Consider the following 57,671-nt stretch of genomic DNA (forward strand, 5'->3'; position numbering starts at 1 on the left):
TCTGCAACTTGAAAAACGTAGATGCCGGTCACATTTTCAGAAAAAGATTCCCCTAAAAAGAACAAAACTACTAGTCAAGAGTGATATTTAGAAGTAAGAAAATAAAATTGTGATACAAAACAGCAATCACCGTCACTCTAAAAAGATAAAATCGATTCTAGGAACCTACTCATACAACAGCACTAAAGCATCACAGAAAGCCCAGAAATATTATGAACACCTTCATTGCCATCGACTTTGAAACTGCCAACGAACAACGTAAATCAGCATGCTCCATCGGTATGGTCAAATTTACGACCAACGGAGAAGTCATCGACACCTACTACACCCTCATCAACCCTCACCCCGAAGTACGATACTTCAACCCTATTAACAGCTGGGTTCACGGAATCACCGAAAAAGACATTGAAGACGCACCAGAATGGTCAGATATCGCAAAAGAAGTTGCTCAGTTCATTGGAGAGTATCCTATCGTTGCACACAACATGGCCTTCGACGGATATGTACTCTCTGACCTCAATCGTCTATACCAACAAAAACCAATCGAGAACCGACGATTCTGCACCCTACGCCTAGCCCGCAAAATTCTTGCATCCGAGATAGAACGTAAAAGCCTCGATAACGTCTACTACTATTATTTCCCCAACGAAGAATTCACACACCACCAAGCTATTTCAGATGCTATGGCCTGCGCCAAAATATTTGTTCGCATGCAGGAAGACTACCCATATGAACAAATCCAAGAGCTCTGCCCTCCAACACAAAATAATAGAAGCGGAAGTCTACAACGACCAGGCCTCTATGCAGAACAGCTCTCAGCTCAAGAACTCATCGAAAGATATGGACAAACCCCCTGTTTAGAAGGAGAACGCATTGCTATAACAGGAACACTCAAACACGGCCAACGTAGTGCAGTGCAAGAACTTATCACCGTTCTCGGAGCAACAGCAGAAAAAAGCCTCACGAAGAAAACAACATTACTCATCGTCGGAATACCCAGCCCCCAGCACGAAAAAGCAAACTCCAATGCATCACGAAAACTACTTAAAGCCACTGCCCTCAAAGAAGCAGGCTCACCAATACAAGTTCTCAGCGAAGAAGAATTCTTCAACAGGATTACACCATAGACCTTAAAAATTTATAAAAACCATAGTAGATTAAGGGACAAGCACAAAGAAGGGGTAGCCCACGATGAACCAAAACAAACACAACCCGTGGCAAAAGACATCTGTAGCTATCGCATTTCTACTTTTTGGTCTTGCCCTATACGTCGGAAACTTCAACGCAAAATACTACATCATCTACCAAAACTACTACCTCGGCATCTTTCTGATTATCCTTGGAATCATCACAGCACTACAAGCGGTACAAGCATTCCAAAGAAAAAGAACAAAGAAAACGACGAACACCATCATCAGTCGTATCAGCCGACTCTCCCCCAGTAAAATCATCTGGCCATTCGTCTGTTTCCTCATCGGCATAACGCTCTTCTCACAAGACGTCGATATGACCTTTGCTAAAATCCCACAGAATACCTTTACCGGAGCAGTTTTCATTGCGCTACCGTTTATTGCGATGATTCCAACTGTTTTCTTCTATATCCTCGATGTCGTTTACCAGAACACCAAGAAAAAATCATAGCCCCATACATCAGTGAGGCCCTCCCCTAGAAAACTAGAGGAGGGCCTCACTGCATATCAAGAACCTAACGAGTTACCTCAATAACCGCCATATTCTTCTTACCACGGCGAATCAGCGCGTACCGACCAAACAACAAATCATCAAGAGAAATCGCGGCGTCTTCGCCTTGAACCTTCACGTTATTAATCGAAGCGCCACCCTCTTTAAGGGTACGCCGCGCAGCAGATTTAGACTCAGATAAGCCACTCTCACATAAAACGTTAACCATATCTAGACCATCAACGTTCACACAGGCACGAGGAAGCTCAGCAGTAGCAGCAACAAGAGTATCCTCATCTAAATCAGAGAAAGAGCCCTTCCCAAAAAGAGCCTCAGACGCAGCAATAACTTTCTGAGTTGCTTCAACACCATGAACTAACGACGTCACATCAAATGCCAGAGTCTTCTGCGCCAAACGCTTATGAGGTTCCTGCTCAACAGCAACACCCAGTTGTTCAATCTCCTCACGAGTCTTAAACGTAAAGACTTTCAAACGATCCAAAACATCAGCGTCAGCAGTATTCAACCAGAACTGGTAGAACGCATATGGAGAGCACATCTGAGCGTCTAGCCAAATCGCGTTACCCTCAGACTTACCAAACTTTGTACCATCAGAATTCGTAATCAACGGAGTACCAATAGCATGCACGCTCTTGCCCTCCGTCTTACGAATCAGCTCCGTACCAGAAGTCAAATTGCCCCACTGATCAGAACCACCAGTTTGCAAAGTGCACCCATAACGACGGTTTAGCTCAAGGAAGTCATTGCCCTGAAGCACCTGATACGAGAACTCCGTATAAGAAATACCCTCATCAGAGTTCAAACGTTTGGCAACGATCTCTTTCTTCACCATCGTGCCGACACGGAAGTTCTTACCAATCTCACGCAAAAAATCAATAGCAGAAAGCTCAGAAGTCCACTCAAGATTATTGACCATCTGAGCAGCATTCTCGCCCTCAAAATCTAAGAAACGCTCAATTTGAGTGCGAAGCTTACTCACCCATTCAGAGACAACATCACGAGAGTTCAAAACACGCTCAGAAGTCTGGCGAGGATCACCAATGAGCCCCGTTGCGCCGCCGACCAAGCCCAATGGTTTATGTCCAGCAAGCTGCAGACGACGCATCAACAACAGTTGAACCAAATGGCCCAGGTGCAAAGATGCAGCAGTTGGATCATAACCCGTATAAAAAGTAAGAGTCTGTTCTGAAAGGGCCTTCTCTAACGCTTGCTCATCAGTGCTCACATGTACTAAACCACGCCATTTAAGCTCCTGCCAGATATTCTCAAAAGAATCATCATTACGTTGCTGTTCTAACACGCTCACAGACATACTTACTCCTTCTTACGGTTCTCTCAACAAACCCATTATCCAAAAACTCAAGATACCGTCTCTAGTGTATCGACACAACACTCCAAAACATGCTCAAACTATCACAAGCACACTCAACGGTACATGACATCTACTCTAAACCAGCAGGGAACTCTTCAGCACCGACCATATACAAACGCTGAGTTGGACGAGTCATCGCAACATACAAATCACCAATAGCGCCCTGCGAAGCCCGAATAATAGCTTGTGGCTCCACCACAATCACCACATCGAACTCCAAACCTTTAGACTCCCACGGTGTCAGAACCAGAATCTGACGTTCTACAACTGTCATAGACGTACCAAAACGCTCACGATGATGCTCTGCCACAGCCTGAACCACCTGAGCATAATGTTCGTCCGTAACAATCACGCCGATTAGACCGCCACCGTTATTAACCTCATCGGTCACACAATCCACTATTGTCTGGTACAAAGAATCAGAAGAAACACGATGCAAAATAGGAGCCCACTGCCCCTGACGAACTGCACGAGGAGCATCTACCTGACGCCCAGCAGCTTGAGCAACAGCAACAGCAGCTTGAGCAATCTGCGCAGGAGTACGATAGTTCACCGTTAACGTCTCCAACGTCATACGATCCCCCACAAAAGGTTCTAACGCCTGTTCCCATGAAGAAGCGCTCTCCGCAGAAGAAGCCTGAGCAATATCCCCAACAATTGTCATAGACTTCATGGGACAACGGCGGAACAATACTCGCCACTGCATTGGAGTCAGTTCCTGAGCCTCATCCACCACAATGTGTCCATACGCCCATGTACGATCAGCATACGCAGCCTGAGCAGCGCTCATACGTTCAGGAGCCACAGCATAAGAATCAGCCAATTGTTCAGCAGTAATAACACCCTCAACACCATAATCGGTAAGCTGAGCATGAACATTTTCAAGAGTCTTCTTCGCATTCTCAAGATTAGAAAGATACTCTAAACGTGCACGAGCAGCAGCCGAAGCACCAACAACTTTCTCAAAATCTCCCAGAAGCTCAGCAGCTTCATCTAAAAGAGGCACATCAGCTTCAGTTAAAGGAGCATCCCATCTCCGTGCCAATAGTTGACGTTCATCAGCAGTAAATTCAGATAATGCAGAATCACGATAATGAGGTTTAGCAAAAAGCGAGCGCACCAAAGTCTCAGCAGATAGAGGCATCCATGCAAGGTTCAAGGCTTTACGCACGTCCATAGAAGAACGAACGTCTTCTTCCAGGTAAGGACGTTCAAGGCTCTGCCCAGAAGAAGAATCAAGTTGTTCTTGAAGCTGTTGAGTCAGCTCACGTATCAAAATTTTGACGAAGGTTTCACGAGCCTCATTATGAGGTTTCCCCGTAGAACGGGCACGGTCACGTGCTGCACGAACCATACGAGGAGTGAGCTTTAGCTGATTTGAACCGACAGTTAAAAATTCCGTTTTATCAAGGGTTTTCTGACGGTCGCGTACGGCACGTTTGATAGCTTCAACCATACGTAAGTCGCCTTTGAGCTGATGAATTTTAGAGTCCTTTTCGGCAACAGCACGCACTCCAGGAAATAGCGTTGCCAAAGAGGACATCACTACGCCGGTCTCGCCGAGGGAAGGAAGCACACGGTCGATGTACCACATGAAAGAAGCGCTTGGACCAATAACGAGTACACCAGCGTTGTTGAGGCGTTCGCGGAAGGTGTACAGCAAATATGCGGCACGATGCAAGGCGACTGCTGTTTTACCGGTACCGGGGCCACCTTGAACGACTCGCACCCCCGATAAATCTGCACGAATGATGCGGTCTTGTTCTGATTGGATGGTCGCAACAATATCACCCATGCGTCCAGTGCGTTTGCGGTTCAAAGCTGCCAATAGTGCACCTTCACCGTGCAGAGTGCTCTCATCATCAAGGAGGGAGGAGTCAAGGATATCGTCCTCAATGGCGGTTACTTCACGGTGTTCAAGGGTGAGGTGTCGGCGGCGACGTACCCCGTTCCTGTCGAAAGCGGTAGCTTGATAGAAGGTGCCGGCTTCTGGGGCACGCCAGTCGGTGAGAAGTCTCTGGTAATCTTCAGAAACAATGCCGATACGGCCAATGTAGTGGGTTTTATCGTCGTCAAAGTCTAGACGGCCGAATACTAAACGGTGATCTACTGCGTTGAGCTGGGCAAGACGGTCTTCGTAGTGCATGGCGTAGGCGTCTCGTTCTGAACGGTTCTGATGGTTACCGGCTTCTTGGTTGCGGTGTACATCGGAGATTTTTTGTTCTGTTTCGGCACGCATATGGTCTAAACGTTGATACAGCTTTTTGACGTAGGCACGTTCGAGATTTAGTGCTTGCATATAGGTTTCGTCGTTCCTCTGTTGAGCCGTAGACGTTGAAGGTGCGTTGAGGTTCTCGGTCATGCGTATTCTTTCTTTCGTTCAGAGGTGGCAAAGCATCTTTAAATTGAGGATGCTCGACGATTTGTGGTGCCGTTGCGGTGTTTAAACCGTTTTGTTGAGCTACTACTCTAGTGGAAATAGAATGGAGGAATAAGTTGTGTGTCGCTGTTTTACACAACTTATTCCCCCGTTAGTGGTTTTGGTGAGTCATCTATTATTCAGTCACGGTGCTGAGTGCTTCGATGGTGTAATTTCCGATGGCTTCGCGTCCACCGAGCCCGTCAAGTTCAAGAAGGACGCCGATACCAGCAACTTTGAGTTGGGCTTGTTCCATTAAGAATGCGGCAGCGGCGAGAGTGCCGCCTGTTGCGAGGAGGTCGTCGACGATGAGTACGCGTGTTCCTGCGGGGATATCGTCTCGGTGGATTTCAATGGCTGCGGAACCGTATTCGAGTTCGTATTCTTTGGTGAAGGTATCTCGAGGTAGTTTTCCGGCTTTGCGTACGGTCATCACTCCGGTGCCTGCAGCGTAGGCGATGGCGGATGCCATGAGGAATCCGCGGGCTTCAACACCTGCCACGATGTCGAAGGTTCCTTTAAAACGATGAACGAGTTCGTCAATGGAACGTTTAAACACCTCTGGATGAGCAAAAAGTGTTGTGACGTCGTAGAAGAGGATACCTTCTTTAGGGTAGTCCGGTATTTGTGCGCATGCGGCGGGAATTAACTCGTCGATGGGCATATCGGCAGATACATTCTGATGCATGAGTGATGTAAACCTTACGTGCCGTACGGTAACGGCGTTTATAACAGTAGAAAGTCCGTAGGAGATTATACGCCAAAAATCTTAGTGATACTGTGTAGTTTTTAAAATACCTTTGCAAAGGATGACAGCATACATATTTTTAGGTAATCTTCCACGGCTCTACGAGATGTTTTCGCGTCGCAAAGGTTCGGTGCGAAGCGAGTACCTCGAGAAGTTTTTCACGTTGCTCTGCAACAGCCTCTGGTGATGTTCCACCTTGAGTTTTTCGGGAGTTGAGGGAACCTTCTAATGTGAGTATTTCACGTACACCAGCATGTAGGTGAGCGGAGATGTTCAGGTAGTCGTCTTCGCTAAGTTCCCATAACTCGCATTGGTTCTTTTCACAGCGTTGAACTACTTCTCCGGTTATTTCGTGTGCTTCTCGGAAGGGCACTCCTTCACGTACAAGCCATTCAGCGATGTCGGTAGCTAGGGCAAAACCTTGGGGTGCAAGCTCACTCATACGTTTAGTGTTAAAGCTCAACGTGGTAACCATGCCGGCAATAGCAGGTAAGAGAAGATGGAGCTGATCGATGGCGTCGAAGAGAGGTTCTTTATCTTCTTGTAAATCTCGGTTGTAGGCAAGTGGTAAAGCTTTGAGGGTGGCGAGGAGTCCGGTGAGATCGCCAATGATACGACCTGTTTTGCCACGAGCAAGCTCGGCGATATCTGGGTTTTTCTTCTGGGGCATAATCGATGAGCCGGTAGAGAAGGAGTCGTCAAGGGTCACGAAGGAAAATTCTTGAGTTGACCAAAGAATGATTTCTTCACAGAGGCGGGATAGGTCGATGGCAATCATCGATGTAATCCAGAGGAACTCTGCATAGACGTCACGTGAAGCTGTTGCGTCAAGAGAGTTATAGCTTGCAGAGCTGAACCCTAATTCTTGTGCAATAGATTCTGGGTCGAGTTCTAGAGAGGACCCTGCGAGCGCACCTGATCCGTAGGGTGAGATGGCAGCTCTGCGGTCCCAGTCTTGGAGGCGTTCGAGGTTTCGGCTGAGTGCCCAAGCGTGGGCGTAGAGGTGGTGGGATAGGAGGATAGGTTGTGCATGTTGTAGGTGGGTTCGTCCGGGCATGGGGACGTAGGGGTGTTGTTCTCCTTGGTGGAGTAGTGCGTCGATAACGTTCAGGAGGTGGGCGGAGAGTGAGGTTGCACTATCACGTAGGTACATTTTGCCGAGGGTTGCGATTTGGTCGTTGCGGGAGCGCCCGGCACGGAGCTTTCCGCCGAGTTGTTCTCCTGCCCGTTCGAGGAGTCCTTGCTCGAGAGAGCCATGAACGTCTTCGTGGTCTTCTGCTGGGGTGTAGGTTCCGTGACGGACGTCTTGTTCTAGTGTGTCTAGGGCGGTGAGCATCTGTTCTAGTTCGGCGTCGTTGAGTAGGTGTGCTCGGTGCAGGACGCGGGCGTGTGCTCGGGAGCCAGCGATGTCGTAGGGTGCTAGTCGCCAATCAAAATGAGTTGATTTGGAGAGTGCTGCTAGGGCTTCTGCTGGTCCTGAGGTGAACCGTCCGCCCCAGAGTGAACCGGAGTTGGTGCCGTGTTTTTGGTCTGAAGACATGGTTTGAGCCTTGATAGAGGGTGGTCGTGTATGTGGTTTAGGGGTTGAGGCGCTGGTCGCGTGCGGAGGCAACTTTTGAGGAGAGTCCGAAGATTTCGATGAATCCGCGTGCGTGTGCTTGGTTGAAGGAGTCACCTTCATCGTAGGTGGCGAGGTTGAAGTCGTAGAGGGAGCTTGTGGAGCGTCGTCCGGTGACGACTGCTCGTCCGGCGTGTAGGTCCATGCGGATCTCTCCGTTGACCATTTGTTGGGTGTCTTGGATGAAAGCGTCGAGAGATTTTTTTAGGGGTGAGAACCATTGTCCGTCGTAGACGAGTTCACTCCAGCGTTGGCCAACAATTTTTTTGAAGCGTGCTTGTTCACGTTCAATGGTGACGTTTTCGAGTTCTCGGTGGGCTGCGATGAGTGCCATGGCCCCGGGCGCTTCGTAGATTTCTCGGGATTTGATGCCGACGAGGCGGTCTTCGACGATGTCGATTCTTCCAATGCCTTGTGCGCCAGCTCGGCGGTTCATTTCGGTGATGGCTTCTAGCGGTGTGACAGGTTTGTTGTCGATAGCGACGGGGATTCCTTGTTCGAAGGTGATGGTGAGGGTGTCTGGTGCTGGTGAGAAGGTGGGGTCGTCGGTGTAGTCGTAGACGTCTTTGGTCGGCGCATTCCAGATGTCTTCGAGGAATCCTGTTTCTACGGCTCGTCCCCAAACGTTTTGGTCGATGGAGAAGGGATTTTTCTTGGTGGTGACAATGGGTAGGTTGTTGTGTTCTGCGTAGTTGATTGCTTTTTCTCGGGTCAGCGCTAGGTCTCGTACTGGTGCTATACAGGTGAGTTCTGGTCCGAGGGTTTGAATGCCTACTTCGAAGCGGACTTGGTCATTGCCTTTTCCGGTGCATCCGTGAGCGACGGTGGTTGCATTGAATTTTTGGGCGGCTTGTACGAGGTGTTTGACGATGACGGGGCGCGATAGTGCGGAGACGAGCGGGTATGCGTCCATGTAGAGGGCGTTTGCTGCTAGTGCTGGCATGCAGTAGTCTGTGGCGAATTCTTCGCGTGCGTCTGCGATGTAGGCTTCGATGGCTCCGCAGTCTAGTGCTCGTTGGCGGATGGTTTCGAGGTCTTCTCCGCCTTGTCCTACGTCTACTGCTACGGCGATGACTTCTGCTCCGGTGGCTTCTGCAATCCAACCGATGGCTACGGATGTGTCTAGTCCGCCGGAGTATGCGAGGACGACGCGCTCTTTCATGGAGGTATTCCTTTTGTCTTGTTGATAGTGGGGTGGGTTTGTTCGTTATCAACAAGTATGAATAATTATCTATAAATATGCAAACCTATGGATAATATTTCTCAAAAAGTCACATAATACGCTATTGACTCAAGTCACGCTTGAGAATTTTTCCAGTCGCACCCAAGGGTAACGTATCAACAACCCGATAATGACGAGGGCGCTTATAGTCCGCAAGCTGCTGAACACACAAGTGTTCAACCTCCAAACAAAGAGCTTCCTCTTGCGATGGAGAACACTGCTGACGAGGAAGAACAAAAGCATAAATCTCCTCCCCCACACGCATATCTTTTCGCCCCACAACAGCCACCATACGCACCTGAGGATGCGTCGCAATAACATCCTCAATCTCTCGCGGATATACAGAATATCCATGACGCAAAATCATGTCTTTGAGCCGATCAACAATAAAAATATTTCCCTGCTCATCAATTGTTGCAATATCCCCCGTTGCCAACCATCCATCAGATAATGATTGAGAAGTTGCCTCAGGATTATTCCAGTACTCCAACATTACATTAGGCCCGTTAACCCACAACTGCCCTGGCGCACCAGCAGGAAGCACTTCTCCGTTACTGTCACGCACCTGCACACGAATACCCGTTAAAGCAGTCCCCACAGAGCCAACAACAGGAGGGCGAGAAGGCTGATTAAAGGAAACAACCGGAGAAGCCTCAGACAAACCGTAGCCTTCAAGAATGTGACAGCCAACCAACTTATAGAAGTCCTCATGAATTGAGGCCAACAAAGGAGACCCACCAGAAATTCCGTAACGAATCTTACCCATGAGCACTGAAGATTTTTGTCCCTCTAAAGAGGCCGACATTGCAGCATACATCGACGGGACAGCAGCAATAATGCTGACATCAGCTTCAACGCATAATTCAATAGCCGCCTCAGGAGTAAAGCGTGGCAATAAGGCAACCGAAGCACCCGCAGCGAAGACCGCGTTCATCGACACAGTTTGCCCGAAGGAATGAAAAAGCGGCAGCCCCCCAAAAAAGACGTCTTCTGGGGTGTAGTCAAAAAATTCTGCCACCGTCATCGCATTGGATAAAAGATTTTGATGAGTCAGAACAGCACCTTTGGGTTGCCCTGTTGTACCAGAAGTATAGAGAATAACAGCAGGATCTTGAGCATGAACACTAACCGGTTCAATAGCAAATTCTTCTAAAGCCTCCATATCCAAGGGAGTTGCAAAAGTTTCAGCACCTACAATGCGCTGTTGGACCCCCTCAAAAGAGATATCCTCCATCATCACACGCGACCCCTCCCATGCAATGAATAGCTGCGCACCAGAGTCTTCTAGGTGATACCGCACTTCACGTTCGGAAAGCAGCGGGTTCAACGGAACGCAAATTGCCCCCAATGAAACGATTGCATAGTAATACACCGGCATCGCCACGATATTAGGCAGGGAAAGAGCCACCGGTGTTTGATACCCCACTCCAAGTTCTCGTAGCTCTAGTTGAGCTTGAGACACCATTACTTGTAATTGTCGGTAGCTCAGAACAGTATCTTGGTAGAACAATGCATCACGCTCGAGGTGAGCACAAGAGAGGAGAAGGCTAGCTACATTACAAGGGGTTTCGTTGAAGGTTGTCACAATGCGTTCTATTCATTCAGGGGTTGCATACGTTCTCATATTAGCGCACGCCAGCACCTTGTTAGAGCAGCGACAGCGTCCTCTTCTCTGCGAAGATTGCGTAAGGTTTCATCGTGTCAAGGTTTTCTTTATTCCCCACAACAAATCTGTTATTATGAGTTACTCACAATAACACAGGAGATTTTCATGACAGACCTAACCCCCGCAGAAATTGACCTACTGAACAGAGTCTTTGACCTTGCACGAGAAGGAAACACCGAAGAGCTAGAACCACTACTCAACCAAGGTATCCCAGCCAATCTCACCAACGCCCAAGGCGACACCTTACTTATTCTTGCAAGCTACCACCAACAACTCGACGTCGTAGAACTACTCCTCACACACCAAGCAGACGTCAACCGCCTCAACGACAGAGGGCAAACCGCATTATTGTGTGCCGTCTTCAAAAATAGCCAAGATATCGCACAACGACTTCTCAACGCTGGCGCAGACCTCACCATCGGAGTGCAGCATCCCCTCGAAGTGGCTCAGTTCTTCCAGCTAAAAGAAATGCAACAACTCATCGAAGAACACCAGAAACAAGGCTAAGCTGCCCACTCCAAAAACTTCTGAGCCATCTGCTCTCCACCAAGCGGGTCACGAGTAATAACCATCACCGTATCGTCCCCCGCAATCGTCCCAAGAATAGGCTCAATACTCGCTTGGTCAATAGCAGAAGCCATAAATTGCGCAGCCCCAGGAGGAGTCCGAAGAATCACCAAATTTGCCGAGGCTTCAGCAGTGATGAGAAGTTCCCTAAACAAAGAAATCATGCGCGCATCAACACCTTCAGCCGATGAACGACGAACAGGATGATGCGGAACAGCATAAATCAATCCGGACTTCTCATCACGCACACGCTCAGCACCGATCTCAACAAGATCACGTGACAAGGTCGCTTGCGTTACTTTGACACCATCGTCGACGAGTAATTGCGCTAACTCAGCTTGGGAACGAACATGATGTTTTTGCAGTAAATCAACAATTCGAGCTTGACGAGCCGTTTTCGTCGAGGGGATAGACATTCTATTCATTCTCTTTCTCAGCAAAGCAACCTGCTAGTTAGCCTAGTCCCCCAACATCTGAACAATAAGAAAACTAGACTTGCTGTACATCTTCTACAGCACACACCGATTATATGAGTATTTTTGCGATATTTATACACTTATAGGAAAAATACACGGATAAACCCCATAAATTGAGCGAAAACTACTCAAAGATAACCACCAAATAAGCATAAAAATACTCTTTAACGGATACCATCAAACAATAAAAGAAGCCCTTCACGATGGTCAAACACCATCACAAAAGGCTTCCTTATCATGAAGTCACAAAGCTCTCACAACAAGACTAATACTCGTCATCTTCCACGATAGAACGACGACGATTAATCTTCACCGACGCAAAAATACCACCAGCAAAAATTACAAAAGCGCCGATAATATATGCCCAACCACTAAGCCGCTCCGAAAACACTACCTCAGCAGTAATAGGCTTCAACGTACCCTTAGCACCAGTACGAATCACCTCAATCGAGTTACCTTCTGTCGTAGCCAATAAAGCGTCTACTTCCTGAGGAAAATCAGCTCGAACACGACCAGCCTCAGAGCCACGGAACTCAATCATCTCACCAGCATGAACAGTTACGGGATCCCCCAGCTCAGAAATAAACAACTTATTATCAAGCTGCTGATCCACCGGCAACTTACCGGTATAAATCGCAACATTATCTTTAGTCTTTAAATCAGGAGTCAAATCCTTATAGGCCCCAGTCAAAACCCACGTGCGGTCTTCATAACCAGCATGCGAAGACGCCGCAGACAACGAACGAGCCCCTTGAATGCCCAAAAATACCGAAGAAATAATCGCAATGATAATAATTCCGACGGTCAGCCAACGGCTACGGTGGTCAACAACCTCATCATCATAATCTTCAGCCTTATCAAAGCCGAAGAACGAATCGTTGTCGGGTTCTTCAGTCACGATAGTATCTCCCGATGTTTTAGATAATTTTTCTTTCACTGAGGATAAGACACCATTGTACGTGTACTTCATAAAAAGCCCCGTTAGATAACAACTAGAGTCCCCCGATTTCCTCAGAGATTTCGGATTCTTCCATTCTCCACGACGAACCTCACAAACTCCTGAAAAAATGGTGCTGATGCCAGCACAAGCCAACATCAGCACCATCAAGAACTACCGTCTATAGACGAAGAACACGCTACTCACTACACACGAGGAACAGCACCAAAACGTTCCACCGCCACAGCCACAGCAGCCTCACGAGAAGCACTAGCTTCTTCAGCTGTCAAGGTACGGTCAGAAGCCCTAAAACGCAGAGCAAACGCCACAGACTTCTTACCTTCTGGAATGCCCTCACCGCGATAATCGTCAAAGATTCGTAAATCTTCTAGCAGCTCACCCGCACCCTCAGAAAGTGCAAGAGCCACATCAGCAGCAGGAACATCCGCATCGATTAACAACGCCACATCTTGAGTAGCTGCTGGGTAACCAAAAATACTATAAGCCTCAACAACCTCAGCTTTATCCTCAAGTAACGCAGAGAAGTTAATCTCAAAAGCGCAGGTACGTTCAGGAAGATCATGATCTTTGAGCAGCTGCGGGTGCAACTCTCCAGCGTAACCAATCACAGCACCAGAAGAATCAGAGAACACAGCAGTACGACCGGGGTGGAAAGCCTGATGAGTGCCTTGAGCCATCTTAAACTCGGCACCGGCAACATCAGCAATCAAACCCACAGCATCTATCGCATCACGCCAATCATAAGCACGAGCAGAAGCACCAGGCATCTGTTCATGTTCATAACCGCTGAAAATACCAGAAATATACCGTGGTTGATGAGGAATACCCGCATTCAAATCAGCAATAACCTCGTCAGAAGGACGCTGCCCCAAACCGGGGATGCTCTCAGAACCATGCTGTGTTGAAGGAACAAAAATATGGCCTGTCTCGTAAAGAGCAAGATTACGGAACCCACGAGAAAGGTTACGTTTGAGAACCTCTACCAACCCTGGAAGCAAAGAACGACGCAAAAGCCCTTGAGCCTCTGAAATAGGGTTAGCAAGTTGAATAGACGCGACGTCCTCACCAGCAACAGGCTGCGCCCACAAATTATTTGCTTGAGAAGAAACAAATGGATACGCATAGACCTCCGTCAAACCACTCGATGCAAGCGCATCAAGAACACGACGACGAGTCATCTGTTCAACAGTGTATCCACGACCAGGAGGGGCAACCGGAACAGTTGAAGGAATCTTGTCATACCCGATAAGACGAGCAACTTCTTCTGTGAGGTCCTCTTTATCCGTTAGGTCAGGTCGCCAGGTAGGAGGAATCACCTCATAAGTGTCACGACCAGCCGTGACCTGAGCGCCAATAGACTCTAGAGTGCCAACAATCTCATCCTGAGTGTATGCAACACCAATACGGGATGGAGTGTAATCCATCGGAAGAGAAATCGCTTGAGGTTTTTCTGTACGGTTCACGTCGCTAGACTCTGAAACGATAGTTGCCCCAGCAAGCTCCACCAATAGTTCAACAGCACGCTGAGCGGCAGCTGCCTGTAACGCAGAATCTACACCACGTTCAAAACGTTTAGAAGCATCTGAAGAAAGCTTATGACGGCGTGAAGAACGAGCAATAGAAACCTCGTCAAAACGTGCAGACTCAATCAGAATCTCAGTAGTTTCAGTCGTCACCTCAGTACTTGCTCCCCCCATCACACCGGCAAGAGCAATAGCACCAGAATCATCACAAATGACAAGATCTTCAGGGTATAAAGTACGTTCTTTCTCATCAAGAGTACGAAGGGTTTCACCTTCGTGGGCGCGACGTACAGACAACGATCCAGAAAGTTTCTGTGCATCATAAAAATGGAGTGGCTGCCCTGTCTCTAACATGACATAGTTCGAGATGTCTACAGGAAGAGATACCGAACGGATTCCTGCTAAACGTAAACGAGAAGCTAGCCATGGTGGGGTGGGAGTGTCTGCCAAAACACCCGTTACTTTACGCGTCACGAAACGGGTACATCCAAGTTTTCCGTGGATAGGTGCATCATCGTTCAGAGAAACTGCTGCTTCTGCTTGGTGTGTTGCTGGTGCACGTTCTGCTAGTTCTACGACAAAGTCGTTGAAGGGTTCTCCAACAGCATGGCAGTATTCGCGTGCGATACCTCGGATAGAGAAAGCATATCCGCGGTCCGGGGTGACGTTAACTTCTGCTGCTTCATCGTATAGGCCCAGCAGTTCCATTGCGTCAGTACCAATTTCGGGGTCTAGACCCAAATCAGATAAGACGATGATTCCGCCGGTGTCTTCTCCTAAGCCCAGTTCACGAGCGGATGCAAGCATACCAGCTGATTTGTGACCGTATGTTTTACGTGCGGTAATAGCAAAACCGCCAGGTAGTACAGCGCCGGGGAGCGTCACGACTACTTTATCGCCTACGCTAAAATTATGGGCGCCACAGATAATTCCTTGAATACCAGATTCTTCAATCCCTTTACCGGTGAGGGTTTGTGTCTGTCCCTCAGGGACAACACGCACCTGACACCAGTTCACGGTTTTGCCGTTAGAGTGAGTTTCTGGTTCTTGAGAGAGAACTTGTCCGACAACAATCGGCCCTGAAATTTCGTCCGTAGGGCGGTGAACGTCTTCTTCTTCTAAGCCAACTTTCACCAAGGTTTCCATAACGTCTTCGGAACGTGCGTCTTCAGGGACTGGTGCGTATTCACGCAACCATGAAAGAGGTATCCGCATCTTTTAAATCTCCATTCCAAACTGCTGTGAAAAGCGAATGTCGCCTTCGATAATGTCGCGCATATCTTCTACTCCGTTGCGGAACATCAAAGTTCTTTCAATACCCATACCAAAAGCAAATCCGGAGTATTCTTCTGGGTCAATACCTGCTGCTCGGAGCACCTGCGGGTTAACCATGCCACAACCGCCCCATTCAATCCAACGAGGACCGCCCTTAGCACCAGGGTGCCAAAGGTCTAGTTCGGCAGAAGGCTCTGTGAAGGGGAAGTAATTGGGGCGTAAACGAATTTTTGCGTCGTCACCAAACATTTCTCGAGCCATGTGTTCGAGAGTACCTTTAAGGTCTGCCATGGTGAGCCCTTTATCTACGGCAAGACCTTCAATCTGGTGGAATACTGGTGTATGAGTTGCGTCGAGTTCGTCAGTACGATACACCTGACCGGGGCAGACAACATATACCGGGAGCTCACGAGTGAGCAAGGAACGCATCTGCACTGGTGAAGTGTGAGTGCGTAGCATCAAATGCGCCTGTACAGGTTCGACGAAAAATGTATCTTGTAGTTCTCGAGCGGGGTGATCTGGCGGGAAGTTCAAGGAGTCGAAGTTGTACCATTCTGATTCAACTTCAGGCCCGTCAGCAACTTCCCATCCCATAGCCACAAAAATATCGGTGAGACGATCTTGCAAAATGTTAATAGGGTGACGTCCGCCTAGTGCACGACGTGCAGAAACAGCAGTAACATCTACAGCTTCCTCAACGAGAATGCGGGCCGCATGTTCTTGTTCAAGCTCAGCATTACGCGCTTCAATGGCTTGAGTCAGACGTCCACGCGCCTGCCCCATGAGTTTGCCAATCTCAGCTTTGTGCTCTTTAGAGAGGTGACGCATCTGCTTATTCGCAAGAGTGAAACTTCCCTTATCACCAAGGAACGCTAAACGTGTTTGTTTTAGCTCGTCAAAAGTACTTGAAGATTCTTCAACGGCAGCTAATGCGCGTGAAAGTTCTTGGGAAAAAGCATCCTTCACTCGCTCTAATCCCTGCACAGAATCTGCTTCAAGAACTTCTTGAAGGTTCGCCAGAATATGGTAAGACTCTGGCAGATTGGTGCTTTCAGATAATGAATCAGTCATTAATAACTCATCTCGTTGCATAGTGTACAGCGCGGTATGCGCCTTCTATTCTCGTCTTCATCCTAGTTTAGTGTACCTTCAGCGTTCTCTGTACACGGTTCACTCAGGTAAGAGCTTGTTGTCATCTTAATCAGTTGTTGAACAATTGGGTAATCTGCCGGTATCCAGTCAATAGATAATAGATCGTGGTTGATATCGACCCATTGTATTTGTTGGTGTCCTTCAATCATGTGGACTTCTCCTGACGAGATGGTACAGAACCATACACGCATAGCAGCATGCTCCGATAGCGCCCAACCTTGTCGGTGAGGTCCTGTAATTTCTTGGCCAAGAGTGACGTGTATCGAAAGTTCTTCGTCGAGTTCACGGGCTAAGGCTTGTTCACAACTCTCATCTGCCTCAACTTTTCCGCCAGGAAACTCCCATAAACCAGCAAGTTCTTTGGGAGCATGACGTTGCCCAATCAGAAGTCGAGTAGGTTTCTCAAGAGAATCTACGATAGCCCCACCAACAACTTGGAGAGGAAAAATCTGGGTCATTTTTTCGTTCCGTGTTGCGCTCGAGCTGAAGCATAGAGACACAGTGCAGCTGCCACACTAACGTTGAGAGACTCTGCAGAACCATGAACCGGAACTGCAACGCGCTCATCAGCTAGAGTTTTCTCATCGGTGCTTAGCCCTTGAGCCTCATTACCAAAAAGCCATGCTGTCGGTTGTGACAGATCGTATGAGCTTTCGTCGTGAGGAACTGCCCATCGTTTAGCTGCCGCAATATCCGATAATTCGTCAAGGTCCAGCGCACCATAACCATCTGCAGCAAGAATACCCATACCGTAACGACGTGCAGTATCAAGAAACTCTGTGAGCGCAAGGTTACTTATCACAGGAAGGTGAAAAAGTGACCCAGCAGTAGAACGTACCGTCTTGGGGTTATAAATATCTACGGTGTCAGTGGTGGTCACGATTAAATCTGCGCCGGCGGCATCTGCGGCACGAATGATGGTGCCGGCGTTACCGGGATCTTGCAAGCGTGCAAGTACAGCCACCAATTGCGGTATCTTTCCTTCAGCGAAGAAGATACGTGATAGGTCAGGTTCTTGAATGAACGCTACCGCAATCATGCCTTGTGGGGTGACGGCGTCTGACATGGCTTCAAGTACTTCTTCAGTCACCATACGCATGAAGACTTTACGTCCTTGTTCTGGTGTTGGCGTGCCATGTACTTTTTCGAGTAGTTCAGCAATATCACGGTGACGGTCGAAGGCACGTTCTGTGATGTATACGGCGTCAAGAAGTGGGGTATGAAGATGTGAGGTGAGGGCTTCACGCACGGCTTGTGGGCCTTCTACGAGAAATTGTTTTTTCTTATTGCGCCCACGACGTGTTGCTAGTGTTGCAATATCTTTAACACGGTCAGCCTGAGGGTTTTCCATGACAACGGGGGTACTTAAACGTTTTTTAAAATCCACGGTCTCCACTCTACCGGATATATATTTTTCTGTATCTTTTACCATGTAAAAGCCCAGAATACGATTGTGCCGTTCTCTACATGTAGTAGAGAACGGCACAATCGTATTCTTTTAAGAATTATTCACCTTTAGGTGCAGAAGTGTCCTCAGGCAAGTTGTTCTTAGCAATCTCTACAAGTGCAGAGAAAGCTGCCGGTTCGTTGACTGCTAGTTCAGCCAACATACGACGATCAACTTCAACCTCAGCAGCTTTCAAGCCCTGAATGAAACGGTTGTAGGTGAGGCCTTCAGCACGAGCTGCAGCGTTGATACGCTGAATCCATAGGCGGCGGAAGTCACCCTTCTTTTTACGACGGTGGTCGTAGCTGTAAACCAATGAATGGATGACTTGTTCTTTTGCCTTACGGTAAAGGCGTGAACGCTGTCCGCGGTAACCGGATGCGCGTTCAAGAATTACTCGGCGCTTCTTATGCGCGTTAATCGCGCGTTTCACACGTGCCACGTGTGTCTCCTTCGTCTTATTGTCCTTGCTAGCTGATGCCAGTCAAGGAGCGAGTCTAAAAAGTTATTGCCCGTTGAGGCACAAGTTTCTCAAAGATGAGAGGGCTTATTTACCCAACATCTTTTTGATGACCTTAGCCTGACCGCCGGTAACAATCTGGTCAGAAGCCAGACGGCGGGTGAGGCGAGAGGACTTGTGCTCGAGGTAGTGGCGACGGTTGGCCTGCTGGCGCTTAACCTTGCCGGTACCGGTGAGCTTGAAGCGCTTTTTAGCACCAGAGTGGGTCTTCTGCTTCGGCATAGCTGCCGTTCTCCTTACGTTCTGCTTTTGGAGGGTATCCAAAAGAACTCTTGAGCGAATTTCTTCGCATGTACAAGGTAGGTTCATGTTTTCTACGGAAACTGAGAAAACATGACAATCGGAAAGACACCTGCAACGTTCAAATAACACTGCTAGATGGCTATCCGCGCCGTTTCTACTTTGTTATTCTATTCCGCTTCAGCTTGCGCCTGTGCCTTGAGCTCTGCTGGCATTGCATCTGCCAAAGAGTTCTTCACAGGAGTAGCCTGAGTAGTGTCGACACGTTCGCGACCCTTGCGTCCGCCTGAGCGTTGTTGTGCTTCTTTACGTGCTTCAGCTTTACCACGAAGCGGAGAAAGAACCATTACCATGTTACGACCGTCAATTCGGGGGGTTGACTCTACAGAACCAACCTCGACCAAATCGTCTGCCATGCGCTCTAGCAACCGCACACCCATCTCGGGGCGCTGCTGTTCACGACCACGGAATTGAATCATCGCTTTGACTTTGTCACCACCAGATAGGAAACGACGCGCGTGTCCCACTTTAGTTTCATAGTCATGAGTATCAATTTTGAGACGGAAACGGATTTCCTTCAAAGAAGCGTTAACTTGCTTCTTTCGGGATTCACGTGCTTTAACTGCGGCTTCGTACTTGTACTTGCCGAAGTCCATGAGCTTACATACAGGCGGTTTCGCTGATGGTGCAACCTCTACGAGGTCCAAATCAGATTCTTGTGCAAGACGCAAAGCATCTTCAACACGAACAATGCCTACCTGCTCGCCGCCTGGCCCAACGAGGCGGACCTCTGGGACACGAATACGTTCATTAATGCGTGGATCGCTAATGAGTAGCTCCTGTTAGCTCAGTGGGTTTCCCCGTGAATAATAATCAGTACATAGAAGATGTAAAAAACACCTTCGATGCACAGCAAACGAAGGTGTACTTCTCAAGTATTCACTCTTATGAACACTTGGAATAACCCGTCAACCTAATCACATGGATGAATGTGGCTGAAGCAGGTGGGAGTAGCCTCCGCTTGCAAACTGTGTACAGTCTATCGGCTTTACGCATGCATTTCAACGCAAAACACAAAGATGCTCACAAGATAGGTCACATTACAGGACCAGTGAACTTCTCCCCTGGTCCTTGTCCCGGTGCATCAGGAATCATCGAGGCTTCACGAAAAGCCAACTGCAAAGTTCGCAAACCGTCACGCAACGGAGCTGCATGCTGAGAACCAATTTCGGGAGCCGCCGCCGTCACCAACCCAGCAAGAGCCGTAATCAGCTTACGAGCCTCGTCCAAGTCCTTAAGGTCTTGAGCGTCCTCGCCCTCAGCTAAACCACATTTCACAGCAGCCGCACTCATCAAATGCACCGCAGCCGTTGTCATAATCTCTACAGCAGGCACCTCCGCAATATCACGCACCTGCTCCTGAACTTTTTTCTGCTCCTCATCGAACGAATACCGCTCAGACATATATCCTCATCTCTACCGAAAAAACGATGAACTCTTTATGACGAATACGCCATGGATAAAACTAACTGCACAGAGTCTACCTGCTGCCCGACCAACTCATCCGACGCCAAACGCCGTTGAAACTCTTCCAACACAATATTTAGCTCTGATTGAGTCAGGCCAGGAACCAGCTCCACCATCATCTTCAGCTCTGGCCCAGTACCGCCACCAGAAAGGTGTTGCCCCTCAGCCGTCTGAGAGGCAACACCGTCACCAGCTACAGCACGGACACGGACAATACCGCTACCCTCTGGAATCAACGCATTCAGCGCTTCTTCTACGCGCGCATCAGCATATGAGGGAATCCAAGGCTCACCCTTAGCCAATGCCCATAATGCAGGACGGCGCACCACAAATGTTATCGGCTCACCCGGATCAACAACCAATAACTGCTGTCCATCTTCTACCGCAGAAAGAGCAGTCTTTCTCATCGAAGCCGCAACAGGACGCGCATCAGGATGCCATCGTTGCAAAGCTTTCACATCGGTAAAGACGGGAAGAGCTTTTCTCCCATCGGGCGCTTGGATACTTACTAACGCCATATCTGCTTCTTTATCGGCAACGAGACCTTCATCAGTAACAACCGAATGAGATACCTCAGCAACCACGGGAACAAACACTCGACATTGGCTTAGAGCACGAACAACATCTTCTTCCCGACAAGAACCAGAAACGAACTTCTCAAAAACCTCAGCAATAACAGCATCACGCGCACCATCATCCTCAGAAAATTGATGACGGTGACTCGTTCCTTCACCTAAATTTCGCCCCTTCCAAGGCTGCCCACCCGTATCAGTTTCGCCCCCAGCACTATTGAGCTGAGCTTGAATATGAGCGGGCAAAGAACGCGACGCAGAAGCTCCCACAGAGTGACTATTACTCATTATTTTTCGGCGTTTTCTTCCGAGTAACCAGCAACCTCAAGAGCCTGCTCTAAAGTAAACTTTCCAGCGTAAAGAGCCTTACCCATAATTGCACCCTCAACACCATAGGGAACTAATTCCCGTAATGCGCGAATATCTTCAAGAGTAGAGATACCGCCAGATGCGACAACCGGCTTATCGGTTCGTTGAGCGACCTCTTTAAGAAGCTCAAGATTAGGCCCACTCAAGGTGCCGTCCTTTGTCACGTCTGTTAACACATAGCGAGCGCAACCGTCAGCTTCTAAGCGTTCTAGTACGTCCCACAGGTTACCGCCGTCTTTAGTCCAGCCGCGAGCAGCTAAAGTTGTTCCACGCACGTCGAGCCCCACAGCAATTTTCTCACCGTGTTCTGCGATAACTTTTCGAGTCCATTGAGGATTTTCGAGAGCTGCAGTACCCAGATTAATGCGAGCAGGGTTCAAAGACAGTGCGCGCTCTAGAGACTCATCATCACGAATACCGCCCGACATTTCAATATTAATATCGAGGTGTTTAGCAACAGAGGTGAGCACCTCAAGGTTATGTCCACGACCAAATGCTGCGTCTAAATCAACAAGGTGGAGCCACTGTGCGCCGGCATCCTGCCATGCAAGAGCTGCCTCAACAGGATCACCATACCCAGTTTCTGAGCCGGCTTCGCCCTGCACCAAGCGTACTGCTTGCCCATTTGCAACGTCCACGGCGGGAAGAAGTTCTAAAAGATTTGTCATCGTATATTCCTTAAAAGTAAAAGTTTAGTTGTAGGCAAAGAGGACGTATCCCCCATAGCCGATGAACAGTAAAGCCACACACAGCATCGCGACCTGAACAACAAGAGGAACTTTTTGCTGTCGTAGAGAAATTGTGCCACCAAGACAAAAAGCTCCCACTAACATCAACAAGCTTCCAGAGAGAAAAGGGCTCATTGCTCCTTCCCTTCTGAGGAGTTAAGGCGCCCCGTGCGAGGCAAAGAATTAATCCAGTTCCGTAAGAGGCGAATACCGGCGTGAGAAGACTTTTCTGGATGAAATTGTGTTGCACTCAGCGGACCATTTTCGACAGCTGCAACAAAGGGCACGCCGTGAGTAGACCACGTCACCTGTGGGGGCAACATCGCTTCATTATTCTGGTCAAAAGACCATTCTTGTACAGCATAGGAATGCACAAAGTAGAAGCGTTCGTTTTCGATTCCGTCAAAGAGCACTGACCCTTCGGGGGCAGAGACAGTATTCCACCCCATATGTGGAATAACTTCAGCACGTAGTTTTTCAACCGTACCTGGCCACTCTCCCATACCTTGAGAAAGCACCCCGTGTTCGTTACCTTGTTCAAAGAAAATCTGCAATCCGACGCAAATGCCTAGTACAGGGCGTCCACCAGCAATACGCCGGCCAATTAGACGAGGAGCATCATTTTTTTTCAGACTCGTCATTACCGCGTCGAAGGCTCCGACTCCTGGCACAACCAAACCGTCTGCGCCAAGCACATCGGATTCTTGGCGAGAAAGAATTACGTCAGCTCCGGCTTGCTCTAAAGCACGCACAGCAGAACGAACGTTGCCAGCACCATAATCTAAAACGACGACAACGGGTTTGTCCTGAGAGGATTGAACGCTTACGCCCATGGTTAGAGCGCCCCCTTCGTGGAAGGAATACCAGAATGACGAGGGTCAGGTTCAACCGCTTGACGCAACGCACGTGCAAGTGCTTTGAACTGTGCCTCTGCAATATGGTGGGGGTCTCGCCCTCCTAGCACCGTCATATGCAAGCAGATTCCTGCGTGGTAAGCGATAGCTTCAAGAACGTGGCGAACCATCGAACCGGTGAAGTGCCCTCCGATGAGGTGAAATTCGTAGCCTGCTGGCTCTCCCGTGTGCACAAGATAGGGGCGTCCTGAAATATCAACAACACATTGTGCTAATGCTTCGTCCAAAGGAACTGTTGCTTGCCCAAAACGACGGATACCAGCTTTATCACCAAGAGCCTCGCGTAAGACTTCGCCGATGACGATGCCGGTATCTTCTACCGTATGGTGCACGTCGATATGGGTATCGCCACTGCATTTGATCGTCATGTCAATCAGGGAATGTTTCGCAAGAGCTGTGAGCATATGGTCGTAAAAAGGCACGCTAGTGTCGATGTCAGAACGTCCTTCGCCGTCTAAGTTTATTTCAACGAAGACAGAGGACTCGCTCGTTGTGCGTTCTAGTCTGGCGGTGCGGGGGCCAATTCCTGTAGTGCTTGCTGGCATTGGTTACCTATATATTCTTGGTTTATATGATGTACACGTCAGGTATCTATCGCTACTAGGTGACAGATACCTTAGTTTTAGTGATAGTTCAGGAGAAATGTTCTACTACCAGAATCATCTCACGATGATGTTAGCAAGATGCGGGTAGTTCTCCAGAATGTTCCAAATACTTCTTAAGACTTTCAAGGAAAGCTGTTGTTTCTGATGCTGTTCCGGCAGTCACTCGCAGATGTCCTGCGATGCCGTTATCACGGACTAAGATGCCGTCGTCAAGGAGCCATTGCCAAGCTTCTTTTTCGTTACGTAGTCCAGCAAAAAAGATAAAATTAGAATCTGATACGGCTGGCTGTAGCCCGTATTCTTTGAGAGTTTTTACGATACGGTCACGTTGGTTTCTAATATCTTGCACGTTAGCGAGCAGTCCTTCTCGGTGGCGCAAGGCGGCTATTGCAACAGCCTGAGTGACACTAGAAAGATGGTATGGCAAACGTACAAGTCGTACCGCATCAGCAATTGCGGAATCTGCAGCGAAGTATCCTAGTCGGGCACCGGCAAAGGCAAAAGCTTTACTCATGGTACGGCTTACGACTAGTCGAGGGCGTCCCGGAAGAAGTGTTAGCGCGTGCGCAGAGGTATCTTGAGCGAATTCAGCGTATGCTTCATCCACGATGGTAATGCCATCATGTTCTTGCATCGCATCATAGACAGCTTCGATAACATCTAGCCCAAGCCCTGTTCCCGTGGGGTTGTTAGGAGAACACAAAACCACGATATTTGGTCGATGTTCTTGAATTTGAGCTACGGCAGATTCGAAGCCAAGAGAGAAGTCGGAGCCACGTTGCCCAGCGATGAAGCGAGTATTTGTCCCATCAGCTAAGAGAGGGTACATCGAATAGGTGGGAACAAAGCTCATGACGCTTCGCCCAGGCCCGCCAAACACTTGAAAGAGTTGTTGTAGCACTTCGTTAGAGCCATTAGCAGCCCAGATATTCTCAGGTTTAAGACCGTGCCCTAGATACTGGGCAAGTTCTTCGCGAAGAGTCGTAAACTCTCTATCGGGGTAACGGTTAAGGGTTTGCGCCACTGTCGCAATTTCTGAGCTGATTGCGTCAATCACTTCTTGAGGCATAGGGTGCGTATTTTCGTTGACGTTAAGGGTAATGGGAACGTCAATCATGGGAGCACCATATGGAGAGCGCCCTCGTAAGTCGTCACGAATAGGTAATACTGAAAGGGGGTCTAATGCTTCATTCACTCTTACAGTCTAACGAGAACAGATACCCCTCGCATATTCTTCTCTTATACTTCTCATAATGAGTAAAGAGGCACTTCAAGTTTTTGCCCAACATCTAGGGATGTTGATGATAAATCATTAATGTGCATAATGTGAAGCAAAACGTCACGAACGTCCATACCGGCAGAATGTTCTTCGGCAATACTCCATAAAGTATCCCCGTATCCAACCGTAACTTGCTCCGTCACCTGTTGTAATTCTTGCATCGTTGAAGCATGAGCGGTATTTGCGAGGTAGAGAGAAGTCAATAAGGTCAATATTGCTATGAAGCAAAGAGCGATACCCAACAAGAAGGAAATACGATACTTACCCCAGTAAATATCTGAGGCGTTCTGCGCATTTGGATGTGAAGCACCTGCGGTACGTGTAGACGCTGAACTCTGAAGATACAGAACGTTTGACATATTTCCTCCTGATAGCAATAGAGCTATATATCGAATATTCACCCTGAATAAATCGAAACTATGTTCTATATAGTACATATGTTCTATCAGAAAATTCGAATATAGTCGAGAAAAACTAGAACAAATGTTTGAACTTTTTCGATACGTGCCATACTCTTGTCCTAACACTGTTTATTGGCAGGTAGTGTTTAACGACTTTTAAAATCCCCTATCTCAGCAATGGCTAGGGGTGCTACGCCAGAACATCATTAGACAGGCCCCTCAATATGGACAAAGGAACGCCGTGAGCGATAACACATACTCCAGCGCTACTATTGCGCCACAATCTGGCAGAAAACCTCTCAGTTCGCGTCAACAACACATCTTGACTGCCATCTCTGAAGCTATAGACACCCACGGTTACCCCCCTTCAATGCGAGAAATTGGTGACATCGTAGGTCTCGCATCCTTATCATCAGTGACACACCAACTCTCACAACTAGAAAAATTAGGCTACATCCGACGAGACCCCAAGCGCCCACGAGCCATCGAAATACTCGCAGAAGAACAAGAAACAACTGAAGAAAAAAGCACCGAATCGGTCATCGTTCAGTTACCAACACCTCAACACAACAGCGAAGATTTTGCGGTAGTACCCCTAGTCGGAAGAATCGCCGCAGGCGGTCCCATCACCGCAGAACAATCCGTCGAAGACGTCATGACATTGCCACGCCAAATCGTTGGCAACGGAGACTTATTCATGCTCCACGTCAAAGGAGACTCCATGATTGATGCAGCAATCTGTGACGGAGACTGGGTTGTCGTCCGTGCACAACACACCGCAAATAATGGAGATATCGTTGCAGCACTCCTCGAAGACGAGGCAACCGTCAAAACTTTCCGCCAACGCGACGGACACACCTGGCTACTACCACAAAACACCCGATACGAACCCATACTCGGCGACAACGCCACCATCATGGGCAAAGTCGTATCAGTATTACGAAGCCTCTAATACCAAAACCACATAAAAAATATATTGGGTGTATTCCTGCCTCTAACAGGAACACACCCAATATTTTTATGCGCTAACTCACTTGTGCATGCAAGCGATGCAAAGCACCACATACAACATCAGTTCTTGTAGTCTTCCAAAAAGGAGGCAAAGCACTCATCAAATATCCAGAATACCGTTGAGTAGCCAACCGAGAATCAAGAACAGCAACCACACCACGATCATCACTAGAACGAATCAAACGCCCCACACCCTGAGCCATACGAACAGCCGCATATGACGCAGAAACACTCATAAAACCGTTACCACCACGAGAAGCAACAGCCCGAGTACGAGCCTGCATCAAAGGATCGTTAGGGCGAGGGAACGGAATACGGTCAATCAGCACCAAACGGCAAGAATCCCCCGGCACATCAACACCCTGCCACAAACTCATCGTCCCAAAAAGACACGAATCTTTATCCTCAGAAAATTCCTTCACCAAAGAGCCAAGCGAAGACTCCCCCTGCACCAGAACAGAAACATCAGTATGTTCACGAAGATACTCCGCAGCTTCTTCAGCCGCACGCCTTGAAGAAAAAAGCCCCAAAGCACCACCGTTAGAAGCCTCTACCAGCTCACGCATACGCTCTAATTGAGCAGTAGAAATCCCCTGAGATGGTTTAGCAATATCAGCAGCAACATACAACAGACCTTGCTTAGGGTAATCAAAAGGAGAACCAACATCTAGCCCCTCCCAACGAGGAGCACCGGCACCACTTAACCCCAAAGAATGAGCAACCATATCAAAGGACTCCCCCAACTTTAATGTTGCAGAAGTCAATACCACAGTTCGCCCATCAAAAAGCCCATCACGCATCTGCATCGCAACCGATAAGGGAGCAATATATAACGTTGCGGGGTCATCATCAGAAGCAGGAGCATAACCACGCCCAGCTTCCCACGATTGTGGACGAGATAACCACACCACCTCATGATGCTCATCAGCGCCCAATAACCGTTCCGCTATCTCTAATAACTCAGACAGCGCGCTACGAGCTAGCTGACGAGGAGCATCACTATCTTTAGAATCACTTTTCGTATCAGATAATGCTACACGTGCAGCTTCACGCACCAGCTCCACAGAATGAGCAATACTCTCCGTCAAGCCACGAGGTAAAAGCTCTGCAGCAACACCACGTAAAGACGTTTCTAAAGCGCTACCAGCATGCTCTAAAGGATCAGAACTAGCTTTCGTGTGTTTACGCACCAAACGAGCAGCCGAATATACCATTCCGGCAGAAAGAGATCCCGTCACAGCACCCGTCACACGGTCTGCCAGCTCATGTGCCTCATCAATAACAACAACCTCATGCTCCGGCAAAACACCAATACCTTCAAAAGCATTAATCGCTAAAAGAGCATGATTCGTAATAATAATGTCTGATTGAGCGGCCTTCTCACGTGCAAGCTCACTAAAGCAAGACTCCACCAAAGGACAGCGTTTACCCAAACATTCAGCAGCAGATACAGAGACTTGACGCCAAGCACGGTCAGAGACACCGGGTTTAATATCGTCCCTGTCACCAGTATCAGTTGTCTGAGCCCACTGACGAAGACGCAGCACTTCCTGACCAAGACGGCCAACAGAACCACTGGCCACATCTGCAGCGAAAAGAGTGTCCTCTTGTTCATCCTCAGGGTAACCGCCCTCAAGCTTATGAACACACACATAATTATTACGGCCCTTGAGAACAGCAACATCAGTTTGCCCCTCAGGAACATTCGAAAGGGTTTCTAAAAGTCGCGGTAAATCACGATTGATAATCTGTGTTTGCAACGCCAAAGTCGCCGTCGCAACCACAATAGGCTTATCCGAAAATTGAGCATAATGAACAGCAGGAATCAGATAGCCCAAAGACTTTCCCGTTCCCGTACCAGCTTGGACCAGCAGATGACGTTTCAGTTCAAAGGACTGAGCCACATGAGCGAGCATTTTCCGTTGCCCAGCACGCTGTTCTCCCCCGCTAGAAGCAATCACATGATCTAGTAGTTCAAGAGCAGGCTTCGCTCCAGGCAACGTCTCAAGCTCTTCTCCAGTAGGAGCACTCACCGGTTCTTCACAAGAACTCATCGAGAAGAAACCTCAACAGCACCATCCTGACGAGCTTGTTCAATCTCTGGTCGTAAGACTTCCATCAATTCGTCGTCTAAAGCATATTCTGCTAGTTCAGAGGAAAGCTGTTCACGAACCAGCACTTGAATATATGTCCCATCAGAAACAAAAGCTGTTGATAGAATCTCTGCATCCCACTGGTGCAAACGAGAAACAACCTCACCATGCGTATATGGGATAAGCAGATTCAGCTGAACCGAAGGGCGTGGAATACGCTTCGCAATAACCTCTTGAAGTTCCGCTATCCCCTGCCCCGTACGAGCAGACACCACCACAGTATCTCGCTCGCGTTGTTGTACGCGTTCGAGCACCATCGGGTCAGCGGCATCTGCCTTGTTCAGAACAATAATCTCAGGAATCTCGTGCGCATCTACTTCATGTAGAACTTCACGAACTGCCTTAATCTGCCCCTCAGGATCAGGGTGAGATCCATCAACCACGTGCACAATCACATCAGCATCAGCAATTTCTTCAAGCGTAGAACGGAAAGCCTCTACCAGCTGAGTAGGTAAAGAACGCACAAAACCTACCGTGTCAGAAAGCGTATAGCCAACACCATCAGGTGTCTGGGCTTTACGGACCGTAGGGTCAAGAGTCGCGAATAAAGCATTCTCAACGAGGACACCAGCATCAGTCAAACGGTTCAACAAAGATGATTTACCAGCGTTGGTATAGCCAGCAATCGCCACAGAAGGAACGTCATGACGCTGACGGTTCAAACGCTTGGTCTGGCGAGAGGGCGCCATCGCCGCAATCTCACGACGTAGCTTTGCCATGCGAGCGCGAAGACGACGACGGTCCATCTCAATTTTAGTTTCGCCAGGACCACGAGAACCAATACCCTCACCCGACGCGGCACGTCCACCTGCCTGACGAGACAGAGATTCACCCCAGCCACGCAAACGAGGAAGCATATATTCAAGCTGAGCCAACTCAACTTGAGCTTTACCCTCACGGGACTTTGCGTGTTGAGCAAAAATATCAAGAATCAAAGCAGTACGGTCAATGACTTTGACCTTCACAATATCCTCTAACGCACGACGCTGAGAAGGAGCCAACTCTGAATCAACAATAACAGTATCAGCACCAGTCGCCTGCACAATATCTTTAAGTTCAAGTGCTTTACCTGAACCGAGAAAAGTACCCGGATCTGGTTTTAAACGACGTTGAATAATGCCGTCCAAGACTTCTGAACCCGCTGTCTGCGCCAAGGCAGCAAGCTCACGCAAAGAATTTTCTGCATCGGCAACGGTACCTTCTGTCCATAATCCGGCAAGAACCACACGCTCTAGACGAAGCTGACGGTACTCAACCTCTGTAACGTCTTCAAGTTCTGTTGATAGACCCGCAACACGTCGCAAGGCTCGACGCTCAGCAAGATCTTCTTGAGCGCCATCATAGTGTGAATGTTCAACATCCACGGCAGATATTTCGCGTGCTTGTTCGTCCAAAACACGCGCCCCAGAACGAGAAGATGCAGAACGCCCAAGAACACGGTCTACTGTTTCCCTCAACAGTTCGTCGCTAGGGAGTTTCTGAGGATTCTGCTCATTAAATTCAGAAGTATTCATAGTACCTTTCGTCAATCTGCTCTCATTCTACAGCCCTTATTCAGTATGAAGCCACGATATTTCTTCGAGCTCAGAGGAAGAAGGTTCAAGCGCCAGCTTCTGTTTTCCCGTAAAGTAGTGAGCTATGGTTGCCGAACATTATTTTTCCGCTACACCCAATAGCGATTTCTCCCCTCGTGAAATTGACGTCACTCTAGCAAACCAACGAGTACGAGTACAAAGCGCATCAGGTATTTTCAGTCCCAGCGGTATCGACAAAGGCACCGCAATACTCCTTGAAAATGTACCCGAGCCAGAAGGCACCTCTTTTCTTGATATCGGCACAGGGTGGGGCCCTATTACCCTGACATTGGCATTAAAAAACCCTCAAGCTCAGGTCACCGGTGTTGAGGTTAACGAACGTTCTGCGCAGCTCACCCGTACCAACGCGCAAAAGCTAGGGCTGACCAATGTGACGGTCTACTCTCCAGAGGAAGTACCTCAAGATTTACGGTTTGACACCATCTGGTCTAATCCACCTATCCGTGTAGGAAAAGATGTCCTACACAATATATTACGTACATGGATTCCACGGTTAAACGTGGGCGGATGCGCATATCTCGTGGTTCAAAAGAACCTCGGGGCAGATTCTTTACAAAAATGGTTAGCACACGAATTAGAAGAACAGCCACAGGGTACTTTTCACGTGTCACGCTACAGTACCTCTAAGGGGTTCCGAATCCTTGAAGTTGTTCGCAACGCTTAATTCGCAACGCATAAAAAGATGATGTGAGGTTCTCAAAACATAGAACTTCACATCATCACGACTATACAAGAACGACTTTTCCAACCATACTAGCCGAACCTGCTAGCACCACATGTTCGAGGTCGTCAGGACCCGTTACAAAGGTGACAGCTAAAGTTCCCCCAGGAACGTACACGAGCCATTCATCGGGGGCGTCATCTCCAGCCCAGAAGCGGGTTGCCGCAGCTGCTGCACAAGCACCAGTACCGCAAGAGAGAGTCTCTCCCACACCACGCTCATAAACGCGCATCCGAATAGCGCCCACATGCGCTAACCCTGTTTCAGCTTCTGTATCCTCAATTTCTTCAGGAACAACAAACTCAACGTTCGTACCGTGGGCAGGTGTCGGGCTCACTTTCGGAGCAGCATCAAGGCTCAGCCCATCAAGTTTTCCATCAGTGCCCAGAGCAACAACAGTATGAGGGTTCCCCATAGAAATGGAGAGCGCCGAACGAGGTGTCTTAAGCCCTCGGACGCTCACCTGCGAGTCTACGCCACTTTCACGGGCGACATCTCCATCGATGAAACTCCATGGCCCCATATCAATGGCATATCCGTTGTCTGTTTTGCCGACAGTCTTCACCCCTGCACGGGTGCTGATACGAACCCGATCGCCTTCTTCAAGTGTCAACAAGTCTTCAGAAACCAAATATTCTACGAAAGCTCGAACACCATTACCACACATCTCAGCGATGGTTCCGTCAGCATTACGATAATCCATAAACCAGTGGTCTTCAGGTGCGTCAGATTCCATCATCTGCGCTTTAACAGCACGAATAAAACCGTCAGCACCAATACCAAAGTGACGATCGCAGACACGGGCAATGAGTTCTTCTGGTAGTTTTAATTGTTTTTCAGGGTCAGTGACGAAAATAAAGTCGTTGCCGGTTCCATGTCCTTTGGTGAGTGGAACACCGGTCAAATCTCCCCACATATTTTCTGTCATACTCATTGCCTTTCGCCGTCGATGAGAACACGCGTTATCGTTGCTTGTGATATCAAAATGTTTATCAGTATTTTGCCAGAAGCTGTTGCGTCTGAGCGAGTTTTTCGCAGGTATCGCCCTCAAGCCACCTGACTCGAGGATCAGCGTTAAACCATGTGATTTGACGGCGTGCAAACTGACGGGTCGCAGTCGTCGTATCCATCATAGCCTGTTCCAAAGAATAGCTCTTTGACGCAGAACTTTCCGCCTCGATAAGACGTAAGAACTCCCGATACCCAATCGCACGAGATGACGTTTTTCCCTCTCGAAGGCCTAAAGATTCTAGTATTCGGACTTCATCCACAAGACCGCGTTGAACCATCTTCTCAACCCGAGCTTCTAAACGCTGATGCAACTGAGAACGGTCACAATTAATCCCGACTTGTACAGCAGGCTGATAATACTCACGTTCTGGCATAAAGGACGAGAACGGTCGCCCTGATATTTCCCAGACTTCCAAAGCGCGCACAAGACGTCTATCGTCATGCACACGAGCAGCAGATACAGGATCAACTTTTTGTAAACGTTGGAGAAGAACGCCACGCCCCTGTTCAATAAGCTCTCGCTCTAGGCATTGACGCATCTGAGCATCAGTGGGAGGAAAATCTAAAATATCCAATGCTGCACGAACATAAAGCCCAGAGCCGCCCACCATAATGGGATATTTTCCACGTGAACGAATCTGGTCGAAGAGTTCTCTTGCCTGCTGCTGGAAAATAGCTACAGACGCTTCATCACGAATGTCGAGAATATCCAGAAGATGGTGAGGAATCCCCCGCATCTCTTCTACTGTGACTTTAGCCGTACCGATGTCCATCCCACGATAGAACTGCATCGAATCAGCATTAATACACTCTCCACCAAGATGTTGAGCTAACTCAATCGCAAAGTCCGTTTTCCCTGCACCCGTTGGGCCGACAACAGCAATAACGGGTAAATTGTGTTCTTCTTGCATTTGAGAAGCAAGCATGGCTATCACACAGTACCTTTAACGGCTAGGAACGAAAAGTGGGGAACCCCAAGTTCACCGGTGTCCCAGGAACTTGAGTAGTGCCAGTTGTACCGCAAGAATCAGCTTGTGCTCTATCCCAAGCGTCACCGGCACGTGAACGACGTAAAGAATACTCTTCAGCGCTAGGGTCTGAAATAAGGTGGAAAGAACCGGCTTCCGTAATGGGTAAAGTGACGAGGTCTCCGGGTCGAGGCTGCTCACAACCGGCAGGAACAGAGAAGTGCACCAAACGCTGATCTCGAGCACGTCCTGCAAGACGATGAGTTTGTTCTGCTTTACGTCCGGATTCTGCAACCACCATCAGCTCTACCGTTTTACCTAGCTGTTTACGGTTTTCTTCACCAGCAATACGGTCTTGTAAAGCAATGAGACGCTCATAGCGTTCTTGAACAATTTCTTTAGGTACTTGATTCTCCATAGTTGCAGCGGGAGTACCAGGACGAATCGAATATTGGAAGGTAAAAGCAGAAGAGAAACGTGCTTGTTCAACAACTTTTAGTGTCTCTTGGAAGTCTTCTTCAGTTTCTCCAGGGAACCCGACAATAATATCTGTGGTGATGACGGCCTCAGGAATACGTGCACGAACTTTATCTAAGATGCCGAGGAACTTCTTAGAACGATATGAGCGACGCATATCTTTAAGCACCTTATCTGAACCAGATTGCAAAGGCATATGTAGCACCGGCATAACGTTTGGCGTCTCAGCCATTGCATCGATGACGTCGTCGGTAAACATTGCAGGGTGTGGTGAGGTGAATCGGACTCGTTCAAGCCCTTCAATATTTCCGCAGGCACGTAGAAGTTTTGAAAAGGCCTGACGGTCGCCAAAGTCTACCCCGTACGAGTTCACATTTTGACCAAGCAAGGTCACTTCGATAGCTCCGTCGTCGACAAGTGCTTGAACTTCTGCGAGGACTTCTCCTGGGCGGCGGTCATTCTCTTTACCGCGTAGGCTTGGCACGATACAGAAAGTGCAGGTGTTGTTACAACCTACAGAGATAGAAACCCACCCAGAATACACGTTATCGCGTTTGGTAGGTAACGTGGAGGGAAAAACTTCGAGAGATTCAAGAAGTTCTGCTTGGGCTTGGTGGTTATGTCGCGCGCGTTCTAACAATGTTGGTAGTGAACCGATATTGTGTGTTCCGAAAACGACGTCTACCCACGGCGCTTTTTTGATGATGGTGTCTTGATCTTTTTGTGCAAGACATCCGCCAACAGCAATTTGCATTCCTTCATGGGCTCGTTTGACAGGAGCAAGCTGACCAAGGTTACCGTATAGCTTGTTGTCAGCATTCTCACGTACAGCGCAGGTGTTAAAGACGATGAGATCTGGTGTTTGTTCTGAACTGGCGGGTACATAGCCATTAGCTTCGAGCAATCCGCTCATGCGTTCAGAATCGTGGACGTTCATCTGGCAGCCGAAAGTACGAACTTCGTAGGTTCGTGAAGGCTTAGAGGTTGTTGTACACGTTGTTGAAGAAGTCTGTTGTTCAGGAAGATTCAAAGTCACTCTTTAACCCTACTCGATGAAATATACTGTCAGGCTGTCACTAAGAGTAGATTTTACGGGTTTTTGGTCACTCATACCAAAGCAACCAATCAGCCCCGTTTAGTTATAGTGCCCCCTGCATACCTACCCAAATACTCACTCATACGACAGATGCTCTTGTTCGCGTACCATACGCTCTACTTCCGAACGCACTACAGAAAATGCCAGAGAAGAAGAGTATCCTTTACGTCCTAGCATGGAGACAAGACGACGCATAATTTTCTCTTTTTCTCGATAGTCGCTGAAATTCATTGACGGACGTAATTTCTTTTGCACAAGGCTCACAGCATCTTCGTATTCGTCAGTGTCGCTACGTTGAGCTAACGCCTGCTCAATATATTCTTCACGAATCCCTTTAGCTTGTAGTTCTCGTCGTAGTGCTGCACGAGATAATTTCTTCAGCGTTGCTGTTGTACGCACATACATCTGGGCGTATTCTTCATCGTCAACAAGTCCAACAGCTTCACAACGTTGCAAAATATCTTCTGCAATTTCTGCAGAGATTCCTTTATCGGATAGTTTTTTCTCAAGCTGAAAACGTGACTTAGCAGAAGCCGCTAGTTGCTGGTACACAATATTTTTTGCGTGCGTAAACTCGCGGGCTTTCTGTTCTTCGCTGAGATCTTTGCTCTCAGAGGCATTTTGATCACCCCAAGGGTTTTGCCCCGCTGAAGATGAGCCAGAGAAGTCCTGAGAACTTTTAAGTAGGTCTTCTTCTGCAGCGCCCCATGCTGCAGGGTGCCATGAAGGATAGTTCTCTTCGTCAAAAGATTCCATGTTCTTCTCCTCAACTTTGATGCTAGGCAATATAGCTCAACATGAAACGTCAATGGTTCACGAATAAATAGTGGGGTAAGAAGCATACGCTCCTTACCCCACTATCTAAGAAATATTAGAGCCCGTCTGAAGAGCTATTGAGAGGGTCACTCTCCTGAATTTCACTCTCCCCAATCTGCGTATCGTCTTCGATGATGCCGAGTTTAACTAAGGTCTTATATTTAATTTCTTCGGTGAGCTCCGGATTGTCTTTCAAGAACTTACGAACGTTTTCTTTACCTTGCCCAAGCTGTTCACCCTCGTAAGTAAACCAAGCGCCAGATTTTTTAACGATGCCGTTGTCAACGCCCATATCGATAATGCCACCTTCAACGGAGATGCCCTCGCCGTATAGGATGTCGAATTCAGCTTGTTTGAAAGGTGGAGCCATCTTATTTTTAACGATTTTAGCTCGAGTACGGTTACCGATAGGCTGCGCACCGTCTTTTAGCGTCTCGATACGACGAATGTCGATACGAACGGAAGCATAGAATTTAAGAGCTTTACCACCGGTTGTTGTTTCTGGAGAACCAAAGAACACACCGATTTTTTCGCGTAGCTGGTTGATGAAAATTGCGGTAGTACCGGTCTGTGCCAAACGACCCGTAATTTTACGCAACGCCTGAGACATCAAACGAGCCTGTAGACCAACGTGGGAATCCCCCATTTCGCCTTCAATCTCAGCGCGCGGAACCAAAGCAGCAACAGAGTCTACGACGATAATGTCTACGGAACCAGAGCCAACGAGCATGTCCATAATTTCTAGAGCTTGTTCGCCAGTATCAGGCTGAGAAACAAGCAAGGCATCTGTATCGACACCAAGTTTTGCAGCATAGATTGGGTCAAGTGCATGCTCAGCATCAATAAATGCAGCGATACCGCCACGTTTTTGAACATCAGCAACGGCGTGTAAAGCTACCGTTGTTTTACCAGAAGATTCAGGACCATAAATCTCGATGACACGACCACGAGGCAATCCGCCAATACCCAAAGCAGCATCCAGAGACAAGGCGCCGGTTGAGACAGTCTCCACTTTAACGGCTTCTTTGTCGCCAAGGCGCATCACAGCGCCTTTACCGTAGTTCTTGTCGATTTGGGCAAGAACAGTCTCTAAAGCTTTTTCGCGACCTTCATCAGATACTCGGCTTACCTGCTGAGTATTTCGAGATTTAGCTGCCATATTGTGTTACCTCACTTCGGCACGTCCGAATGACTATTGTTATTGTTAGTTACCACTCTACAAGCGTTAGCGCTGAAAAACAGAGAAGTACAAAACTGTGGATAAGATACCGTGCGTTATATCTTCAAGCTCCGAATACAGAGCATACCCTCTATCGAACACATTTTCTACTAACACAGAAAATAAAATAGAACAAAATTACTAATTTTTTCGCGGTGGTATATCTCGCCCCAAACGACGAGACTCAGGAACATCCTGCACATCACACACAGCTTCCCATACTCGACGCACCTCAACACCTTGCTCTAGCGCTTCAATAGCAGTCACATCACCACAAGCACCCAACACAACATCTTTGGCAAGCACTCGAGAATAATGAGCACCAAACTCATCATCCATCAATCTCCAAAATTCACTTAAACGCATGATGTCCTCACAGATAAAGTACGGTTGCCCACCGTAGTAAGCAACCGTACTTCATATTCTATGAACCGCTACACTTTAGCGTGTTGTGGCACATTCAGCAGGGATATCTTTAGAAGATGTTGCAGCAATACCATACTCACGATTAAACTGCTCTGAAAATTCTGTAGGAACAGTATCGGGAACACTGAACCGCTCTTCTCCAGAAATGCGGTCAGAAACCTCACGTAACATCTGTGATAACGGAATATCTAATGCCTGACAGATAGAACCAAGAAGCTCAGAAGAAGCTTCCTTCTGCCCACGCTCCACCTCGCTAAGATATCCCAGAGAAACACGGGCACTATGCGAAACTTCACGAAGCGTACGTCCTTGACGCTGACGAACATCGCGAAGCACCTCACCAATAGCTTGACGCAAAAGAAGTACTTTTGGCTCGTGTTGAGTGGGTGCAGTGTTGGTGGACTGACCCACATCCTTCCAACGGACGACACCGTTCACGGATACGGGTTGCTTGGTCATTTTTATACCTAACTCCTGATATTTCTGGCTTCGAATCTTCGAAGCTATATTTTCTATAGCCTAACGCATGATGAATCTTCAAGCACTCATCTACTATCTTGATTCACAAAGAACTTTTGAATCATCAAGTTCTTGAAAGATGCATTATATATAACAGCACAAAGAGGCTATTTCATTCCCCTTTTATCTCAAAGTTTTCTGTAGTTTTACTGAAAATTCAGCTAAACATCTTTCGCTGAATCATTTCACATAGCCCAACAAGAGTTCTAAAGCATCTTGACAAGCACTTTTACGAATCTCATCACGTGTACCTTGATACATCTTCCCCTGAGCAAAATTACCCTCAGGAGTACAAAGACCCAAAAATACTCGACCAACGGGTTGACCATCCAACGGTTCAGGTCCAGCAACACCCGTCGTAGCAAGAGCATAATCAGCCCCACACACTTGAGCAGCACCAAAAGCCATACTCTGAGCCACCTCAGGGTGAACAGCACCCTCACGTTCTAGAAGTTGCTCGTCTACACCTAAAAGTTTTGCCTTCAAATCTGTTGCATACGAAACGATACCACCGCGATACACCGAAGAAGCCCCCGCAACAGAACACAACTGTTGCGATACCATTCCACCGGTCAAAGACTCGGCAGTAGCGATAAGAATCTGTCGTTGTCGCGCATAGAACACCACTTGTTCCGCAAGTGTCTGAGAAGTCATAAGAACCTTCTTCTACGAGCAGTACGACGCAGTTCTAAAGCATGACGCACGTATTCAACGCCAGTAGTTACCGTCAAAACTGTTGCCGCAGCTAATACCACATACCCCGGCAATAAAGCCCAGAAACCTAATAGACCTAACGGAAGAAGCATAAGAATCACGGCAATAGTTTGCAAGACAGTCTTAAGTTTTCCACCCTTGCCAGCGGCCATCACGCCATAACGAATCACAAAGAAACGCATGAGCGTAATTCCCCATTCACGCAGAAGAATAACGGCTGTCACCCACCACCACAGCTCGCCCAATAGTGAGAATCCGATAAAGGCGGCACCGGTCAACAACTTGTCAGCAATGGGATCTGCAATTTTTCCAAAATTTGTGATGAGGTTCTGAGAACGAGCAATATACCCATCAAGCCAATCCGTTAGCATAGCGAGCGCAAAAACAGCAACTGCCCACCAGCGTGCCGACGATGAGGAATGCCCATATGGGCCTGACGCCAGCAACAGCACCATAAATAAAGGCACCATTGCAATTCTCAACATGGTGAGAATATTAGGCACGTTCCATAGCGTCTGCTGTTTTTTTCTGCCCATGATAGAACCTTCCTCTATTCTGTCGTCATTTTTACCGACCGGTTAAACTCCACGCATCTTCGCTTGAGTCATCATCCGATGACGGCTCATCAACGTTCAGGTACTCATCAGCACCTGTATTTTGTGAACCAGCAGATGGCTCTGGCACATCTTCACCTCGTAAACGTGCAAGCACAGCGGGTAATTCTTCAGGTGGAACAAGGACATCACGTGCTTTCGAGCCTTCTGAGGGGCCAACGATTTCGCGAGATTCTAGGAGGTCCATCAGACGTCCCGCTTTAGCAAAGCCTACACGCAGTTTGCGTTGCAACATTGAGGTAGAACCAAATTGTGTGGTCACAATCAGCTCGGCAGCACGCAAGAGAACGTCAAGGTCGTCGCCAATGTCGTCATCTATATGTTTCTTCGGCGCCGATTGTAGAACATCTTCACGGTAGTTCACCGGCATCTGAGTCTTGACGTGTTCAACAATCTGATGAATTTCTGATTCACTCACCCAAGCGCCCTGTACACGCATCGGTTTTGAAGCACCCATCGGCAAGAATAGAGCGTCACCTTGCCCAATGAGTTTCTCAGCACCGGGCTGATCCAAGACCACTCGAGAGTCGGTGACTGAAGACGTCGAAAACGCCATACGAGAAGGAACGTTCGCTTTAATCAGACCGGTGACGACGTCAACAGAAGGACGCTGTGTTGCTAGGACAAGGTGGATACCAGCAGCACGCGCAAGCTGAGTAATGCGAACGATGGCTTCTTCAACGTCGCGTGGAGCAACCATCATTAAGTCAGCAAGCTCATCGACGATGACCAAAAGATACGGGTATGTTTTGATAGTGCGTTTGCTACCTGGGTCAGGTTGAATCTTTCCAGCTTCGACCGCTTTGTTAAAGTCATCAATATGCTTATAACCGTAGTGTGCTAAGTCGTCATAGCGAGCGTCCATCTCACGAACAACCCATTGCAAAGCTTCAGCAGCTTTCTTAGGGTTCGTAATGATGGGTGTAATCAGATGTGGGATACCCTCATATGCTGTCAGTTCTACGCGTTTAGGATCGACCATGACCAAACGTACTTGGTCTGGTGTTGCCCTCATCAAGATGGAGGTAATCATTGAGTTGACAAACGAGGATTTACCGGCACCGGTAGCACCAGCAACAAGCATATGTGGCATCTTTGCAAGGTTAGCTAGAACGAATCCGCCCTCAACGTCTTTACCCACACCCATAATCATGGGGTGGTCGTTATGGTGTGCTTGGCTCGAACGTAGTACGTCACCTAAAGCTACGGTTTCGCGGTCAGTATTAGGAATTTCGATACCAATTGCGGATTTACCGGGGATAGGGGAAAGAATGCGTACGTCTGCAGATGCCACGGCATAAGCAATGTTCTTGGATAGTGCAGTAACACGTTCAACTTTAGTGCCAGCACCTAGTTCGATTTCATAGCGAGTAACGGTAGGTCCTCGAGAGAATCCAGTCACTTCTGCGTCAACGTTGAATTGTTCAAGGACGTTCGTCAAAGATTCTACGACTTGAGCGTTGACCTCGGAGCTTTCTTTGGCAGGAGGTCCTGCCACCAGCATGGATTCTTCGGGCAGGGCGTAAGTGCCGGTGGATAGCGGTACGACCTGTTGCGGGCGAGCCTCTTGCACCGCTGGTTTAAGAGTGTTGTTTGTTAGCGGTGACTTTATTGCAGGTTTTTCGGCCACTTCGGGCTTTGGTGTTGCGGGCTTTGGTGTTGCGGTTTTTTCAGCCGGTGGAGGTGTTAGCTCTACTGGCGTGTTAGGTGGCTCTATATTAGCAACAGCAGGTTCTGGTGCGTCAAAGGACGGCTCAATGTAAGAAGTTGCAGGTTCTTCAGGCGTTGAGAATATCTTTTCGTGTTCTTGAGGTTCTTCTCGTCGCCCATGAACGATAGCAGCTTGTTGAGCTTGCGCTAAACGCTGAGCAGGAGCGTCAAGAGTGCTCGTTTCTTTTGTCGCCCACTGGTCTTGGTCAAAGAGTTTTGGTGTGGGTTGAGAAACAGTAGGTGTTTTTTTGTGAAGTTTTTGGGCAGAGGCGAGCGTCTCTAAGTTTTGTGTGTCAGGCTCGGTTCGTGCTGAACGGCGTTTAAAACGACCTTTTTGTGGTGGTGCAGCAGATTCTGAAGAGAGTTGTTCGTGCGGTTCTAGTTCTTCAGTGAGCAGAGCAGTTTCGAAGGCTTCATCTCCGTCGTAACGATCCAGTGAAGTGTCTCGGTGGGCATTTTTGCCAAAGCCTAACCAAGCGAGTAAGCCACGTGAAGAAGAGGGCTCTGAAGCTGTTGTTTCGTTCTCGTAGAGGTAACTACGGTCGTGGTACACCGGAACCTGTGATTCAACCTTATCTTCAGGTTCATGCTTTTTAGGCATTTTAGCAGGAGGCTCTCCTAAGAGAATCCCCATAATATGCACGAGACGAGGGCCAACATGGCGCAGTGGAGTCTTTGTCGCAATCAACAGACCTAAGGCAAAGACAAATCCGCAAAGAACCCATTCAAGAATGTTAATACCGCCAACAAGACGTACCGCAGGAGCAGAAACCACCAGCCCAACAACGCCACCGCCGTTCCACACTCCCTCAAAACCTTGAGCAAAGGTTGGAAAATCATTCAGTTTCGCGGCAACCATCGACGCTGCAACGAGCATAATCGTCAGCCCAGCAGCAATACGGTTATTCGAACGAACCTCTAACGGATGGCGGAAAATACGAACGGCGAAGAAGACCGCAAAGAAGGGAATGAGTAGAGCGCCTTGCCCCCATACTCCCCCTACAAGCACATGCCACCCATGCAGAGGAGTTTCAACCCAAGAGGGTAAAACAACGGTGCCCCATGCCCACCATTCAACACCGGCAGTAATAAGACCCATTAACAGAACGACTAAAGCTCCTCCGTCACGACGGTCTTCTGGTGCAATATCAGTGCGGAGTTCGCCCATACGTCGAATAGCCCCACCTATCAGGTGCGCAAAACCATTCCACGTACCAAGAATGGTACGAGAGAACCATGAAGGACGCTCAACTTTTGCTGTTGAACGTGCCGAAGAGCGCGAAGTAGTGCTCTTCTTTCGAGTTTGCGTGCGTGTTGAAGAACGCTTCGTGTTCGATTTCTGAGCTGATGCTGTTCTGCGTGCCATACATCCCGTAAGTTTTCAGTGGGTTCAAGCGGGTGAAACCTTCCCAAAGGTCGTTTCACCCGCTTGAATCATAACGAATAAAAACTAATAAGTTAAACCTTATCTTTAACTTATTCAGTTGTTGAAGTCTTTGCCGAAGGAGTGTCCAAAACCGTTGGCAAAATCATGGGTTTACGTCGCAGACGACGAGCAACCCACGAACCAATCGTACGGCGGACAATCTGCTGTAGTTGATGCGTCGTATGAACCTTCTCGGGAGCAAGATGCAACGCGTCTTCAAGAGCAGCGGTAATCTTAGGAGCAATATCTTCAAAGACAGAATCGTCTTCAGCGACTCCTCGAGCGTGAATGTCTGGCCCGAAGACCACGCGTTTTGCTTCACGATCAATCACAGCAACAACAGAGACAAAGCCTTCTTCACTCAAGACCAAGCGGTCTTTGAGGTCTTCTTCGGTAATTTCTCCCACCGAACGGCCATCAACATAAACGTAGTCGCAGCGTACTTGACCGACGATTTGAGCTACACCATCTGCCAAGTCAACAACAGTGCCGCCTTCACACAATAAGACGTTTTCTTCAGGAACACCCGTCTCAATTGCCAAATTACCATTTGCAATAAGATGTCGAACTTCACCGTGAACAGGCATAACGTTCTTAGGTTTGAGAATGTTATAGCAGTACAGCAACTCTCCAGCAGCCGCATGCCCAGAAACGTGAACTTTTGCGTTGCCCTTATGAATAACCTCAGCACCGAGCTTCAACAAAGAGTTAATAACGCGATAAACGCTCGTCTCATTACCGGGAATCAAAGAAGAAGCAAGAACAATAGTGTCACCTTGTTCAACCTGAATCTTATGATCCCCATTAGCCATACGAGATAAAGCTGCCATAGGCTCTCCCTGAGAACCGGTACACATCATGACGATTTCATCAGGACGGTATTGGTCAATTTTCTTCAAATCAACCAAAGTATTTGGAGGAACTTTCAAGTATCCCAATTTCTCGGCGATGGTCATATTACGGACCATAGAACGCCCCACCAACACTACTTTTCGACCACGCTCATGGGCAGCTTCAAGTACCTGTTGAACGCGGTGCACGTGAGAGGAGAAAGACGCCACAATAATACGCTGGGTAGCGTCACGGAAAACCTGAGAAAGAACCTTACCAATGTTCTTTTCAGTCGGGGTGAAACCAGGAACTTCAGCGTTGGTTGAATCTGGTAAGAAGAGGTCAATGCCTTCTTCTCCTAGACGCGCAAAATGGCGAAGGTCAGTGAGCCTACCGTCTAGAGGTAGCTGATCCATTTTAAAGTCGCCAGTATGAAGTACTTTACCGGCAGCTGTACGAATGAATACTGCTAAAGCGTCTGGAATAGAGTGGTTAACAGCCACAAATTCGCATTCAAAAGGACCAATTTTTTCGGTCTGCCCCTCAACAACAGTGAGGGTATAGGGTTTGATGCGGTGTTCAGCAAGCTTCGCTTCAACCAACGCTAAAGTTAGCTGAGAACCAATCAACGGAATATCAGGGCGACGGCGCAATAGATACGGTACCGCACCGATATGGTCTTCATGTCCGTGGGTAAGGACAACTGCCGCGATGTCGTCAAGCCGGTCTTTGATGTAGTTCAAATCGGGCAGAATGAGGTCGACACCAGGCTGTGATTCTTCAGGGAAGAGCACACCACAGTCCACGATGAGAAGCTGACCGTTAATCTCATATACGGTCATGTTACGTCCGACTTCGCCTAACCCGCCAAGAGGAACAACACGTAGAGTGTCTTTTTTCAACTTTTTAGGTTGGCGAAGTTCTGTATCAAATACTGCCAATATTATGTCCTTCAATATATGTCATGGCAAAAGCGAGTCCACAAACTAGAAGAGTTCATGAACCCGCTTCATCCGAGTTTTTAGCGAATAAGAGTGGAAGCTATCGACGATTGCTCTAGATAAGAACGCATGAGAGTCTCCTCTGTTTGCGTCGGCTCCACGTGTGGCAAGCGAACCGTTGGAGATTCCAAAAGTCCTTGCCATGTAAGAATCTTTTTGGCAGCTACACACCCTGGAACACACGACATCGTTGCCGTAACAATAGGAGTGAGCTCTCGATGCAACTGTTGCGCTCGAGATAAATCTTCAGCGACGACGGCATCAATCAATGTTCGGAATAATTGCGGTGCAATATGAGTTGTCACGCCGATCAGTCCGACAGCTCCCATAGCCAACCATGGCAAGGTGAGCCCGTCGTCACCAGAATAAAACTGTAAATCGGTTGTTGCCATCACTTCTGTTGCCGCAGAAAAGTCAGCCTTAGCGTCTTTGACAGCAACAATATTTTCGTGTTGAGCAAGCTTCTGGTAAGTAGCTGGAGCGATAGGGATACCCGCACGCCCAGGAATATCGTAAAGCATTACAGGAGTATGTACAGCATCTGCAATAGCGGTAAAATGCCCGAGCAAACCAGACTGAGTCGGTTTATTGTAATACGGTGTCACCACTAAAAGACCGTCAACACCAACTGCTTCAGCACGCTGAGCCAAATGCAAAGTATGGGCAGTATCATTAGAACCAACACCAGCAATAATCGTGGTACGCTGCCCCACCGCATCTTTGACGATACGGAAAACCCGCTCATTTTCTTCGTCTGTCATGGTGGAGTACTCGCCTGTTGTGCCACAAACAACTAACCCATCGTGACCATGATCAACAAGGTATTGTGCCAGTTGGGCTGTTTTTTCTTCATCAACAGAGCCGTCAGCAGAAAAAGGAGTCACCATAGCGGTGAGCATTCTGCCAAAAATCGGCTCAACAAACGTACCTTTAGTGTGGTTTAAGGACTCAGACATATTCTTTAGACTACCCTCTTTTGCTCAGTTTTTGTATTTTGCCGACTCATCATCTCCGCTAACACCTCTACACCTCTAACGATGCGGGTGTTTTACCTTCAGATAAGGCGAGCGCTATACGTATAGATTTTCTGGCCCGTTTACGGTCTTTGAGTACTTCATAGATGCGTCCAAGAACAAACCAGTTCTTCCAGCTGTGGGGTTCGTGTTTAATACAATCTTCTACGCTATTAAAGAGCTCTTGGGCTTGTCCGTCATCTAATTGTTGGAGCAGCTCACGATACGAGTTGGAGGTGTCGTCGAGGTGGAGTTGTTGTTCAAGTTTTTCAACACGTATACCAAAGAGTATTTCTCGTATCATGGCCCACCCCCCTAGTATTGGTAGGCCTATCATGCCAGCGCCCATCAGATAACCGGTGGGTGTTCCTGCTTGGAATAAAGCCAGAGCATATCTCATGCTCATCAGTAGGTAAAGAGTGAGCGCGATAATGATAGCCCATGCAAAGGCTTTGGTTCGTCCGGTTACCTCCCAGAAGAGGAATAGAGCGCTACAGGCTAAAACCGCGATTAGAGAAAGTTTCGTGTGATTTTCTAAGGGCAGTATGAAGATGGTGAGGACTAAGAGCACGCATGCGCTCGCTGTGAAGTTTCGTAGCGAGTTCATGGTTTTTAGTTCAGTTCGAGGTAATGGTCGAGTCCGTGTGTTAAGCCAGGGTGAGAGCTGACTTTTCGGATGCCCAGTAATATCCCAGGCATGAACGAGGAACGGTCAAAGGAGTCGTGGCGGATGGTCAGCTGTTGCCCTTCGTCTCCGAGAAGTATCTCTTGACTTGCAGTGAGCCCTCGCAAGCGTACAGCGTGTACTCTGACGTCGTCGATGAGTGCTCCACGAGAGTTTCCGGTGTCTGTGACAGTAGCGTCAGGAGATACTGGCAGATTTGCTGTTTTGCGTGCTTGAGCTATTTTATGTGCGGTGTGTACGGCCGTACCAGATGGTGCATCAACTTTTTGTGGGTGGTGAAGTTCAATAATTTCTACTGATTCAAAGTATTGGGCTGCCCGTGCTGCAAATTCTGTGGCGAGAATGGCTCCGATGGCGAAGTTCGGGGCGATGAGCACTCCGGTTGTTGGATTTTGTGTCAGTTTTTCTGTAAGCCGGTTGAGTTTTTCTTCATCCCATCCGGTGGTTCCAACGACGGCGTGGATTCCGTGTTCAATAGCAAAATGGACGTTTTGTTCGGTGCTATTGGGGACGGTGAGATCTACCAGAATTTGTGCTTGCGCTTCAATCATCTTTTCTAGAGGATCGTGAGAACCGAGTTGAGCGACGAGTTCCATGTCAGGTGCGTTTTCTACGGCTCGTACGGCTTCTTGTCCCATTTTTCCGTAGGCTCCGGCGATGGCAACTTTCCAGGGGGTGCTCATGCTCACGTTTTCTCCTTGAGGTGTGTTTTGATGCAGGTAAGAGGGTCGTTATTCTCTTCGGCGTCTGTATAACACTCTAAATGTAGCGCAGAAAAATTGCGGATATATTCTCAACTGTGCCATAAACTTATACAGTTACTTCGTTTCTCGTGAAGTAACTCAGTAGGTAATTAGAGGTAACAGTTGAATCAAGAGCATGTCTTTTATTCCAGTGTTGACCCTGCAGAAGGCCAACGGAAGTATCGTCTACCTGGTTTAGATGGTTTACGAGCGTTAGCCGTATTGTGTGTGGTGGTCTATCACTTATGGCCCGGAGTTCTTCCAGGGGGCATGATTGGTGTCGATATTTTTTTCGTCATCTCCGGTTACCTCATTACTGCTTTGCTTTTGCGTGAAGGTGCCTACACCGGCAAGATGAACATCATTGATTTTTGGGTTCGTCGTGCTCGTCGACTCATTCCAGCGATTGTTCTGCTCATCATTGTTGTTGGTACGCTTACGCTCATCATTGGCCATGATGCGCAGGTGAATCTGGGGCGTCAAATTTTTGGTGCGTTCACTTTTTCTTCTAACTGGCTCTATATTTTTTCTGGCAATGATTATTTCACACAGACTTCCCCTGAGTTGCTCACTAATTTCTGGTCTTTAGCGGTTGAAGAGCAGTTTTATATTCTGTGGCCGGTAGTGCTTGTTATTGTTTTCATGTTTGTTTCGCGGTGGAGTCGTCGTGCGCTTATCCCCGTTATTTTGGGGTTGCTATCGGTTCTATTATGTGTTGTTCTCAACGTTTTCGAGGTTTCTCCAAACCGTATCTACTATGGTACGGATACGCATCTTTTTCCTTTGATGTTGGGTGTTCTTTTAGCGCTGATGATTCCGTGGAGCATGTATCCTCCAGCTGATTCTCGTTTATATCAGCTGGTCGGTTACGGGGAGCATTGGCAGGGTGCTTTACGTTCAGGTGCCGGTTGGTTAGCCCTTTTTGGTTTAGCACTTTATGCAACGCTTTTAGAACAGACCCAAATATTTTTTATGCCTGGTGGGTTGTTCTTTGCTGGTTTCCTAGCGTTGGCGGTGATTCAGGCTCTCTTACCTGACGTGCATAATCCTGCTTCAGATGTTCTACGTCAGGTTCTTTCGTGGGCTCCTTTAGTGTGGATTGGGCGACGTTCTTACGGTATTTACCTCTGGCATTGGCCGCTCTATGTTCTTGCACACTACACTTTTGGTGTCCATCAGAAATTTTGGGTTGAGTTCTTTGTTCTCTTTTTGACTTTAATCATTTCGGGCTTGTCATATATGTACGTTGAGGAGCCTATCCGCCAACACGGTTTTCTGGCATGTGCTTCCTCCGTGTGGGGTGCTTTCTCTGGCGCACAAAAAGTACCTTCTTTTGTGGCTTTAGGTGCGGTTCTTCTGTGTACTGCTGCTACCACAGCGGCAGTCATTACCGCACCCAAGACAACCTCTGCAGAAGATATTGTGGCAGCTGGAGCACAAGCGCAAAAGGCTCATGAAGAACATATCGCCGCCCCAAAGCCCACGCCTGCACCCGACGCTGATTCTGTGGCTGCTACGGAGAAAGAAAGCTCCTCTAAACAAGCGACGAGGAAGGAAGAGAATCCTTCGGTAACGGTTATTGGGGATTCAGTGTCTTTAGCTTCGGCAGAGGCCCTTCACGAGGCGTTGCCTGAAGCGATTATTGACGGAGAAGTCTCTCGCACTATCGTCAAAGCTTTCCCCGTGATTTCTCGTCTGAACGAGCATGGACAATTAGGTTCTGTTGTCGTACTTTCGGTAACAACTAATTCTACGTATTCGATGGAGGAGATTGACCAGCTCGTTAAAGATATTTCGGATCATGGTCAACGAAAAATTGTTCTTGTCACGGGTGCTGCTCCTGCGCATCTGACGTGGGTTCAAGATTCTAATAAGGTCATTAAAGAAGCTGCCGCAAAATATCCGAAGAATATTGTTGTTGCGGATTGGGCAAAGGCTGCTGAACATCATCCAGAGTATCTTGTCTCGGATGGGGTGCATCCTCAAGCTATCGGTCAAAAAGTTTATGCCCAAACTATTGCTACAGCAGTAGCTCAGGCGGAAAAAGATTTAGAGCGCCAAGATACGGCGGAGGAAGAGCCGGCAGAACCTGTTCAGCCAGCCACTTCCCCCGCATGGTAAAGGTCTTGTCGAGTATCTGATAGGCACACGAATCTGGAGTGTTCTATCGGACGATTGTTGTTGTCATCTCTTGTTGGGCGAGAAATTGTGCTAGCTCTTGTACCTGCTCTAAAGTGACCTCACATAATTTCTGGCTGCTTTCTTCTAACGTTCGATAGATACCTGAACCTAATTCGATAACCCCTAAACGAGTCATACGTGATTCAGGGCTTTCATAACCAAGCAACATAGAGCCTTGCATCTGCCCAATTACTTTTTTCAGCTCTTCTGGGTGTAGGCCGTCTTGAGCTAGCTTATCGAATTCTGTTCGGAGGATTTCTTGTACCTGTTCAGTTTTATCGGGTAAACATCCTGCGTACATACCAAAAATTCCGGCATCAGAGTATGAGTTCGAGAAGGCAGAGGTCGAATATGCTAGTCCACGTTTTTCACGAACTTCTTGGAAAAGACGTGAGGACATCCCTCCCCCAAAAGCTGAGTTTAAAATGTTCAGTGCATAGCGTCTATCGTCTTGAGAGATAATGCCGTGAACGCCCAATAAGATGTGTGTTTGTTCGCAACCTTTATCAATAATTTTGTGGTTTATTCCATCAGCGATGTGGCTGATTCCTTGAGCGCGTCGTTCAATAGGAGCAGTGTTCTCGGGTAGTTCCCAGCCGTACCGAGAGAATGCTTCGAGAACCTGTTGGACGACCTCGCGGTGTTCTAACCCACCAGCGGCGGTAATAACTAGCTGTTCAGGGGTGTAGTAGTGGCGGTAGTGTTCCCACACAGATTGGCGAGGTACATCTTCAATTTCGGTTACCGTACCGCCCACGGGTCGCCCTAATGGGTGTGTGCCAAGGAGTTGTTCTGTGAAACTTTCGAATGCTACGTCTACAGGGTCGTCTTGGCCCATAGCAAGTTCTTCAAGAATCACTTGGCGTTCTTTTTCTAAAAGTTCTTCATCCAGTAAAGAGTGCGCCAGCATATCTGCCATGACGTCTATGGCGAGGGGCATATCTTTTGTCAGAACTCGAGCATAGTAGCAGGTCTGTTCTTTTGCGGTGAAGGCGTTGGAGTCTCCGCCGACGCTGTCAAAGGCTTCGGCGATATCTAGAGCTGTTCGTTGAGCGGTTCCTTTGAAGAGGAGGTGTTCGAGGAAGTGGGTGGAACCGTACATTCCAGCTTGTTCATCTCGTGAGCCGACACCTACCCAAAAACCTAAAGAGACACTTTGTAATGCTGGCATTTTTTCGGTGATGACTCGAATACCACCAGGTAGAACAGAACGACGGACTTCGTGGCCGCCTTCTCCTTGTTCGATGATTTTTCCGTTTTCGTAGTCTAGTTCATCACGAAGTTCGTTCCATGAAGTTGGAAGCAATATAGCCATTATTCCCCTAAATGTGTGTGTTTTAAGTGTGTTATTCAGCCCGCTCAGCTTTTACCGTTAGATGGGGGGGTATGTTTTTGGGCGTTGTTCTAGAAAGGTTAAAAACTTATAAAAGAGTAGCCTGCACAAGTACACAAGACACTTATGCAGGCTACTGAAACAATACGCTACAGATGTAGCGTCTTTTCAGAGACGACCTACGAGATTATTCGTTGTCGTTTTCTTCTTCGTCGGTGTTTTCTTCGCCGGCGACGACAGGAGCAAGAGATAGCTTGCCACGATCATCGATTTTGGCGATTTCAACCTGAATCTTCTGTCCCACTGAGACAACGTCTTCAACATCGTTGACTCGTTTGCCGTCGTTGAGCTTACGAAGTTCAGAAATGTGCAACAGACCGTCTTTACCGGGGGTCAAAGAGATAAACGCCCCAAAAGTTGTGGTCTTGACGACGGTTCCGAGGTAGCGTTCGCCGACTTCGGGAACCTGTGGGTTCGCGATAGCATTCACTGCCGCACGAGCAGCTTCTGCTGAAGGCCCGTCCACTGCGCCGATGTAGACGGTTCCGTCATCTTCGATGGAGATATCGGTTCCGGTATCTTCTTGAATCTGGTTAATCATCTTGCCCTTAGGACCAATGACTTCACCAATCTTTGAGACAGGAACTTGTACCGAAATCACGCGAGGAGCGTAGTCGCTCATCTCGTCGGGGGCGTCGATAGCTGCGTTGAGAACTTCGAGGATATGAAGGCGTGCTTCACGAGCTTGAGTTAGCGCTGCGGCAAGAACAGATGCGGGGATGCCGTCGAGTTTGGTATCGAGCTGAATTGCGGTGACGAACTCGCTGGTTCCGGCAACTTTGAAGTCCATATCGCCTAGAGCATCTTCTGCGCCAAGGATGTCGGTCAATGCTGCGTAGCGGGTTTCTCCGTCAACCTCATCGGAGACAAGTCCCATAGCAATACCTGCAACAGGTGCACGTAGCGGTACGCCAGCGTTGAGTAGAGAAAGGGTTGAAGCACATACAGAACCCATAGATGTGGAGCCGTTGGAGCCAAGAGCTTCAGAAACCTGACGGATTGCGTAAGGGAACTCTTCACGAGAAGGCAGCACTGGTGTAAGCGCACGTTCTGCTAGAGCACCGTGTCCGATTTCGCGTCGTTTCGGTGAGCCCACACGGCCGGTTTCGCCGGTGGAGTATGGAGGGAAGTTGTAGTGATGGATGTAGCGTTTTGCTTTGACAGGGTGTAGAGAGTCAAGCTGCTGTTCCATCTTGAGCATGTTCAACGTGGTGACACCCATAATCTGGGTTTCTCCGCGTTCGAAGATTGCTGAGCCGTGTACGCGAGGAAGAACTTCAACTTCGGCGGTCAGCTGGCGGATATCGGTGAGACCACGTCCATCAATACGTACCTGTTCGGTAAGAATACGCTGACGCACCGTGTGTTTTGTCAAAGCGGCAAAAGCTGCTTCTACTTCGTCTTCACGGCCTTCGAACTCTTGTCCTTCAGCGGTAAGTGCTTCAAGTAGCGCAGTTTGTAGTTCTGTAGCAGCCTGTTCGCGTTCTTGTTTACCAGCGATAGAGTACACTTCAACGAGCTTGTCTGCTGCAAAGTTCTTGACAGCGTTGTCTACGTCTTCGTCGTGTGAACCGAAAGTTGGTAGATCAAGAGGCTCTTTACCTGCTTCATTCTTAAGGGCTAGCTGAGCTTCGCATAGCGCTTTGATGAAAGGTTTTGCTGCTTCGAGGCCTTGTGCAACAACCTCTTCAGTGGGTGCTTGCTGACCGTTATCTTTAATGAGTGTCCAAGAATTGTCGGTTGCTTCTGCTTCAACCATCATGATGGCAACGTCTTCTGTTCCATCAGCTTTGGTGACGATACGACCAGCAACAGCCATATCGAAAACGGCGTTTTCCAGCTGTGAATGTTTCGGGAAGCACACCCATTGTCCGTCGATGAGGGCGATACGCACACCACCGATAGGACCACTAAATGGAGCGCCCGATAGAGTGGTGGAGCATGATGCTGCGTTGATTGCTACGGTGTTGTAGATTTCGTCAGGGTCAATGGTCAGAACGGTAACGACTACTTGAACTTCGTTGCGGATACCTTTGGTGAAGGCTGGACGAAGTGGGCGGTCGATGAGGCGTGCTGCAAGGATTGCTTCGGTGGTGGGCCGTCCTTCACGGCGGAAGAATGAGCCAGGAATCTTTCCTGCTGCGTACATGCGTTCTTCGACGTCTACGGTCAGCGGGAAGAAGTCAAAGCCTTCGCGCGGGGATTTGCTAATAGCGGTAGCGGAAAGCAAGGTGGTGTCTTCGTCGATGGTGACGAGAGCTGAACCTGCTGCTTGTTTTGCGAGACGTCCAGTTTCAAAACGGACGGTACGAGTACCGAATTTTCCGTTGTCGATAATAGCTTCTGCAAATTTAATTTCGGGACCTTCCAAGGTTCCTCCATTTCTTCTCTGCCGGTATCTCTCTCAGACAAGATCGATCTTCGATGGAAGTTTTCGGCACACGCACGAGTTGATGTGGTGCTCCGCAAACCGCAACCGAGGACCGGTCAATCCTCTGAGTGAGTATCGGTTCTTATTTTTTGTTTTTAGTAGGTGACGGCTTTTGAGAGGTTTAGGAAACTCTCTAAAGCCGAAAGAGGGCGTCACCGACGTTTCATACTCTTATCGCCGTAGCCGTTAGAGTATGTTACACCGGTTTCGCCCTCCCAAAGTTTATTGTTTATCGGCGGATACCGAGACGCTCGATAAGAGCACGGTAACGTTCGATGTCAACACTCTTGAGGTAGCCAAGCATGTTGCGGCGACGACCAACGAGGATCATCAAGCCACGACGAGAGTGGTGATCGTGTTTGTGGAATTTCAAGTGTTCGGTCAAGTCGGTGATACGACGAGTCAAAACTGCAATCTGCACCTCGGGCGAACCGGTGTCACCTTCGTGAGTTGCGTATTCCTTGATAATTTCCTGTTTAACTGCGGGATCTAGCGCCACTGTTATAACTCCTAGAGTTAGTGCCGTGTACGGCCCGAACAACATTTTTGTTGTCGGGGATTCGTTATATTACGCCTCAGATTTAGCAACGCTAAGAGCCGAGAAGCAATAAGAACACTATGAGACAACCACGGACTGCAGTCTCATATCTCTCTTACTCTACCTGAAAGAAAACGCTAGGAGAACTACAGGAGCGAACTTCCTTGATTCTTTTTGACAAAAGTTACATAAAATACGCCAAGGAATACACACCAAATAGAACCAACAACCAGTGCTAAACGGGTATCTGCAAAGAACGCAAATTGCAGCACAATAAAGGCCATGAATGCCAATGCCACATAAGAGCCACGCGAAGAAACGTTATGCTGGCTCTTTCGCGCAAAAGCGATATGAGATAGGAGAATCATGACCCACACCATGACCGTTGCAAAAGTTGCAAGAGAAGCAACCACTAAGAACGCATTTTCAAAGAAGACGTTAACGAAAACACCCACGATAAGGACTAAACCTGTGCATACAACAGTCATGTAGGGAACCCCATTTTTCGCGGTACGAGTAAACGTCTGAGGTGCCATTTTTTGTTGGGCAAGACCATACAGCATACGACCAGCACCATAAACATCAGCGTTGATAGCAGAAACAGCCGCTGTGAGCACAACAAAGTTAAGAATATGAGCTGCTGCTGGAATACCTAATGCGCTAAAAATTTGTACGAAAGGTGAACTCTGCCCTTGAATCTGGTTCCAAGGAATCAAAGACATAATGACAGTTAGCGCTAAAACGTAGAAAAGAAGAATACGCACAGGCGTGGTATTGACGGCTTTCGGAATAGAAACTTGAGGATTTTCTGCTTCTCCAGCAGCAATACCAATTGTTTCAATACCACCGAAGGCGAACATCACGACGGTGAAGCAAGCGACAAAACCGGCAATACCGTGAGGGAAGAATCCCCCGTGACTCCAAAGATTTGTAATGGAGGCGGTGTTTCCGGCAACGGATTGGGTGCCGACGAGCATTAGCACAATACCACCGGCAATCATCGCAATAATTGCGCCGACTTTGATGGTGGTAAACCAGAACTCACTTTCTCCGAAAGCTTTAATCTGGACAAGGTTAATGGCCATGATGAGCAATAGAACTACGCCAATCCATACCCATGCAGGAGAAGATGGAAACCAAAACTGCATGTAAACGGCAAAAGCTGTCACGTCTGCAATAGCGACAAGTGCCATTTCAAATGCGTAGGTCCATCCGGTGGTGAAGCCTGCCCAAGGGCCAAGGTATCGAGTGGCGTATTCAGAGAATGCACCTGAGACAGGATGTGCTAGAGCCATCTGCCCCATCGCGCGCATGACCATAAAAACAGCTGCGCCACCGATCATATATGCCAAAAGGACGGAGGGCCCAGCAAGAGAAATGGCTGAGGCAGAACCGTAGAAGAGTCCGGTTCCGATGGCTGAACCGAGGGCGATAAAAAGGATGTGGCGAAGAGATAGTCCTCGCCTCAGCGCTGAGGAAGTATCCGGTGTTGATGGGGAGGCGGTAGCATTCATGAGCTATTCCTGAATAATTAGGGAATCAATCTGACCCCTCATTGTTACATAAATACACAAAATAATGCATAGTTATTCTCATATATGAGATATAAGAAACACTAAAACTCAAAAAACTACGACAACTACCGTCACAAAACCCCATACAAGACGTTAACGCCCCTGACGACCAAACACCACAGAGGCAGCAGCCGTCGCACCTGTTACAGCACACACCGAAGGCCACGCCCCAATCTTATGAGCAAGAACATGAGAATAACCAAAACTACCAAGATACACACCCGTTAAAGCAAGAGCAGTAGAGGTTCCCACATTCTTCTTCCACCCCGAATACGCAACAGCACCACCGGCAGCAAGCACAACACCACCAAGAGCACGAACACCCGTCACACGAGCAATCTTATAACCGCCCATCAAACCAGTAACGCTAGCAATCGTAGGAACCATCACGCTCATCTTATTCTCCTCAAAGGAATCACAGTCAATACATTTTTCTTGTATCGACCTGCCAAAAGTCATCTTCTGTAGTCTATGGTTCACTCCTGAGAAACACCAGAGTAAAACCCGAATAATCTCTCGCACCCCGCCCAAACAAGATGAGAGATACCCACCCCAGTAGCTAAAAACATAGAGGTGAGAGAGAATAAGACATATGGAACATACAACACCTGACCTACCAGAAGCATTCTCGCACGCTGTCATCGTCCAAGTCGCTATGGACGAAGAAGCTGCACCGCTACTCGATAGCACCGTCGAAGCGGCATCTAGCTACACCATCGGAGAAGCAAAGTTCTTCCCCCGCTACTATATGCACCAAGAAACAGCACACCCCATTTTGCTTGTGCGCTCAAAAATCGGGTTAGTTAATGCCGCCAGCGCGACCAGTTTCGCCCTCTCACAGATTAAACATCCCAGCGCAGTCCTATGCGGTGGAACAGCCGGAGGACTCCACCAAAACGTTAACGTTGGGGATGTCATCATCGGCACACAATACACCTACACCGATGCAGACGCCACCGCATTCGGGTACGAACGCGGACAAGTACCCAGCATGCCAACATACTACGACAGCAATACCGAACTCCTAGAGAATGCACGCACTGTAGAAGCAGAAAGCACTCACTCGGTCAAAATTGGATTAATGTTAGCTGGCGGTTCTTTCGTCACTGCACATAACGTCAAAGACACGCGAGCGGTCTTCCCCGCTGCCCTATCTACCGATATGGAAACCACCGCAATCGCCCAAGTATGCTACAGCTATCGCGTACCATTTATCGCAGTCCGATGCGTCTCAGATCTTTGCGGACCAGCTGCAGACCAAGATTTTCATCTTTCCATGGACATCGTCGCTCCACGTTCAGCGCAATACATACTCCGTATGATAGAAAAAATAAAGAAATAATTGTCAGGGGAAGGTTAAGATGCAAGACCACATTATGCGTGACGGAAATACTATTCCGCCCATCGGCTTAGGCACCTACGGTATGGACGATGTGCAAGCAGAAGTTGCCGTTGCAGAAGCTATCCGACGAGGCTACAGACTCATTGACACCGCACAAAACTATCGCAACGAACACGGTGTAGGGCAAGCTATTCAACGATGCGGAGTTGATCGAGAAGAACTTTTCGTCACCACCAAAATACCAGGGCGTGACCACGGCTTTGACGCCACGATTAATTCGGTTCACTCATCTTTAGAACGTCTCAAAGTTGAGTATCTTGACCTGTGCCTCATTCACTGGCCTAACCCTTCTCAAAACCTCTACGTACCCACGTGGAAAGCGTTAGTACGTATGCAAGAAGAAGGAAAAATTCGTTCTATCGGAGTCTCAAATTTCCTCCCCGAACATATTGAACGTATCGTGGCAGACAGCGGTGTCACCCCCGCCGTCAACCAAATTGAGCTAAGCCCCTTCTACCGTCAAAAAGAGCTCTCCGAGTACAACGCACAAAATGCAATTATTACCCAATGCTGGTCGCCCCTAGGCCGTATGAAAACCCTCAAAAATGACGCAGTATTTGCTGACATTGCACAACAGCTTGGGGTCACCCCAGCACAGGTTGCACTTCGCTGGGCAGTACAACAACAGATGGTACCTATCCCTAAGAGTGCTAACCCACAACGCATGGAAGAGAATATCGACGTCTTCACGTGGGAACTCAACCCTGAACAGATGAAACGTATTACCGAATACGATAAAGTCGCTCCGTGCAAAGGGTACGATCCACGAGAGCACGAAGAAATGTAAAAAATCCTTGACCATACACGTGGGGGTGAACCTGTAACGGTTCACCCCCACGTGTATATTCACGACTATTCTAAGCTGATACGTCTTTCGATAAGAGAACACGTTCAGCATCAACGACGTCTTGAGCAATCTGTTCAACCAAAGCGTCAACACCGGTATAAGCAACCATGTCCCGAAGATGCTCCGTAAACTCTAAAACAACATGTTGGCCATAAAGATTAAAGTTTTCAATAGGCTCATCAGGACGACCTAACACATGAGCCTCAACTTGTCGGCGTGTAATACCTTCAAACGTTGGATTCGTCCCAACCGATGTTGCCACAGGGTGACGAGTTCCCTGTTCATCTATCAGCCATCCTGCATAAACGCCATCAGCTGGTATGAAGCCTTCAGCCTCAGCAGACATATTTGCCGTGGGAAAACCTAATAAACGTCCACGAGCTGCACCATGAACAATCTCTCCACGCATACGGTGAGGACGCCCTAGAAGCTCGGCAGCCTGACGTACCTTACCCTGCGCTAATAATTCACGAATACGGGTCGAGGACACTCGCTGCCCATCACCTGTTTTAAGGTCGGAAATGGTCACAACGTCAAACCCATAACGTTGCCCAAGCTGGCGCATCGTAGCTAAATCGCCATTATTATTCCGCCCAAAACGTACGTCTTCACCAATCACCACATATTTAGCGTTAAGAGATTGTATGAAAGTAGACTCTACGAAATCTTCAGGACTTTGAAGAGAAAAATCGTGAGTGTATTCCATGAGAAGATAATGGTCAATACCCACCTCTTCTAAGAAAATTTGGCGATCTTCTTGACCCATAATCTCTTCCAAAGAAACCTCTGGACGATGAACCCGCGCTGGGTGAGGGTCAAAAGAAATAGCAACCGACCGCAACGCATGTTTTTGCGCATACTCAACAACAGTTTTGAGTACAGCAACATGACCGGTATGCACACCGTCAAAGTTCCCTAAAGTCACCACAGAAGGTGCACCTTGTTCAGGTATATCGTTGAGATGACGGTAGACGTCCACAGTTCTCCTTGAGTTTGGTTCTCTTATCTCTATCCTACGCAATGAACCCCGTACCACAAGAACACATCACGGTTCAGGACACACTCACAGAAAAGTTTCAGAGCTTACGAGCTGGTATAGCATGCACCATTAAGGTGTAGAAAGCTTCCGAGTACGCATCAACCACCAAAGACCAACGATAGGCAATACCAACGGTATATACCCATACCCTTGACCGAAGTGAGACCACACGCTCGCTAGAGGAAATAAGTCAGGGCGCGCATACGAAAGGATACTCA

At 48.2% G+C, this 57,671-nt stretch carries 54 protein-coding genes (1 of these 54 running past the window's edge); 8 read left to right on the forward strand and 46 right to left on the reverse strand.

The window, feature by feature from the left end; all coding sequences use genetic code 11:
- Nucleotides 1-212: 212 nt before the first annotated feature.
- The gene (locus tag ACN08Z_RS03535) at nt 213-1,127 is read left to right on the forward strand and encodes an exonuclease domain-containing protein (protein WP_419103222.1); all 915 of its coding nucleotides are present in this window, start codon (nt 213-215) and stop codon (nt 1,125-1,127) included.
- A 64-nt stretch (nt 1,128-1,191) separates the two neighbouring features.
- Nucleotides 1,192-1,641 (forward strand): hypothetical protein, encoded by a 450-nt coding sequence (locus ACN08Z_RS03540; protein WP_419103223.1) that lies wholly within the window; start codon nt 1,192-1,194, stop codon nt 1,639-1,641.
- Nucleotides 1,642-1,705: 64 nt separating this feature from the next.
- Here the strand turns inward: ACN08Z_RS03540 and tyrS are convergent, their stop codons facing one another.
- The 6 genes from tyrS to ACN08Z_RS03570 form a co-directional block, all read right to left on the reverse strand.
- Complete coding sequence (tyrS, locus tag ACN08Z_RS03545; RefSeq protein ID WP_419103224.1) at nt 1,706-3,013, reverse strand: tyrosine--tRNA ligase; 1,308 nt, start codon at nt 3,011-3,013, stop codon at nt 1,706-1,708.
- Nucleotides 3,014-3,143: 130 nt separating this feature from the next.
- Nucleotides 3,144-5,435 (reverse strand): HelD family protein, encoded by a 2,292-nt coding sequence (locus ACN08Z_RS03550; protein ID WP_419103225.1) that lies wholly within the window; start codon nt 5,433-5,435, stop codon nt 3,144-3,146.
- Between the two features lie 193 nt (nt 5,436-5,628).
- Nucleotides 5,629-6,180, reverse strand: coding sequence for an adenine phosphoribosyltransferase (locus tag ACN08Z_RS03555; protein WP_419102215.1), 552 nt, complete (start codon nt 6,178-6,180; stop codon nt 5,629-5,631).
- Between the two features lie 139 nt (nt 6,181-6,319).
- The gene (gene argH, locus ACN08Z_RS03560; protein ID WP_419103226.1) at nt 6,320-7,780 is read right to left on the reverse strand and encodes an argininosuccinate lyase; all 1,461 of its coding nucleotides are present in this window, start codon (nt 7,778-7,780) and stop codon (nt 6,320-6,322) included.
- Between the two features lie 37 nt (nt 7,781-7,817).
- On the reverse strand, nt 7,818-9,020 hold the full coding sequence (locus tag ACN08Z_RS03565; protein ID WP_419103227.1) for an argininosuccinate synthase: 1,203 nt from the start codon (nt 9,018-9,020) through the stop codon (nt 7,818-7,820).
- Nucleotides 9,021-9,141: 121 nt separating this feature from the next.
- Complete coding sequence (locus tag ACN08Z_RS03570; protein WP_419103228.1) at nt 9,142-10,665, reverse strand: AMP-binding protein; 1,524 nt, start codon at nt 10,663-10,665, stop codon at nt 9,142-9,144.
- A gap of 186 nt (nt 10,666-10,851) precedes the next feature.
- Between ACN08Z_RS03570 and ACN08Z_RS03575 the strand changes: the two genes are divergently transcribed.
- Nucleotides 10,852-11,253: an ankyrin repeat domain-containing protein gene (locus ACN08Z_RS03575; protein ID WP_419103229.1), complete on the forward strand. Its 402-nt coding sequence runs from the start codon at nt 10,852-10,854 to the stop codon at nt 11,251-11,253.
- Here the strand turns inward: ACN08Z_RS03575 and ACN08Z_RS03580 are convergent.
- From ACN08Z_RS03580 to ACN08Z_RS03660, 17 genes are all read right to left on the reverse strand, one after another.
- Nucleotides 11,250-11,729: an arginine repressor gene (locus ACN08Z_RS03580; protein ID WP_419103317.1), complete on the reverse strand. Its 480-nt coding sequence runs from the start codon at nt 11,727-11,729 to the stop codon at nt 11,250-11,252. The genes ACN08Z_RS03575 and ACN08Z_RS03580 overlap by 4 nt on opposite strands.
- 325 nt (nt 11,730-12,054) lie before the next feature.
- The gene (locus ACN08Z_RS03585) at nt 12,055-12,687 is read right to left on the reverse strand and encodes a hypothetical protein (RefSeq protein WP_419103230.1); all 633 of its coding nucleotides are present in this window, start codon (nt 12,685-12,687) and stop codon (nt 12,055-12,057) included.
- Nucleotides 12,688-12,932: 245 nt separating this feature from the next.
- A complete protein-coding gene (gene pheT / locus ACN08Z_RS03590) occupies nt 12,933-15,485 on the reverse strand; it encodes a phenylalanine--tRNA ligase subunit beta (protein ID WP_419103231.1) in 2,553 nt (850 codons plus the stop codon).
- A 3-nt stretch (nt 15,486-15,488) separates the two neighbouring features.
- A complete protein-coding gene (gene pheS, locus ACN08Z_RS03595; protein ID WP_419103232.1) occupies nt 15,489-16,616 on the reverse strand; it encodes a phenylalanine--tRNA ligase subunit alpha in 1,128 nt (375 codons plus the stop codon).
- Nucleotides 16,617-16,678: 62 nt separating this feature from the next.
- Entirely contained in the window at nt 16,679-17,155 is a 477-nt protein-coding gene (locus ACN08Z_RS03600; protein ID WP_419103233.1) for a (deoxy)nucleoside triphosphate pyrophosphohydrolase, read from the reverse strand.
- Nucleotides 17,152-18,048: a TrmH family RNA methyltransferase gene (locus tag ACN08Z_RS03605; protein WP_419103318.1), complete on the reverse strand. Its 897-nt coding sequence runs from the start codon at nt 18,046-18,048 to the stop codon at nt 17,152-17,154. The genes ACN08Z_RS03600 and ACN08Z_RS03605 overlap by 4 nt, the downstream gene beginning before the upstream one ends.
- A 154-nt stretch (nt 18,049-18,202) precedes the next feature.
- A complete protein-coding gene (rplT, locus tag ACN08Z_RS03610) occupies nt 18,203-18,586 on the reverse strand; it encodes a 50S ribosomal protein L20 (RefSeq protein ID WP_419102204.1) in 384 nt (127 codons plus the stop codon).
- A 105-nt stretch (nt 18,587-18,691) separates the two neighbouring features.
- Nucleotides 18,692-18,886 (reverse strand): 50S ribosomal protein L35, encoded by a 195-nt coding sequence (gene rpmI / locus ACN08Z_RS03615; RefSeq protein WP_135011425.1) that lies wholly within the window; start codon nt 18,884-18,886, stop codon nt 18,692-18,694.
- A gap of 188 nt (nt 18,887-19,074) precedes the next feature.
- On the reverse strand, nt 19,075-19,734 hold the full coding sequence (gene infC, locus ACN08Z_RS03620; protein WP_419103319.1) for a translation initiation factor IF-3: 660 nt from the start codon (nt 19,732-19,734) through the stop codon (nt 19,075-19,077).
- Between the two features lie 265 nt (nt 19,735-19,999).
- The gene (locus ACN08Z_RS03625) at nt 20,000-20,368 is read right to left on the reverse strand and encodes a DUF1844 domain-containing protein (protein ID WP_419103234.1); all 369 of its coding nucleotides are present in this window, start codon (nt 20,366-20,368) and stop codon (nt 20,000-20,002) included.
- Between the two features lie 35 nt (nt 20,369-20,403).
- Nucleotides 20,404-21,291 carry an SseB family protein gene (locus tag ACN08Z_RS03630; protein WP_419103235.1) on the reverse strand — a complete coding sequence of 296 codons (888 nt, stop codon included), beginning with the start codon at nt 21,289-21,291 and terminating at the stop codon, nt 20,404-20,406.
- Complete coding sequence (gene priA / locus ACN08Z_RS03635) at nt 21,291-22,040, reverse strand: bifunctional 1-(5-phosphoribosyl)-5-((5-phosphoribosylamino)methylideneamino)imidazole-4-carboxamide isomerase/phosphoribosylanthranilate isomerase PriA (RefSeq protein ID WP_419103236.1); 750 nt, start codon at nt 22,038-22,040, stop codon at nt 21,291-21,293. Before priA ends, ACN08Z_RS03630 begins: the two co-directional genes overlap by 1 nt.
- Before the next feature lie 24 nt (nt 22,041-22,064).
- Nucleotides 22,065-22,235 (reverse strand): hypothetical protein, encoded by a 171-nt coding sequence (locus ACN08Z_RS03640; RefSeq protein WP_419103237.1) that lies wholly within the window; start codon nt 22,233-22,235, stop codon nt 22,065-22,067.
- The gene (hisH, locus tag ACN08Z_RS03645) at nt 22,232-22,933 is read right to left on the reverse strand and encodes an imidazole glycerol phosphate synthase subunit HisH (protein ID WP_419103238.1); all 702 of its coding nucleotides are present in this window, start codon (nt 22,931-22,933) and stop codon (nt 22,232-22,234) included. The genes ACN08Z_RS03640 and hisH overlap by 4 nt, the downstream gene beginning before the upstream one ends.
- A gap of 2 nt (nt 22,934-22,935) precedes the next feature.
- Entirely contained in the window at nt 22,936-23,559 is a 624-nt protein-coding gene (gene hisB, locus ACN08Z_RS03650; protein ID WP_419103239.1) for an imidazoleglycerol-phosphate dehydratase HisB, read from the reverse strand.
- A gap of 130 nt (nt 23,560-23,689) precedes the next feature.
- Nucleotides 23,690-24,814 carry a histidinol-phosphate transaminase gene (locus ACN08Z_RS03655; RefSeq protein ID WP_419103240.1) on the reverse strand — a complete coding sequence of 375 codons (1,125 nt, stop codon included), beginning with the start codon at nt 24,812-24,814 and terminating at the stop codon, nt 23,690-23,692.
- Between the two features lie 53 nt (nt 24,815-24,867).
- Nucleotides 24,868-25,257: a LysM peptidoglycan-binding domain-containing protein gene (locus ACN08Z_RS03660; RefSeq protein ID WP_419103241.1), complete on the reverse strand. Its 390-nt coding sequence runs from the start codon at nt 25,255-25,257 to the stop codon at nt 24,868-24,870.
- A gap of 283 nt (nt 25,258-25,540) precedes the next feature.
- Between ACN08Z_RS03660 and lexA the strand changes: the two genes are divergently transcribed.
- Nucleotides 25,541-26,251, forward strand: a complete 711-nt coding sequence (lexA, locus tag ACN08Z_RS03665) for a transcriptional repressor LexA (protein ID WP_419103242.1) — start codon at nt 25,541-25,543, stop codon at nt 26,249-26,251.
- Nucleotides 26,252-26,324: 73 nt separating this feature from the next.
- On the opposite strand, the gene ACN08Z_RS03670 is transcribed toward lexA, so the two are convergent.
- Complete coding sequence (locus ACN08Z_RS03670) at nt 26,325-28,364, reverse strand: ATP-dependent DNA helicase (protein WP_419103243.1); 2,040 nt, start codon at nt 28,362-28,364, stop codon at nt 26,325-26,327.
- Nucleotides 28,361-29,977: a GTPase HflX gene (hflX, locus tag ACN08Z_RS03675; RefSeq protein ID WP_419103244.1), complete on the reverse strand. Its 1,617-nt coding sequence runs from the start codon at nt 29,975-29,977 to the stop codon at nt 28,361-28,363. The genes ACN08Z_RS03670 and hflX overlap by 4 nt, the downstream gene beginning before the upstream one ends.
- A 124-nt stretch (nt 29,978-30,101) precedes the next feature.
- Here hflX and ACN08Z_RS03680 point away from each other — a divergent pair, with 124 nt between their 5' ends.
- Nucleotides 30,102-30,722 (forward strand): class I SAM-dependent methyltransferase, encoded by a 621-nt coding sequence (locus ACN08Z_RS03680; protein WP_419103245.1) that lies wholly within the window; start codon nt 30,102-30,104, stop codon nt 30,720-30,722.
- Nucleotides 30,723-30,783: 61 nt separating this feature from the next.
- Here the strand turns inward: ACN08Z_RS03680 and dapF are convergent, their stop codons facing one another.
- From dapF to dapB, 14 genes are all read right to left on the reverse strand, one after another.
- Entirely contained in the window at nt 30,784-31,713 is a 930-nt protein-coding gene (gene dapF, locus ACN08Z_RS03685; RefSeq protein ID WP_419103246.1) for a diaminopimelate epimerase, read from the reverse strand.
- A gap of 58 nt (nt 31,714-31,771) precedes the next feature.
- Entirely contained in the window at nt 31,772-32,716 is a 945-nt protein-coding gene (miaA, locus tag ACN08Z_RS03690) for a tRNA (adenosine(37)-N6)-dimethylallyltransferase MiaA (protein ID WP_419103247.1), read from the reverse strand.
- 25 nt (nt 32,717-32,741) lie between these two features.
- Nucleotides 32,742-34,265: a tRNA (N6-isopentenyl adenosine(37)-C2)-methylthiotransferase MiaB gene (miaB, locus tag ACN08Z_RS03695; RefSeq protein WP_419103320.1), complete on the reverse strand. Its 1,524-nt coding sequence runs from the start codon at nt 34,263-34,265 to the stop codon at nt 32,742-32,744.
- A 141-nt stretch (nt 34,266-34,406) separates the two neighbouring features.
- Nucleotides 34,407-35,087: a regulatory protein RecX gene (locus ACN08Z_RS03700; RefSeq protein WP_419103248.1), complete on the reverse strand. Its 681-nt coding sequence runs from the start codon at nt 35,085-35,087 to the stop codon at nt 34,407-34,409.
- 115 nt (nt 35,088-35,202) lie between these two features.
- Nucleotides 35,203-36,306 (reverse strand): recombinase RecA, encoded by a 1,104-nt coding sequence (recA, locus tag ACN08Z_RS03705; protein ID WP_419103249.1) that lies wholly within the window; start codon nt 36,304-36,306, stop codon nt 35,203-35,205.
- A gap of 201 nt (nt 36,307-36,507) precedes the next feature.
- Complete coding sequence (locus ACN08Z_RS03710; protein ID WP_419103250.1) at nt 36,508-36,732, reverse strand: DUF3046 domain-containing protein; 225 nt, start codon at nt 36,730-36,732, stop codon at nt 36,508-36,510.
- Between the two features lie 75 nt (nt 36,733-36,807).
- A complete protein-coding gene (locus tag ACN08Z_RS03715) occupies nt 36,808-37,251 on the reverse strand; it encodes a helix-turn-helix domain-containing protein (protein WP_419103251.1) in 444 nt (147 codons plus the stop codon).
- 240 nt (nt 37,252-37,491) lie between these two features.
- Complete coding sequence (locus tag ACN08Z_RS03720) at nt 37,492-37,965, reverse strand: CinA family protein (RefSeq protein WP_419103252.1); 474 nt, start codon at nt 37,963-37,965, stop codon at nt 37,492-37,494.
- On the reverse strand, nt 37,962-38,561 hold the full coding sequence (gene pgsA / locus ACN08Z_RS03725) for a CDP-diacylglycerol--glycerol-3-phosphate 3-phosphatidyltransferase (protein ID WP_419103253.1): 600 nt from the start codon (nt 38,559-38,561) through the stop codon (nt 37,962-37,964). The genes ACN08Z_RS03720 and pgsA overlap by 4 nt, the downstream gene beginning before the upstream one ends.
- Nucleotides 38,562-38,592: 31 nt before the next feature.
- A complete protein-coding gene (locus tag ACN08Z_RS03730) occupies nt 38,593-41,715 on the reverse strand; it encodes a DNA translocase FtsK (RefSeq protein ID WP_419103254.1) in 3,123 nt (1,040 codons plus the stop codon).
- A 110-nt stretch (nt 41,716-41,825) separates the two neighbouring features.
- Nucleotides 41,826-43,547, reverse strand: a complete 1,722-nt coding sequence (locus ACN08Z_RS03735) for a ribonuclease J (RefSeq protein ID WP_419103255.1) — start codon at nt 43,545-43,547, stop codon at nt 41,826-41,828.
- Nucleotides 43,548-43,627: 80 nt separating this feature from the next.
- Nucleotides 43,628-44,563, reverse strand: coding sequence for a 4-hydroxy-tetrahydrodipicolinate synthase (dapA, locus tag ACN08Z_RS03740; protein ID WP_419103256.1), 936 nt, complete (start codon nt 44,561-44,563; stop codon nt 43,628-43,630).
- A gap of 67 nt (nt 44,564-44,630) precedes the next feature.
- Nucleotides 44,631-45,227 carry a hypothetical protein gene (locus ACN08Z_RS03745; protein ID WP_419103257.1) on the reverse strand — a complete coding sequence of 199 codons (597 nt, stop codon included), beginning with the start codon at nt 45,225-45,227 and terminating at the stop codon, nt 44,631-44,633.
- A 5-nt stretch (nt 45,228-45,232) separates the two neighbouring features.
- Entirely contained in the window at nt 45,233-45,988 is a 756-nt protein-coding gene (gene dapB, locus ACN08Z_RS03750) for a 4-hydroxy-tetrahydrodipicolinate reductase (protein WP_419103258.1), read from the reverse strand.
- 183 nt (nt 45,989-46,171) lie between these two features.
- Here dapB and ACN08Z_RS03755 point away from each other — a divergent pair, with 183 nt between their 5' ends.
- Nucleotides 46,172-48,169 carry an acyltransferase family protein gene (locus ACN08Z_RS03755; RefSeq protein WP_419103259.1) on the forward strand — a complete coding sequence of 666 codons (1,998 nt, stop codon included), beginning with the start codon at nt 46,172-46,174 and terminating at the stop codon, nt 48,167-48,169.
- Nucleotides 48,170-48,212: 43 nt separating this feature from the next.
- Here the strand turns inward: ACN08Z_RS03755 and ACN08Z_RS03760 are convergent, their stop codons facing one another.
- The 5 genes from ACN08Z_RS03760 to ACN08Z_RS03780 all read right to left on the reverse strand — a co-directional run bounded on the left by ACN08Z_RS03760 (nt 48,213) and on the right by ACN08Z_RS03780 (nt 54,624).
- Nucleotides 48,213-49,544, reverse strand: coding sequence for a M16 family metallopeptidase (locus tag ACN08Z_RS03760; protein WP_419103260.1), 1,332 nt, complete (start codon nt 49,542-49,544; stop codon nt 48,213-48,215).
- Nucleotides 49,545-49,749: 205 nt separating this feature from the next.
- Nucleotides 49,750-51,993 carry a polyribonucleotide nucleotidyltransferase gene (locus ACN08Z_RS03765; protein ID WP_419103261.1) on the reverse strand — a complete coding sequence of 748 codons (2,244 nt, stop codon included), beginning with the start codon at nt 51,991-51,993 and terminating at the stop codon, nt 49,750-49,752.
- 289 nt (nt 51,994-52,282) lie between these two features.
- Complete coding sequence (rpsO, locus tag ACN08Z_RS03770) at nt 52,283-52,552, reverse strand: 30S ribosomal protein S15 (protein WP_419102176.1); 270 nt, start codon at nt 52,550-52,552, stop codon at nt 52,283-52,285.
- Between the two features lie 185 nt (nt 52,553-52,737).
- Nucleotides 52,738-54,105 carry an amino acid permease gene (locus tag ACN08Z_RS03775; RefSeq protein WP_419103262.1) on the reverse strand — a complete coding sequence of 456 codons (1,368 nt, stop codon included), beginning with the start codon at nt 54,103-54,105 and terminating at the stop codon, nt 52,738-52,740.
- A gap of 153 nt (nt 54,106-54,258) precedes the next feature.
- The gene (locus ACN08Z_RS03780; RefSeq protein WP_419103263.1) at nt 54,259-54,624 is read right to left on the reverse strand and encodes a hypothetical protein; all 366 of its coding nucleotides are present in this window, start codon (nt 54,622-54,624) and stop codon (nt 54,259-54,261) included.
- A 133-nt stretch (nt 54,625-54,757) separates the two neighbouring features.
- Between ACN08Z_RS03780 and ACN08Z_RS03785 the strand changes: the two genes are divergently transcribed.
- Nucleotides 54,758-55,507 (forward strand): 5'-methylthioadenosine/adenosylhomocysteine nucleosidase, encoded by a 750-nt coding sequence (locus tag ACN08Z_RS03785; protein WP_419103264.1) that lies wholly within the window; start codon nt 54,758-54,760, stop codon nt 55,505-55,507.
- Between the two features lie 19 nt (nt 55,508-55,526).
- Complete coding sequence (locus ACN08Z_RS03790) at nt 55,527-56,354, forward strand: aldo/keto reductase (protein WP_419103265.1); 828 nt, start codon at nt 55,527-55,529, stop codon at nt 56,352-56,354.
- A 70-nt stretch (nt 56,355-56,424) separates the two neighbouring features.
- On the opposite strand, the gene ACN08Z_RS03795 is transcribed toward ACN08Z_RS03790, so the two are convergent.
- Complete coding sequence (locus ACN08Z_RS03795; protein WP_419103266.1) at nt 56,425-57,393, reverse strand: bifunctional riboflavin kinase/FAD synthetase; 969 nt, start codon at nt 57,391-57,393, stop codon at nt 56,425-56,427.
- Between the two features lie 129 nt (nt 57,394-57,522).
- Nucleotides 57,523-57,671: the final stretch of a hypothetical protein gene (locus tag ACN08Z_RS03800; protein ID WP_419103267.1), read on the reverse strand. The gene runs 262 nt beyond the window's last position; the window shows 149 of its 411 coding nt (coding positions 263-411); the start codon falls outside the window, past its right edge — the gene reads right to left on this strand; it ends in the stop codon at nt 57,523-57,525.

The sequence above is a fragment of the Rothia sp. P7181 genome (genome assembly GCF_048513015.1).
Classification (GTDB): domain Bacteria; phylum Actinomycetota; class Actinomycetes; order Actinomycetales; family Micrococcaceae; genus Rothia.

Excerpts from the sequence above, each read along its gene's own strand:
- pgsA (WP_419103253.1), bottom strand. The coding sequence starts at position 38,561 with ATGGGCAGAAAAAAACAGCAGACGCTATGGAACGTGCCTAATATTCTC.
- ACN08Z_RS03785 (WP_419103264.1), top strand. The coding sequence starts at position 54,758 with ATGGAACATACAACACCTGACCTACCAGAAGCATTCTCGCACGCTGTC.
- ACN08Z_RS03710 (WP_419103250.1), bottom strand. The coding sequence starts at position 36,732 with ATGCGTTTAAGTGAATTTTGGAGATTGATGGATGATGAGTTTGGTGCT.
- ACN08Z_RS03745 (WP_419103257.1), bottom strand. The coding sequence starts at position 45,227 with ATGAACTCGCTACGAAACTTCACAGCGAGCGCATGCGTGCTCTTAGTC.
- ACN08Z_RS03760 (WP_419103260.1), bottom strand. The coding sequence starts at position 49,544 with ATGGCTATATTGCTTCCAACTTCATGGAACGAACTTCGTGATGAACTA.
- dapF (WP_419103246.1), bottom strand. The coding sequence starts at position 31,713 with ATGAGTATGACAGAAAATATGTGGGGAGATTTGACCGGTGTTCCACTC.
- ACN08Z_RS03600 (WP_419103233.1), bottom strand. The coding sequence starts at position 17,155 with ATGACCCAGATTTTTCCTCTCCAAGTTGTTGGTGGGGCTATCGTAGAT.
- ACN08Z_RS03550 (WP_419103225.1), bottom strand. The coding sequence starts at position 5,435 with ATGACCGAGAACCTCAACGCACCTTCAACGTCTACGGCTCAACAGAGG.
- ACN08Z_RS03605 (WP_419103318.1), bottom strand. The coding sequence starts at position 18,048 with ATGGAAAACCCTCAGGCTGACCGTGTTAAAGATATTGCAACACTAGCA.
- rpmI (WP_135011425.1), bottom strand. The coding sequence starts at position 18,886 with ATGCCGAAGCAGAAGACCCACTCTGGTGCTAAAAAGCGCTTCAAGCTC.
- pheS (WP_419103232.1), bottom strand. The coding sequence starts at position 16,616 with ATGACTGATTCATTATCTGAAAGCACCAATCTGCCAGAGTCTTACCAT.
- ACN08Z_RS03660 (WP_419103241.1), bottom strand. The coding sequence starts at position 25,257 with ATGTCAAACGTTCTGTATCTTCAGAGTTCAGCGTCTACACGTACCGCA.
- ACN08Z_RS03575 (WP_419103229.1), top strand. The coding sequence starts at position 10,852 with ATGACAGACCTAACCCCCGCAGAAATTGACCTACTGAACAGAGTCTTT.
- ACN08Z_RS03715 (WP_419103251.1), bottom strand. The coding sequence starts at position 37,251 with ATGACCAAGCAACCCGTATCCGTGAACGGTGTCGTCCGTTGGAAGGAT.
- miaA (WP_419103247.1), bottom strand. The coding sequence starts at position 32,716 with ATGCTTGCTTCTCAAATGCAAGAAGAACACAATTTACCCGTTATTGCT.
- ACN08Z_RS03670 (WP_419103243.1), bottom strand. The coding sequence starts at position 28,364 with ATGAGTTCTTGTGAAGAACCGGTGAGTGCTCCTACTGGAGAAGAGCTT.
- recA (WP_419103249.1), bottom strand. The coding sequence starts at position 36,306 with ATGGCAGCTAAATCTCGAAATACTCAGCAGGTAAGCCGAGTATCTGAT.
- ACN08Z_RS03680 (WP_419103245.1), top strand. The coding sequence starts at position 30,102 with ATGGTTGCCGAACATTATTTTTCCGCTACACCCAATAGCGATTTCTCC.
- hisH (WP_419103238.1), bottom strand. The coding sequence starts at position 22,933 with ATGGGCGTAAGCGTTCAATCCTCTCAGGACAAACCCGTTGTCGTCGTT.
- ACN08Z_RS03540 (WP_419103223.1), top strand. The coding sequence starts at position 1,192 with ATGAACCAAAACAAACACAACCCGTGGCAAAAGACATCTGTAGCTATC.
- hisB (WP_419103239.1), bottom strand. The coding sequence starts at position 23,559 with ATGCCAGCAAGCACTACAGGAATTGGCCCCCGCACCGCCAGACTAGAA.
- dapB (WP_419103258.1), bottom strand. The coding sequence starts at position 45,988 with ATGAGCACCCCCTGGAAAGTTGCCATCGCCGGAGCCTACGGAAAAATG.
- ACN08Z_RS03720 (WP_419103252.1), bottom strand. The coding sequence starts at position 37,965 with ATGACTTCTCAGACACTTGCGGAACAAGTGGTGTTCTATGCGCGACAA.
- pheT (WP_419103231.1), bottom strand. The coding sequence starts at position 15,485 with ATGCGGATACCTCTTTCATGGTTGCGTGAATACGCACCAGTCCCTGAA.
- priA (WP_419103236.1), bottom strand. The coding sequence starts at position 22,040 with ATGACAAATCTTTTAGAACTTCTTCCCGCCGTGGACGTTGCAAATGGG.
- ACN08Z_RS03565 (WP_419103227.1), bottom strand. The coding sequence starts at position 9,020 with ATGAAAGAGCGCGTCGTCCTCGCATACTCCGGCGGACTAGACACATCC.
- ACN08Z_RS03775 (WP_419103262.1), bottom strand. The coding sequence starts at position 54,105 with ATGAATGCTACCGCCTCCCCATCAACACCGGATACTTCCTCAGCGCTG.
- tyrS (WP_419103224.1), bottom strand. The coding sequence starts at position 3,013 with ATGTCTGTGAGCGTGTTAGAACAGCAACGTAATGATGATTCTTTTGAG.
- ACN08Z_RS03555 (WP_419102215.1), bottom strand. The coding sequence starts at position 6,180 with ATGCATCAGAATGTATCTGCCGATATGCCCATCGACGAGTTAATTCCC.
- hflX (WP_419103244.1), bottom strand. The coding sequence starts at position 29,977 with ATGAATACTTCTGAATTTAATGAGCAGAATCCTCAGAAACTCCCTAGC.
- ACN08Z_RS03630 (WP_419103235.1), bottom strand. The coding sequence starts at position 21,291 with ATGAGTAATAGTCACTCTGTGGGAGCTTCTGCGTCGCGTTCTTTGCCC.
- argH (WP_419103226.1), bottom strand. The coding sequence starts at position 7,780 with ATGTCTTCAGACCAAAAACACGGCACCAACTCCGGTTCACTCTGGGGC.
- dapA (WP_419103256.1), bottom strand. The coding sequence starts at position 44,563 with ATGTCTGAGTCCTTAAACCACACTAAAGGTACGTTTGTTGAGCCGATT.
- ACN08Z_RS03535 (WP_419103222.1), top strand. The coding sequence starts at position 213 with ATGAACACCTTCATTGCCATCGACTTTGAAACTGCCAACGAACAACGT.
- ACN08Z_RS03640 (WP_419103237.1), bottom strand. The coding sequence starts at position 22,235 with ATGAGCCCTTTTCTCTCTGGAAGCTTGTTGATGTTAGTGGGAGCTTTT.
- ACN08Z_RS03625 (WP_419103234.1), bottom strand. The coding sequence starts at position 20,368 with ATGTCTGAGCGGTATTCGTTCGATGAGGAGCAGAAAAAAGTTCAGGAG.
- ACN08Z_RS03780 (WP_419103263.1), bottom strand. The coding sequence starts at position 54,624 with ATGACTTTTGGCAGGTCGATACAAGAAAAATGTATTGACTGTGATTCC.
- ACN08Z_RS03730 (WP_419103254.1), bottom strand. The coding sequence starts at position 41,715 with ATGGCACGCAGAACAGCATCAGCTCAGAAATCGAACACGAAGCGTTCT.
- ACN08Z_RS03580 (WP_419103317.1), bottom strand. The coding sequence starts at position 11,729 with ATGTCTATCCCCTCGACGAAAACGGCTCGTCAAGCTCGAATTGTTGAT.
- ACN08Z_RS03700 (WP_419103248.1), bottom strand. The coding sequence starts at position 35,087 with ATGGAATCTTTTGACGAAGAGAACTATCCTTCATGGCACCCTGCAGCA.
- ACN08Z_RS03790 (WP_419103265.1), top strand. The coding sequence starts at position 55,527 with ATGCAAGACCACATTATGCGTGACGGAAATACTATTCCGCCCATCGGC.